45 protein-coding genes are annotated in these 50651 nt (G+C 61.3%); 17 read left to right on the top strand and 28 right to left on the bottom strand.

Features of this window, described 5'->3' with window-relative positions; all coding sequences use genetic code 11:
• Window positions 1–117: 117 nt before the first annotated feature.
• The 9 genes from ACW5XD_RS21415 to ACW5XD_RS21375 form a co-directional block, all read right to left on the bottom strand.
• Window positions 118–1323: a cation:proton antiporter gene (locus ACW5XD_RS21415; RefSeq protein ID WP_456496630.1), complete on the bottom strand. Its 1206-nt coding sequence runs from the start codon at window positions 1321–1323 to the stop codon at window positions 118–120.
• Between the two features lie 32 nt (window positions 1324–1355).
• On the bottom strand, window positions 1356–2459 hold the full coding sequence (locus ACW5XD_RS21410) for a beta-N-acetylglucosaminidase domain-containing protein (protein WP_456496629.1): 1104 nt from the start codon (window positions 2457–2459) through the stop codon (window positions 1356–1358).
• A gap of 42 nt (window positions 2460–2501) precedes the next feature.
• On the bottom strand, window positions 2502–4229 hold the full coding sequence (locus tag ACW5XD_RS21405; RefSeq protein ID WP_456496628.1) for a potassium/proton antiporter: 1728 nt from the start codon (window positions 4227–4229) through the stop codon (window positions 2502–2504).
• Window positions 4230–4508: 279 nt separating this feature from the next.
• Entirely contained in the window at window positions 4509–4655 is a 147-nt protein-coding gene (locus ACW5XD_RS21400; protein WP_456496627.1) for a hypothetical protein, read from the bottom strand.
• On the bottom strand, window positions 4652–5341 hold the full coding sequence (locus ACW5XD_RS21395; protein WP_456496626.1) for a M15 family metallopeptidase: 690 nt from the start codon (window positions 5339–5341) through the stop codon (window positions 4652–4654). The genes ACW5XD_RS21400 and ACW5XD_RS21395 overlap by 4 nt, the downstream gene beginning before the upstream one ends.
• A 61-nt stretch (window positions 5342–5402) precedes the next feature.
• Window positions 5403–6530 (bottom strand): succinyl-diaminopimelate desuccinylase, encoded by a 1128-nt coding sequence (gene dapE, locus ACW5XD_RS21390; protein ID WP_456496625.1) that lies wholly within the window; start codon window positions 6528–6530, stop codon window positions 5403–5405.
• 22 nt (window positions 6531–6552) lie between these two features.
• Entirely contained in the window at window positions 6553–6903 is a 351-nt protein-coding gene (locus ACW5XD_RS21385; RefSeq protein ID WP_456496624.1) for an ArsC family reductase, read from the bottom strand.
• Between the two features lie 214 nt (window positions 6904–7117).
• The gene (locus tag ACW5XD_RS21380) at window positions 7118–8029 is read right to left on the bottom strand and encodes a LysR family transcriptional regulator (protein ID WP_456496632.1); all 912 of its coding nucleotides are present in this window, start codon (window positions 8027–8029) and stop codon (window positions 7118–7120) included.
• Window positions 8030–8343: 314 nt separating this feature from the next.
• Window positions 8344–8658, bottom strand: coding sequence for a hypothetical protein (locus ACW5XD_RS21375; RefSeq protein WP_456496623.1), 315 nt, complete (start codon window positions 8656–8658; stop codon window positions 8344–8346).
• A gap of 283 nt (window positions 8659–8941) precedes the next feature.
• On the opposite strand from ACW5XD_RS21375, the gene dcuC reads away from it, so the two are divergent.
• Both dcuC and ACW5XD_RS21365 read left to right on the top strand, forming a co-directional pair.
• Entirely contained in the window at window positions 8942–10318 is a 1377-nt protein-coding gene (dcuC, locus tag ACW5XD_RS21370) for a C4-dicarboxylate transporter DcuC (protein ID WP_456496622.1), read from the top strand.
• 106 nt (window positions 10319–10424) lie between these two features.
• On the top strand, window positions 10425–11564 hold the full coding sequence (locus ACW5XD_RS21365) for a M20 family metallopeptidase (RefSeq protein WP_456496621.1): 1140 nt from the start codon (window positions 10425–10427) through the stop codon (window positions 11562–11564).
• A gap of 126 nt (window positions 11565–11690) precedes the next feature.
• Here ACW5XD_RS21365 and ACW5XD_RS21360 read toward each other — a convergent pair whose 3' ends face one another.
• The 3 genes from ACW5XD_RS21360 to asnS all read right to left on the bottom strand — a co-directional run bounded on the left by ACW5XD_RS21360 (window position 11691) and on the right by asnS (window position 15658).
• On the bottom strand, window positions 11691–12347 hold the full coding sequence (locus ACW5XD_RS21360; RefSeq protein WP_456496620.1) for a Dph6-related ATP pyrophosphatase: 657 nt from the start codon (window positions 12345–12347) through the stop codon (window positions 11691–11693).
• A gap of 187 nt (window positions 12348–12534) precedes the next feature.
• The gene (locus tag ACW5XD_RS21355; RefSeq protein ID WP_456496619.1) at window positions 12535–13878 is read right to left on the bottom strand and encodes an anaerobic C4-dicarboxylate transporter; all 1344 of its coding nucleotides are present in this window, start codon (window positions 13876–13878) and stop codon (window positions 12535–12537) included.
• Between the two features lie 379 nt (window positions 13879–14257).
• A complete protein-coding gene (gene asnS, locus ACW5XD_RS21350; RefSeq protein ID WP_456496618.1) occupies window positions 14258–15658 on the bottom strand; it encodes an asparagine--tRNA ligase in 1401 nt (466 codons plus the stop codon).
• A gap of 182 nt (window positions 15659–15840) precedes the next feature.
• Here asnS and ACW5XD_RS21345 point away from each other — a divergent pair, with 182 nt between their 5' ends.
• On the top strand, window positions 15841–16191 hold the full coding sequence (locus ACW5XD_RS21345) for a hypothetical protein (RefSeq protein WP_456496617.1): 351 nt from the start codon (window positions 15841–15843) through the stop codon (window positions 16189–16191).
• Here ACW5XD_RS21345 and ACW5XD_RS21340 read toward each other — a convergent pair.
• Together ACW5XD_RS21340 and bioA are read right to left on the bottom strand one after the other, a co-directional pair.
• Window positions 16188–17003: a HAMP domain-containing protein gene (locus ACW5XD_RS21340; RefSeq protein ID WP_456496616.1), complete on the bottom strand. Its 816-nt coding sequence runs from the start codon at window positions 17001–17003 to the stop codon at window positions 16188–16190. The genes ACW5XD_RS21345 and ACW5XD_RS21340 overlap by 4 nt on opposite strands.
• Window positions 17004–17138: 135 nt before the next feature.
• Window positions 17139–18413: an adenosylmethionine--8-amino-7-oxononanoate transaminase gene (gene bioA, locus ACW5XD_RS21335; RefSeq protein ID WP_456496615.1), complete on the bottom strand. Its 1275-nt coding sequence runs from the start codon at window positions 18411–18413 to the stop codon at window positions 17139–17141.
• A gap of 190 nt (window positions 18414–18603) precedes the next feature.
• Between bioA and bioB the strand changes: the two genes are divergently transcribed.
• From bioB to htpX, 5 genes are all read left to right on the top strand, one after another.
• Entirely contained in the window at window positions 18604–19692 is a 1089-nt protein-coding gene (bioB, locus tag ACW5XD_RS21330) for a biotin synthase BioB (RefSeq protein WP_456496614.1), read from the top strand.
• Complete coding sequence (gene bioF, locus ACW5XD_RS21325) at window positions 19689–20906, top strand: 8-amino-7-oxononanoate synthase (RefSeq protein ID WP_456496613.1); 1218 nt, start codon at window positions 19689–19691, stop codon at window positions 20904–20906. The genes bioB and bioF overlap by 4 nt, the downstream gene beginning before the upstream one ends.
• Entirely contained in the window at window positions 20899–21738 is an 840-nt protein-coding gene (gene bioC / locus ACW5XD_RS21320) for a malonyl-ACP O-methyltransferase BioC (RefSeq protein ID WP_456496631.1), read from the top strand. Before bioF ends, bioC begins: the two co-directional genes overlap by 8 nt.
• 115 nt (window positions 21739–21853) lie before the next feature.
• Window positions 21854–22534, top strand: a complete 681-nt coding sequence (bioD, locus tag ACW5XD_RS21315) for a dethiobiotin synthase (protein ID WP_456496612.1) — start codon at window positions 21854–21856, stop codon at window positions 22532–22534.
• A 113-nt stretch (window positions 22535–22647) separates the two neighbouring features.
• A complete protein-coding gene (gene htpX / locus ACW5XD_RS21310; RefSeq protein ID WP_042651327.1) occupies window positions 22648–23520 on the top strand; it encodes a protease HtpX in 873 nt (290 codons plus the stop codon).
• A 74-nt stretch (window positions 23521–23594) separates the two neighbouring features.
• On the opposite strand, the gene ACW5XD_RS21305 is transcribed toward htpX, so the two are convergent.
• On the bottom strand, window positions 23595–25307 hold the full coding sequence (locus ACW5XD_RS21305; RefSeq protein ID WP_456496611.1) for a methyl-accepting chemotaxis protein: 1713 nt from the start codon (window positions 25305–25307) through the stop codon (window positions 23595–23597).
• Window positions 25308–25495: 188 nt separating this feature from the next.
• The gene (locus ACW5XD_RS21300; RefSeq protein ID WP_456496610.1) at window positions 25496–27304 is read right to left on the bottom strand and encodes an MOSC N-terminal beta barrel domain-containing protein; all 1809 of its coding nucleotides are present in this window, start codon (window positions 27302–27304) and stop codon (window positions 25496–25498) included.
• Window positions 27305–27695: 391 nt separating this feature from the next.
• Between ACW5XD_RS21300 and ACW5XD_RS21295 the strand changes: the two genes are divergently transcribed.
• The 5 genes from ACW5XD_RS21295 to ACW5XD_RS21275 all read left to right on the top strand — a co-directional run bounded on the left by ACW5XD_RS21295 (window position 27696) and on the right by ACW5XD_RS21275 (window position 34514).
• Entirely contained in the window at window positions 27696–29342 is a 1647-nt protein-coding gene (locus ACW5XD_RS21295; protein ID WP_456496609.1) for an NAD(P)-binding protein, read from the top strand.
• Window positions 29339–32944, top strand: coding sequence for a pyruvate:ferredoxin (flavodoxin) oxidoreductase (gene nifJ / locus ACW5XD_RS21290; RefSeq protein WP_456496608.1), 3606 nt, complete (start codon window positions 29339–29341; stop codon window positions 32942–32944). Before ACW5XD_RS21295 ends, nifJ begins: the two co-directional genes overlap by 4 nt.
• Before the next feature lie 239 nt (window positions 32945–33183).
• Window positions 33184–33462 (top strand): hypothetical protein, encoded by a 279-nt coding sequence (locus ACW5XD_RS21285; protein WP_456496607.1) that lies wholly within the window; start codon window positions 33184–33186, stop codon window positions 33460–33462.
• Window positions 33456–33725 carry a hypothetical protein gene (locus tag ACW5XD_RS21280; RefSeq protein ID WP_456496606.1) on the top strand — a complete coding sequence of 90 codons (270 nt, stop codon included), beginning with the start codon at window positions 33456–33458 and terminating at the stop codon, window positions 33723–33725. Before ACW5XD_RS21285 ends, ACW5XD_RS21280 begins: the two co-directional genes overlap by 7 nt.
• 69 nt (window positions 33726–33794) lie before the next feature.
• Entirely contained in the window at window positions 33795–34514 is a 720-nt protein-coding gene (locus ACW5XD_RS21275; RefSeq protein ID WP_456496605.1) for an HNH endonuclease, read from the top strand.
• Between the two features lie 365 nt (window positions 34515–34879).
• Here ACW5XD_RS21275 and ACW5XD_RS21270 read toward each other — a convergent pair whose 3' ends face one another.
• The 6 genes from ACW5XD_RS21270 to ACW5XD_RS21245 form a co-directional block, all read right to left on the bottom strand.
• Window positions 34880–35095: a YdcH family protein gene (locus ACW5XD_RS21270; RefSeq protein WP_456496604.1), complete on the bottom strand. Its 216-nt coding sequence runs from the start codon at window positions 35093–35095 to the stop codon at window positions 34880–34882.
• A 275-nt stretch (window positions 35096–35370) separates the two neighbouring features.
• Window positions 35371–35961, bottom strand: coding sequence for a hypothetical protein (locus ACW5XD_RS21265; RefSeq protein ID WP_456496603.1), 591 nt, complete (start codon window positions 35959–35961; stop codon window positions 35371–35373).
• An 11-nt stretch (window positions 35962–35972) separates the two neighbouring features.
• A complete protein-coding gene (locus tag ACW5XD_RS21260) occupies window positions 35973–37319 on the bottom strand; it encodes an MATE family efflux transporter (RefSeq protein ID WP_456496602.1) in 1347 nt (448 codons plus the stop codon).
• Window positions 37320–37455: 136 nt separating this feature from the next.
• Complete coding sequence (locus ACW5XD_RS21255) at window positions 37456–39279, bottom strand: SulP family inorganic anion transporter (RefSeq protein ID WP_456496601.1); 1824 nt, start codon at window positions 39277–39279, stop codon at window positions 37456–37458.
• A gap of 70 nt (window positions 39280–39349) precedes the next feature.
• Window positions 39350–39943: a nucleotidyltransferase family protein gene (locus ACW5XD_RS21250; RefSeq protein WP_456496600.1), complete on the bottom strand. Its 594-nt coding sequence runs from the start codon at window positions 39941–39943 to the stop codon at window positions 39350–39352.
• On the bottom strand, window positions 39933–40190 hold the full coding sequence (locus ACW5XD_RS21245; protein WP_011705401.1) for a GNAT family N-acetyltransferase: 258 nt from the start codon (window positions 40188–40190) through the stop codon (window positions 39933–39935). The genes ACW5XD_RS21250 and ACW5XD_RS21245 overlap by 11 nt, the downstream gene beginning before the upstream one ends.
• Window positions 40191–40324: 134 nt before the next feature.
• Here ACW5XD_RS21245 and cysM point away from each other — a divergent pair, with 134 nt between their 5' ends.
• A complete protein-coding gene (gene cysM / locus ACW5XD_RS21240) occupies window positions 40325–41263 on the top strand; it encodes a cysteine synthase CysM (RefSeq protein WP_456496599.1) in 939 nt (312 codons plus the stop codon).
• Window positions 41264–41299: 36 nt separating this feature from the next.
• On the opposite strand, the gene ACW5XD_RS21235 is transcribed toward cysM, so the two are convergent.
• From ACW5XD_RS21235 to ACW5XD_RS21220, 4 genes are read right to left on the bottom strand one after another with little or no spacing between them, the layout of a single operon-like run.
• Window positions 41300–42481 carry an iron-containing alcohol dehydrogenase gene (locus ACW5XD_RS21235; RefSeq protein ID WP_456496598.1) on the bottom strand — a complete coding sequence of 394 codons (1182 nt, stop codon included), beginning with the start codon at window positions 42479–42481 and terminating at the stop codon, window positions 41300–41302.
• A gap of 17 nt (window positions 42482–42498) precedes the next feature.
• Entirely contained in the window at window positions 42499–43017 is a 519-nt protein-coding gene (locus ACW5XD_RS21230; RefSeq protein WP_456496597.1) for a hypothetical protein, read from the bottom strand.
• On the bottom strand, window positions 42998–43600 hold the full coding sequence (locus tag ACW5XD_RS21225) for a TetR/AcrR family transcriptional regulator (RefSeq protein ID WP_456496596.1): 603 nt from the start codon (window positions 43598–43600) through the stop codon (window positions 42998–43000). The genes ACW5XD_RS21230 and ACW5XD_RS21225 overlap by 20 nt, the downstream gene beginning before the upstream one ends.
• 18 nt (window positions 43601–43618) lie before the next feature.
• Window positions 43619–45052, bottom strand: a complete 1434-nt coding sequence (locus tag ACW5XD_RS21220) for a coniferyl aldehyde dehydrogenase (RefSeq protein WP_456496595.1) — start codon at window positions 45050–45052, stop codon at window positions 43619–43621.
• 213 nt (window positions 45053–45265) lie between these two features.
• Between ACW5XD_RS21220 and ACW5XD_RS21215 the strand changes: the two genes are divergently transcribed.
• Window positions 45266–45559 (top strand): hypothetical protein, encoded by a 294-nt coding sequence (locus ACW5XD_RS21215; protein ID WP_098984514.1) that lies wholly within the window; start codon window positions 45266–45268, stop codon window positions 45557–45559.
• Between the two features lie 64 nt (window positions 45560–45623).
• Here the strand turns inward: ACW5XD_RS21215 and ACW5XD_RS21210 are convergent, their stop codons facing one another.
• The gene (locus ACW5XD_RS21210) at window positions 45624–46070 is read right to left on the bottom strand and encodes a C40 family peptidase (protein ID WP_456496594.1); all 447 of its coding nucleotides are present in this window, start codon (window positions 46068–46070) and stop codon (window positions 45624–45626) included.
• Between the two features lie 846 nt (window positions 46071–46916).
• Here ACW5XD_RS21210 and ahh1 point away from each other — a divergent pair.
• Window positions 46917–48782, top strand: a complete 1866-nt coding sequence (ahh1, locus tag ACW5XD_RS21205) for a hemolysin Ahh1 (protein WP_456496593.1) — start codon at window positions 46917–46919, stop codon at window positions 48780–48782.
• A gap of 71 nt (window positions 48783–48853) precedes the next feature.
• On the opposite strand, the gene ACW5XD_RS21200 is transcribed toward ahh1, so the two are convergent.
• On the bottom strand, window positions 48854–49762 hold the full coding sequence (locus ACW5XD_RS21200; protein WP_042872514.1) for a hydrogen peroxide-inducible genes activator: 909 nt from the start codon (window positions 49760–49762) through the stop codon (window positions 48854–48856).
• Window positions 49763–49908: 146 nt separating this feature from the next.
• Between ACW5XD_RS21200 and ACW5XD_RS21195 the strand changes: the two genes are divergently transcribed.
• Window positions 49909–50511, top strand: a complete 603-nt coding sequence (locus ACW5XD_RS21195; RefSeq protein ID WP_456496592.1) for a peroxiredoxin C — start codon at window positions 49909–49911, stop codon at window positions 50509–50511.
• The last annotated feature ends 140 nt before the right edge of the window (window positions 50512–50651 follow it).

The following is a 50651-nucleotide window of genomic DNA, read 5'->3' as shown; positions in this document are numbered from 1 at the left end:
GTTGAAAGGCAGGGGTATCCATGATGGTAGACCTCAAGGAGATGGCCTACTTCAAGATTAGCCTTTCAACACGTAATTGGGACAGAGCCATTTTTATTGGTTGTAGATCTGGACTTGCTACAGCTTGAAGCGTTTGACCCAAGGGTTGGCGCTGATGCCATGCAGTATGACGCTGAGGATAATGGTGCAGAGTACAGTGGCTATGATGGGCGTTTGCCCCAGCAGAGCGGGCTTGTGCTGCAACACCATGACGGCGAAGACGATGCTGGCCAGCCCCCTTGGCCCGAACCAGCCGATAAAGAGCTTGAGTTCGGGCTTGAGACCGGTGCCGAGCAGGCTTAGCCATACCGGCAGCATGCGCAGCAGGGTGAGGCTGGCGGCGGCATAGAGCCAGTATTGCCAGTGCAGCAGCTCCGCCAGCATGGGCATCAGGGTGGCACCGAACACCATCCAGATCACCACGGAGAGCAGATCCCCATAGCCCTCACAGCTGTCCAGGTAGGCATGCTTGTGTTCCCCCAGCTTGCGGCCGATCAAGAGGCCCCCCACGAAGGCGGCGATGAAGCCGCTGCCACCCAGGGTCTGGGCCAGCGCAAAGCAGAGCAGGGCCAGCCCCGGCATGGTGAGCTGGCGCCAGAGTGGCAGCTGCCAGCCGTTGAGGTAGGACGTCTTGAGCAGGCGCAGGGTGAGGCTGGTAAGCACCAGGGCCACCAACAGGCCGATACCTATCTCCTCCAGCAGCAAGGTGACCGCCAGCATGCCGGTGCCGGCGTGTTGTTCTGTGGGGGCTATGAGGGCGAGCAGCAGCAAGAGCACGGGCACGCAGATGCCATCGTTGAGCCCGCTCTCCTGATTGAGCCCCTCCCGGATGGGGGCGGGGACGGCCGGGTTGCTGACCACCGCCTTGCCAAGCGCCGCATCTGTGGGGGCGAGTATGGTGGAGAGGATGGCCATCTCCAGCAGCGGTAGGTCAGGGTAGAGCCAGCGGCCGAACAGGGTGCCGCCGATCAGGGTCAGCGGCAGACCGATGAGCAGCAGCCGCATGGGCAGGGCGCGGTGGGCCGCCAGCACCTGCCAGTTGGTGTTGGCCGCATCGCTGAACAGCACTATGACCAGGGTCAGCTCCGCCAGCAGCTTGATGCCGTCGCTGTTGATGGAGAGGGAGAGCAGACCCAGTCCGCCGGATCCCAGCAGCCAGCCCATCAGCAAAAACAGCAGAGGGCCGTTGACCAGCTTTGATTCGAATCGGCCCGCAATCAGGCTGTAGATGAGCAGAAAGGCGGCGAGCACCGCCAGGTTCTGGTAAATCAGGGATGCGTCCATGCAATCTCCTCAAGGCCCCCGTGGGCGCCGCGTTAATCAGTCAGGCAATCCGGATCGAACACATATTCACCGGCCAGCCAGTGCAGAATTTCATTCACGCAGGCCTGATCCTGGAACGGCAGGTAACGGGTCTTGAGGTGGATGATCTGCTCCGGGGTGAGCTGGGCCAGGCCGATGTCCTGAAACAGCGGCAGGTCGGCCTGGATCATGGCGGAGATCTGCGGGCCGCAGGTGGCGTTGAGGGAGGCGTGCAGCGCCTTGTCCGGGTCGTACTGCTTGCCGAGCTTGTAGCTCATGGGCAGGGTGGCCAGCGGCAACACGGAGAGCGCCGCCTGCTTCATGGGGTTGACTGCGTGGCCTGCCACCAGTTCTGCCAGCTCGGCGGGGCGGTTCTCGAAGGCGCGCAGGTGCAGGAAGCTGCTGGCCTTGCTGCCATCGTTGACCGGGTAGTTGTCCCACAGGAAGGGCTTGCGGTGCAGCCAGTCGGCCACTTGCCTGAGGTGCGGGGCCGGGTACTCGCTGGAGCAGACTTTGGGGCCGGTCCAGAAGATGTCGATGCGGCGATCCAGCCCCTGGCCCAGATCGGTCAGATAGTGGGGTGGCATGGCGCCGAACACCTTCTCCAGCACGGGATCCGTCGAGTAGTAGCTGGGGCAGAACAGCAAGCGGCTGGCGCGGGTGTGGGCCGCGATGTCGTGGGCCATGGTGAGCTGCCAGTGGGCCAGATCCGGGGTATCCCCCTTCATGTCGTCAAACAGCACCGCCAGTATATCGGGCTGGAGCGCCTCGTCGATGAGCCGCACCTTCTCCAGCAGGGCCGGGCGCTTGCTGGCATAGTCGTGATGGGCACCCATGGGGCTCAGGCCTATGCCAAAGGCGAGGCCGTTTTCACGGCACTGACGGGCCAGCTGACGCAGGGCCTCGAGCTGGGCCGCAGGCCAAGGCTGGGTCCAGTGCTTGCGCAGATAGCCGTCTTCTTTCGGGGCATAGATATAGAAGCCATAGCCGTGGCGGGGCAGCCACTGGGCGTAGCGGGCGCGGGCTTCCCAGCTCCAGCCCTTGCCGAAGAATCCCTCTATCAATCCCAGCTGGGGCGAAGGAGGTTGCAGGCCGGACAACAGGGTTTGGTAAGGCATAGATAACTCCCTTCTCGCTGAGAACGGGTCGGACGAGCGGCGTCAGACCGGGTCTTCTTCCTGAAAGCGCACCCCTATCTTGCGGGGCTCACCCTCTTCCATTTCGGCCACGGTCCAGATCAGTCCCTGCCATTCGAAGTGGTCGCCGACTACCAGATTATCGCCCAACTGGTTGGCAATAAAATGGCCAAGTGTCTGATCCGCCACCTCGCTCACATCCAGCCCGTAGAGCGGGGCCAGATCCACCAGCTTGGCGGTGGCTTCCAGCAGGAAGTCACCGAAGAAGCGGGGGCCCAGATCCTGCTCCGGTGCCTGGCTGAACAGCTGGCCGAGGGCGGGCAGATCCCGTTCGTGGCCGATGACGCAGAGGATGTCATCGGATTGCAGACAGGTACTGCCCGAGGGGTGCAGCAGCTCCTGATCCCGGAACAGGGCGCAGATGCGAGTCCCCTTGGGCATGCGCAGATCCCGCAGAGGCGAGCCGATGCACCACTTCTCGGCGCTGAGGCGGTAGACGAAGGTCTCCCACTGGCTATCCAGATCTATCTCGAGCCCGGAGCGGTTGATGGGCGACGGCGGTGCCGGCACTTCCACCCGCGCCAGCCGTGAGGCCAGCGGCAGCGAGCTACCCTGCAATATGAGGGAGACCAGTACCACGAAGAAGGCCACATTGAAGTAGAGCTGGGCGTTGGGCAGCCCCGCCATCATGGGGAAGACCGCCAGTATGATGGGTACAGCGCCGCGCAGCCCGACCCAGGAGATGAACCAGCGCTCGCGGGGGGCAAAGTTCTTGAACGGCAACAAGCCGATCCAGACCGAGATGGGGCGTGCGAACAGTATCATCCACATGGCCAGCGCCAGCGCCGGCAGTGCGATGGGCAACAACTTGTGGGGGGAGGCGAGGAGCCCCAGCACCAGGAACATGCCGATCTGGCTGAGCCAGGTCAGACCATCCAGCACGGACAGTGTAGTGCTGCGGCTGCGCAGGGAGAGGTTGCCGAGCAAGAGGCCGGTGAGATAGATGGCGAGAATGCCGCTGCCACCCACAGCGGTGGTGAGGGCGAAGATCAGCAGGCCGCCGCTGACGGTGAGCAGCGGATAGAGGCCGGGGGCCAGTCTGGCGCTGTTGATGAGGCGCCACAGCAGCCAGCCGCCGCCAAGACCTATACCGGCGCCAAGGCCAAACTGCTTGACCAGTTGCAGCAGCAGGAAGCTCCAATCCAGCCCTTGCTGCTGGGTGGCGAGGATCTCGATCAGGGTCACGGTGAGAAACACCGCCATGGGATCGTTGCTGCCCGATTCTATCTCGAGGGTGGCACTGACCCGTTCGTTCAGGCTGCGCCCGCCGAGCAGGGAGAAGACGGCCGCCGCGTCGGTGGAGCCGACGATGGCACCGATCAACATGCCCTGCATCAGGTTGAGATCGAACAGCCAGGCGGCGATGAGGCCGGTCAGGCCTGTGGTGATGGCTACCCCCGCAGTCGCCAGCGAGAGTGCTGGCCAGAGTGCCACCCGAAACGAGGAGACCCGGGTGCGCATGCCGCCATCGAGCAAGATGATGGCGAGCGCCAGGTTGCCCACCAGGTAGGCGACCGAGTAGTCAGCGAAGTGGATACCGCCCGGGCCATCTTCCCCGGCCAGCATGCCGACTGCGAGAAATATCACCAAAATGGGGATGCCGAGACGAGAGGAGAGCGTGCTTAACAGGACACTGGCTCCCACCAACAAGGCCGCGATTAAAAAGAAACTGTTGATGGTGACGGCATCCAATGGCGAACTCCTTCTGTCAAAATGCAAATCAGGCACATTATATGCAGTTTGTTAGGCGCCGTGTGGCTTACTTGTGCATTAATTTGCAGTTTTTTACATTTTTGGTGCGTCTGTGAAGGGGATGTTTGCACCGAAAAAGGCTGGGCAAGAGGGAAGAAAAGGCATGATTAATGTGAATTGGTTCACAAAATCGACACGGCCTGAGGGTGGCCTGCCGGTCATGTTCCCCACACGCGCCAGAGGCACCACAGTGGCGCCCCTGGCGGGCTGGGAGGGCGGTCAGTCATCCTCGTCGTCTTTGACTTCCCGGATCTTGTCCTTGTAGTTGGGCAGCTGTTTCTCCAGCCGTTTCATGTCCTTGATGGCATTGAGAAACAGGCCGAGCAGGAACAACAGTGGCAGGCCTATCCATAACCACAGACTCATGAGCTTTTCCTTTCATCGGGACAGAGGGTGACGTAGCGGGCCAAAATCTCGTCAAGATGGGCCAGTATGGTCGATTTACCTTCAATATCCGCCTGTTGCAGACAAAGCGCCAGCGCATCCGGATCCAGTCGCTGTTCGGCGGACTCCAGCGCGAAGCTGATATGCCAGGGTTCGTAGGCGACGCCGCTGCCGGCCCCCGCCGGTTTGGCATAAGGCAGGAAGAAGCCGAAGTCGTTCATGCGATCCTCCAGCCAGTCGCCCAGATCGGCAAACCAGCCCCCCTCCTCATATTCCCAGGGCTCAAGCGCCAGCCGGGTATCGGCGGGCAGGCAGTCCGGATCGTAGATGTCCAGATCCGTACCCCAGTGGTGGCGGCTGGTGCCGGGCAGGGCACTCCAGCGCAGGATGGCGTGCAGCCGCTCGGTGTCGCTCAGTTGGAGGGCATCCAGCGGCTGGTTGTTGGCATCCAGCAGGGGCCGCTCGCCACGCCACTTGCCATTCCAGATGGCGAGTTGACGGTCGAACCCGCGCCAGCTGGAGGCCGCCTGCAGGTTGTGTCCCTCATGGGCGGCGGCCACCTGCATGTCGTTGAAGGCCGCCGCAGTGGCCGCGGTCAGACGATGGGGCCCGCGCCCCACCAGGATGAGGTGGTGCTCATCTCGCCCCAGCAGTTGATCCTGTGTCATGCCCATCCCGAATCCTGTGTGTTGTTGAGCGGGATACCCGCAAGCCCGCGCTGAAGAGGCGTCATGCCAGCAACCGATCCAGTATGCCCTGATACATGTCGGCCAGCAGATCCAGATCCCCGGCCTTCACGCACTCGTTCACCTTGTGAATGGTGGCGTTGACGGGGCCGAGCTCAATCACTTCGGCGCCGGTGGGGGCGATGAAGCGCCCGTCCGAGGTGCCGCCGGTGGTGAGCAGGGCCGGTTGCTGGCCATTGACCTGTTCGATGGCCGCCACGGCGGCATCGAGCAGATCGCCGGTGTCGGTCAGGAAGGGCTGACCGGAGAGGGTCCAGTCAAGCTGGTAATCCAGTCCGTGCCTGTCCAGCAGGGCCTCGACCCGCTCGCGAATATCCATGTCGGTCAGTTGGGTGCTGAAACGGAAGTTGAACTGGACCTGCAGCTCGCCGGGAATGACGTTGGAGGCACCAGTGCCCCCCTGAATGTTGGCAATCTGGAAGCTGGTGGGAGGGAAGTAGGCGTTGCCCTGATCCCAGACAGTCGCCGCCAGCTCGGTCAGTGCGGGCGCCGCCTTGTGGATCGGGTTGTCTGCCAGATGGGGATAGGCGACGTGACCCTGCACCCCGCGCACCAGCAGATCGCCGGTGATGGAGCCGCGTCGGCCGTTCTTCACCACATCCCCTACCACGGCGGTGGAGGAGGGCTCGCCGACGATGCACCAGCGGATCTTCTCGTGGCGCGCTTCCAGGGTGTCGATCACCCGTGTGGTGCCGTTGATGAAGGGCCCCTCTTCATCCGAGGTGATGAGAAAGGCGATCGACCCCCGATGATCCGGATTGGCCGCGACGAAACGCTCGACCGCCACTACCATGGCGGCCAGCGAACCCTTCATGTCGGCGGCGCCGCGACCGTACAGCACGCCATCCTGGATGGTCGGTTCGAACGGCGGTGTGTGCCACTTTTCCAGCGGCCCGGCTGGCACCACGTCGGTGTGGCCGGCGAAGCAGAACAGGGGGCCTTCGCTGCCACGGCGGGCCCAAAGGTTGGTGGTGTCTTCGAACACCATGGGTTCAATGACGAAGCCGAGCTTGGCGAGGCGCTCCGCCATCAGGGTCTGACACCCTTCATCCAGCGGGGTAACTGAGGGGCGGCGGATCAGATCCTTGGCCAGTGCGATGACATCCGACATCGGCGTTCCTTAACAGAAAAGTTTAACGAGAGAAGAGGGATTGGTAGTTATCGGCTTTAAAACCCAGAGTCAGTTCGCCGTCTCTGTCGAGCAAGGGGCGCTTGATCATGGCCGGGTGTTCCAGCAGCAGAGCGCGGGCCTTTGCGGTGTCGAGCCCCTGTTTGGCCTCATCCGGCAGGGCGCGGAAAGTGGTGCCACGGCTGTTGAGCAAGGCTTCCCAGCCAAGCTTTGCCAACCAGCTGTCCAGCGTGGCGGGATCCAGCCCATCGGCGCGATGGTCGTGAAAGCGATAGTCGATGCCAGCCTCGTCCAGCCACTTGCGGGCTTTCTTAATGGTGTCGCAGTTTTTGATGCCATAGAGGGTGGTGGCCATGAGGAGTCCTTGTCTGCGGGCGCGGGCCCTTGAAGCTGAAACGTGAAATCGGCAACTTGAGATCTGAACGTGACATCAAGCAAAGGCTCGATTCTGGCATTGTGACTATCCCATGGCAACGGCGGAGCCGCACCTTGGGTGATTTTCCAAAGGCGAAGAGGCAGTCGCAGGGGGCTGGGGAGAAAAAAGTCCGGCGCAGGGTGCGCCGGCGGGATCAAAGCTCGCGCTGGGATTGGCACCAGAGGTGCAGTTCGGACTCGAACCAGTTGAGCATGGCGTGGTTGTCGTCGCGGCGATGGCGAATGAGGCTGACTTCAAAGGTCGGCAGGGCGAAACGGGTCTCGTACTCCACCAGATCCAGCAGCGGCATCAGCGGTCGCAACACCCTGGCGGGGGAGGTCAGCAGCAGGGGGGCGTAGGGCAGGATGAAGGGCGCAGCCAGAAAGCTTTGCACTATCAAGGGGGTATGCCGGGTCATGCCGTGGGCGGCCAGCAAGTCATCGACTATGCCCCCTTCGCTGCCACGGGGGGCGACCAGCAGGTGCTGGGCCTTGGCGAAGGATTCGATGCAGAGTACCTGGCCCTGGAATGGATGGCTGCGGTGGGCCGCACAGATCAGCTTGTCTTCAAACAGCGGGATGCGACGAAAACGGCCGGGCACCTCGTCCTGCTTGCTGATCACCATGCTGATCATCCCCTCGTCGAGCTGACGTTCGTAGTCCGCATTGAGGGGCACCATGTGGATGCGCAGGTTGGGTGCCTGCTGCTGCAGGCGGGCCAGCAGGCTCGGCATCATCACGTACTCCACATAGGTGTGGGCACCGATGCGCAGGACGCCCTCGAACTTGCCCGGATCGAGCTGCTCCGGCTGGCTGAAGGTCTGCTCGATGTCGTGCAGTATCTCCCGCAGCGGCAGCAGCAGCGCCTGTGCCCTGGCGGTGGGTTCCATGCCCTGGGGGGTGCGGATCAGCAAGGGATCGTCATAGAGCAGCCGCAGGCGAGCCAGGGCACGACTGACGGCCGGCTGGCTCATGGCGAGCCGCTCGGCGGCCTTGGTGGTGTTGCGTTCCTCCAGCAGCGCCTTGAGCACCACCAGCAGGTTGAGGTCGACGCCTCGTAAATTCATTTTGTGCATAATGGAATACTAATAAATCATTTCCTTAAGCAGGGCCTTCACTTTAGTCTCATTCCCCGTCGATGGTCAGCATGAAGCTTGGATAAATCAGCGATTTATACAAATCCATGTTGTCCTGTTACCTCTTTCGCGTGGTGCCGGGGGTGGCAAGATTCGACAGCCTGAACTCTTTACTCTGGTCATCCAGAGCGTTGCTTGCTTAGTACCCGCCCTTGAGGCGGGTTTTTTTTGCCTGTAGTTCAGGAAAGGGGGCCCAAAGAAGTACAAAACGCGCCACCGGGCGCGTTGTTGTGAGGGCGGATGGCTCAGGGTGCAACAGGCCATTGGTAGTCAAACACCCTGGCACGCTCCCAGGGGGCGTCCGGCAGGCTGGAGGAGAGGCCGGTATATTTGCCCACATCGTCCACCACTATGGTGGAGAGGATCGGCAGCTGGTGTTCGGTGCAGTACATGCGGATGCGTTGCAACAGGGTGCGCAGCTCATCCTGGCTATTCTCCAGCCCGGCCTGCCTGGCCAGTTTGGAGTAACGAATGGTGGTGCGTTCCTTTGCAGACTCGACGAGGATGTCCCATAGCTTGTAGTCGCTGGTGGTCATACCCGCGGTGGCTTGGCTTGTCATAACTCTCTCCGGCGCGAAATGGTCGCTGTGTCGATGCGCATCTTGGCCAGTTCACTGGCCCCTGACGTTGATCCAAAGCAAAAAAGCCTGAGGTTATCCGCCAGAACGGGTGGCAAAAGGATTCTAAAGGTTTGCCTTTAGTTTAAACGGCCATTTTTTGTTAGGTGTATAGCATTTTATGCCATTGAAATGAGGCGAAGCCACCTTTATTGACAGGGATCAAGGGGAAAGCGAGACCCGACCACTAGATTTCGCTCCTCGATAATTTTATCAGGAGCGAATATTGGAACTCTTATTTGTCTTGCTCGTGCTGATCGCCGTGGTCTACGGCATCATCAAGGATTACAACCCGCAGGCGGTGCTGGCATTGGCCGGTATGGCCATTTTCACCCTGGCTTACTGGCTGGGGTTGCACCCCATACTGCCCGCTGACAAGAGCACCGGCTTCGCCCTGTTCGACCTGTTCGAGGTGTTCAAGGGGATCTTTTCCTACCGCGCAGCGGGGCTCGGCCTCACCATCATGGCGGTCGCGGGCTTTGCCACCTACATGTCCCATATCGGTGCCTCCCAGGCGCTGGTGCGGGTGGCGGTCAAACCGGTGGCGGGCATCCAGTCCAGTTACCTGATGCTCTCCATCTGCTATCTGGTGGCGGTATTCGTCTCCTTGTTCGTCACCTCCGCCACCGGCCTTGGCCTGCTCTTGATGGTCACCATGTACCCTGTGATGCGCAACCTTGGCATCAGCCCGGCCTCAGCCTGTGGCGTTATCGCTACCTCCCAGGCGTTCGAGATTGGCCCGACCCAGACCAACGCCATTTTCTCCGCCGGTCAATCCGGCATGGATCCGACCAGCTACTTCGTCGACTACCAGATCTGGCTGGTGGCGCCCATGCTGCTGGTGACCATGGTGCTGCACTTCTTCTGGCAGCGTCACTGCGATCGCAAGGATGGCTGGGATCCGGCCCTGCATCGCGGCGAACACGCCGAGCTGGATGAGAAGGGCACCGACGCAGTGCAGGCGCCGATCTGGTACGCCCTGCTGCCGATCATCCCCTTCGTGTTGATGATGACCTTCTCCAAGCTGATGGTGACTACCATCAGCGTCAGCGTGGAGGTGGCCATGCTGCTGTCGGTCTTTATCGGCATGTTGTGCGAACTGCTGCGTACCTGCTCGCTGCGCACCGCCTTCGCGGGGCTGTCAAGCTTCCTCGATGGGATGGGCAAGGTGTTTGGCCCGGTGGTGGCGCTTATCGTCTGTGCCGAGCTGTTTGCCGAATCCCTGAAAGCCATTGGCGCCATCGACACCCTGCTCCATTCCGCCAGCAATGCCGGCATCGGCAGCGGTTTGATGACCTTGGTGATGGTGGGGCTCATCATGGTGGCGGCTGTCATCATGGGCTCGGGCAACGCGGCTTTCTTGAGCTTCTCGACCCTGGCGCCCGCCGTGGCGGCCAAGTTCGGCGTGCCGGCGGTGACCATGCTGCTGCCTATGCAGCTCGCCTCCAGCATCGGCCGCACCGTCTCCCCCATCGCGGCCGTGCTGATCGCCTGCGCGGGGATCGCCAAGGTCTCCCCCTTCGTGGTGGTCAAGCGCACCTGTGTGCCCATGGCGGGGGCGCTGGTGACGGCGTTGACGCTCAACTATCTGCTGTTTATGTGATGGTCTGCTGTGTATGTAATGACGGGGCGGGCAGCGCGGCTGCCCGCCCTCATCCTGTTGCTGACAGGCCTTGGCCGCGAGTGGCAAGGCTTGCATGGAGAAGATGATGACAGATGTAAAGCGCCCGTTTTCCCTCGATAGCTATCTGGCCGATCTGGCCCCCCTCATCAATCTCGATTGCGGCACCCGCACCCCGGCCGGGGTGGCAAAAGTGGCCGACATCATGACCGAGAAATATGAGGCCATCGGCTGGCTGGTAACCCGCCACCAGTTTGCCGCCGAGTGCGGCCCCTGCCTGGAGATCACCAATGCCCCCGGCGCCAGCCACTACGACGTGATGCTGGTGGGCCACATGGACACCGTCTTCCCCGAGGAGACGGCGGCGAAGCGCCCGCTGAAGGTCGAAGGCAATCAGGCCTTTGGCCCTGGCGTCTCGGACATGAAGAGCGGCCTGCTCTCCACCTGGTATGCCCTCAAAGAGATGGATCCGGCGCAACTGGCCAAGCTCAAGGTGCTGGTCTGCTGCAACTGCGATGAGGAGATTGGCTCCCCCTGGTCCAAAGAGTGGCTGGTGGAGAAGGCCAAACAGAGCGGCTGCGTGCTGGTGGCCGAGGCGGCGCGCCCCAATGGGGATCTCATCAGCGCCCGCAAGGGCAACGCCAAGTACCGCATTACTTTCCACGGCAAGGCTTCCCACGCTGGCTCGGCGCTGAGCGAGGGGATCTCCGCCATTACCGAGCTGGCCAACTGGGTGCTGGCCATCAACGATCAGGTCAATCTTGAGACAGGCACCACCATGAACGTCGGCGTGGTACAGGGCGGCACCGGCGTCAACGTGGTGCCGGACTTTGCCGAAGCGATCGTGGACTTGCGCTTCTGGCGCAACGAAGAGGCGGCGGCGGTGCACGACCGGCTCACCTTTATGGCCAACAACCCCTTCCTCGCCGGTTGCCGGGTCGAGGTGGATCGCCAGACCTTCAAGCCGGCGATGCGCCCGAGTGGTGACACCGAGGCGCTGATGACGCTGGTGGAGGCGGCGGGCAAGGAGGAGGGGATCCCCTTCAACTGGCTGGAGGCCGGTGGCGGCTCGGATGCCAACTTCACCGCCGCCGCGGGTGTGCCGTCGCTCGATGGCTTCGGCCCCATGGGCGGCGGTTTCCACTCGGAGGCGGAATTCCTGCTGCTCGACAGCATCGAGCCCCGCATCCGCCTGCTGCAGCGGGTGCTGGGCAAGCTGGCGAAATAAGCCGGTTTATCCCTTGTTCGGGTCGTTATTGGCCCGATTCAAACAAAACGGGAGGCTGTTGCCTCCCGTTTTTTTATCTCGATTTTGGTGCGCCCTTGAACGCGCTGGCCAGATGGCTTGGCGCCGTTACCCCTGTTGTTCTGCCAGATAGGCCAGATGATCCTGCCGTGCCACCTGCCAGCCATCGAGGAGCAACGGAGCGGCAAAGCCGGGGCCGTCGGTCACCATGGTGTGGTACTCCCCCTGTTCGCCGCAGGCATCGAAGCCCTGGCGCTCGGCCAGTTGCTGCAATTCGGCGAGGGTGTCGGCATCGAGCGTGCGCCCGGCCCACTCGGGAGCCAGCATCCGGGTATCGACGCAAGAGAGGTGGGCGACGATACCGCATGCCAGCATATCCGCCAGCAAAGCTTGGCGGGATTGCTGCCAGAGCGGGGTGTGGACCGCGAGCCCAAGCGGCTGGCAGCGTTCACGGATCCAGTTTGGTGCGCCCCCCACGCTATCGATATCGCCGGTCACCACCCCGTCGAGGTTCCACTCCTGCTGCAAACGGCTCAATGCCGTCTCGTAGCTCTGCTCGAACGGCGCCTCTATGGTGACCAGCAGATGGGGCAGCCCGAGGGCCGCCGCCTGACGGCGTACCAGCGGCAAGGGATGAGCCAGAAATCGGGGCTCTGGCGGCGCAAAGGTGGCCAGTGCCACCACCTGATGGCCCGCTTGGCGGGCATGACAGAGGGCCAGCATGGCATCTTTGCCGCCACTCCAGAGCAGGATGACGCGAGACATGGGGGAGATTCCGGTGGTGAATGAAAGGGCATGCTACCCAGCGGCGGGGACACAGGTAAAGGCATAGTGTCTGGAAATGGCGGCTGGAAATAGCTGCGGGGAAATTGTTGGGGTAACAGAGCGGGGGAGAAAAAAGCAGGCCCCCGAAGCGGGGGCCTGTCTGTCAATGTGTTAAACGCGACTGCGATTAGAGCAGGATGCTGGTCAGGATAAAGCCCAACGAGCAGGAGGTCACCACCCCGATCAGCCCCGGAATGATGAAGCTGTGGTTGATGATGAACTTGCCGATACGGGTGGTGCCGGAGCGGTCGAAACCGATACAGGCCAGATCGCTCGGGTAGGTCGGCAGCACGAAGTAGCCATAGCTCGCCGGCAGGAAGGCGATCAGCAGCTTGGGTTCGACACCCAGCGCCAGACCCATGGGGGCGATGGCGGTCAGGGCGGCGGCCTGGCTGTTCACCAGCTTGGAGATAAGGAACAGCACCAGCGCGTAGGTCCAAGGCTGGGCTTGTACCACGTGGGCCAGGGTCTCTTTGAGCAGCGGCATGTGAGCCTGGAAGAAGGTCTCACTCATCCATGCAACCCCGAATACGGAGAAGATGGCGACCATGCCGGCCTTGAAGACGGCGCCGTTGGAGATATCACCCGGCTTGACCTTGCAGCGCATCAGGATGATGGCACCGGCGATCAGCATCATCATCTGGATCACCAGGTTCATGGAGAGCGGGCCGGTTTTGTCCTTGATGGTGAACACCGGACGCAGACCTTCGTTGGCACCGAGCAATACCACGGCCGCGATGGCGGCGAAGAAGATCCAGGTAGACCAGTAGGCCTCTTTCGGGAACTTGGTGTTGAGCAGGGTTTCACCACCACCGTAGATGAAGGCGCGCTGCTCCGGATCTTGGATCTTGGCCTGGAACTCTTCGTCCTTGTCCAGATCCTTGCCGCGACGCAGGCTCCACAGGGCCGCCATGACCACACCGGTCAGGGAGGAGGGGATGGCGATCATCAGGATATCGAGCAGGCCGTAGGCCTGACCTATGCCGTGACCAGCCGCCAGAATGGAGACCATGGAAACCACGGCCACCGAGACCGGGGAGGCGCAGATCGCCATCTGGGAGGCAACGGACGCCACGGCCATCGGACGCTCGGGACGGATGTTCTTCTGCAGCGCTATGTCAGCGATGATGGGGAACATGGTGTAGACCACGTGGCCAGTACCGCACAGGAAGGTGAGGGTCCAGGTCGTCAGCGGCGCCAGGATAGTGATGTATTGCGGGTGACGGCGCAGCAGGCGCTCGGCCACTTGCATCATCAGGTTGAGGCCTCCGGCTGTTTGCAGGGTGGCGGCACAACCGATCACCGCCAGAATGGTCAGCATCACCTGAACCGGCGGTTCGCCCGGCACCAGGCCGAAGACGAAGGTCAGCAGGAAGAGACCGATACCACTGATGAGACCCAGTCCCATGCCCCCAAAGCGGGTACCCAGCAGCAAGCAGCCGAGTACCACCAAAAATTCCATCAAGATCATTCCATTACCTCGCGTGATTTAATCCATGTCAGTGCTGTATTGGGCTCATGGACCGGGATTGTCTGTTTTTTATTTAGCCCTAAAGGGTTAGTGGTTATTGTGCCTTGCTAAAAGAGGTAAAAATTTGAGGTACTTCAATAACTCATCGCTTTTTGATTTAACGTCATAAAAACCACGTATTAACATCATTGTTATTTGTTGGGCCAATAAACGGCATCGTACGGGGCTCTATGTGGCACAGGAGGGCATGGGAAATGGTGGGCAGAGTGTGTGGAGTGCGGGCTGCGTGATTAATTGTGATGGCCATCAGGCCGTAATACTGCTGCATAGCTAACAAAAAGCCGACCCAGGGGTCGGCTTTGTCGGCAAGTGGCCGTAATCAGAACTCGGCGGTACGCGGGGTACGCGGGAAGGGGATGACGTCGCGCACGTTGCCCATGCCGGTCACGTAGACCACCAGGCGCTCGAAGCCGAGACCGAAACCTGAGTGCGGCACTGTACCGTAGCGACGCAGATCGCGATACCACCAGTAGTCTTCCTTGTTCAGACCCATTTCGGCCAGGCGGGCATCCAGCACTTCGAGGCGCTCCTCACGCTGGGAGCCACCGATGATCTCGCCGATCCCCGGGGCCAGCACGTCCATGGCGGCGACTGTCTTGCCGTCGTCGTTGAGGCGCATGTAGAAGGCCTTGATGTCTTTCGGGTAGTTCTTCACCACCACCGGAGACTTGAAGTGTTCCTCGGCCAGATAGCGCTCGTGCTCGGAGGAGAGATCGATACCCCAGGAGACCGGGAACTCGAAGTTCTTGCCGCAGTTCTTCAGCACGTCGATGGCGTCGGTGTAGTCGATCTGGGCGAAGTCGGAGGCGACGAAACGCTCCAGACGGTCGATGGCGTCCTTGTCGACGTGCTGGGCGAAGAACTCCAGATCGTCACGGCGCTCGCTCAGCACGGCGTTGAAGACGTATTTGAGCATGGCTTCGGCCAGGGCGGCGTTGTCTTCCAGATCGGCGAAGGCGATCTCAGGCTCCACCATCCAGAACTCTGCCAGGTGGCGGCTGGTGTTGGAGTTCTCGGCGCGGAAAGTCGGGCCGAAGGTGTAGACCTTGGAGAGGGCGCAGGCATAGGTCTCGACGTTGAGCTGACCGGAGACGGTCAGGAAAGTCTCCTTGCCGAAGAAGTCCTTGTCGTAGTCGACCTTGCCGGCTGGGGTGCGCGGCAGGTTTTCCAGATCCAGGGTGGAGACGCGGAACATCTCGCCGGCGCCTTCGGTGTCGGAGGCGGTGATGAGCGGGGCGGCGATCCACAGGTAGCCTTCTTCGTGGAAGAAGCGGTGAATGGCCTGGGCCAGGCAGTTGCGTACCCGGGTCACGGCGCCGACCACGTTGGTGCGGGCACGCAGGTGACCCTGCTCGCGCAGGTATTCGATGCTGTGACGCTTGGCGGACATGGGGTAGGTGTCCGGATCTTCGACCCAGCCCACGACCTTGACCTCGGAGGCTTGCAGCTCGAAGGCCTGGCCGCTGCCCTGGGAAGCCACGACCACACCGGTCACTTCCACGGAGCAGGCGGTAGTCAGACGCAGCACTTCATTCTCATAATTGGCCAGGGTATTGGGGACGACGGCCTGTACCGGATGGAAACAGGAGCCATCGGATACGGCCAAAAATGAGATCCCCGCCTTGGAATCACGGCGAGTCCGGATCCACCCTTTGACTGTCTGGGTGGTGCCAACCGCATATTTACCGGTCAGCACATCTACTACGGATGCGTGCGTCATCGAAATATTGTCTCCAGCTTGTTCTTGCAGCGCTATGGGTCTGGCCCGGGCATTGATGGGCCCATCATGGCAGACTAAGCCGTCAATCTTACCCGCGCGGGTTTGATAAACAAGCAAAAATGTCGGACTCTGGAGGGGTTTTGTGCCCGGATCACCTCATGACCGGGCCGCTTGGGTGAGGGATGAGCGTGAAAGAGCGGCGACATGGACCTGACGGGTTGACCCGGGTGCTGCAGGGATTGGTGATGCTCTGCTGGGGCGGCTTCATCGCCTTGCTCTCCCTCTATCACTTTGCGCGGCCACAGACTGCCTACGGCTTTCTGATCTATGGCGGGGTCAAGGTGCGCCAGAGCTGGGATCCCGTGCTGACCCCCTGGCTGGTGCACGGGCTCTGGGGTTGTTCTGTACTGACTCTTGCGGTCTTGCTGTTCGAACGGCAACGTTGCCGCCGCCGGGAGGATGTCGGCATGGTACATCTGGCCATCCTGTTGCTGATCCTCATTGCCAGCCTGCTGTTCTACTACCTGGGTTAATCTTTCTTCTTCTCGTCCCGATCCGGGTGCGGGGTGGGGCGTTTGCCCAGTTGGCGCTCCACGCTGTCGAGCATCTGATTGTAAGCCAGTGCCACCCGGCCTATTTCGTCTCCTTCATCCCCTTCCAGTCGATGGCCGAATTCGTGCAGATCGGTGGCCTCTTCCATGGAGCGGGTCAGCTGGTTAAGGGGGCGGACTATCCAGGTGCGGATAACCCAGAGGGTGAGCAGCAGACCCAGCCCGAAGATGAGGGTGAGGCTGAGTGCCGAGGTGAGTATGTTCTGCTCGACCCGGGTGAACAGGGTGTCGAGGGAGTAGTCAAAGCGCACAGCGCCCAGCACGGTATTTTCCGGCACCAGATGGCAGCTGGTGCAGTCGGTGCCGCGAAAATCCTTCTTGGCCAGCAGGGGGCGGGTCACCACCAGCTTGCTGTGCATGCCGTCGTGCACCACCTCCAGGCTACCTTTGCCTGCCAGCGCCAGCTCATCAAATCTGTCCTTGGGCTGTTCATTTTCATGACCGGCCCCATACTGGGTGTTCACCGCCTCGCTGCGCACTATGCGGGCATCTTCCACGTGGGCGTGTTCGAGAAACTTGTCGCGCAAGGTGTCGCGGGCGTCCATCTTGCCGGTCAGCATCAGCATGTTGAGGCCGTCGAAATAGGCTTCGGTCTGCTCGCGGCTCTGCTCCTTTATCAGGGTCAGGATGAGGTCGCGCTCACGCACCGCCTGATAGGCTGCGGAAAACACCAGCACCATGGAGAAGATGAACAGCAGGAAGAAGTTGATTTTGGCAGCAATAGAGAGGCGCATGGGAACGGTACATCTGTTGGGTAAAACCCGCGCAGTCTACTCGCGCCGGCCTTCCGGGTCTGGTGCCTCGCTCACATTCTGATGAAAAAGAGTCAATAGGCCCTGCATTCTCATGCAGGGCCTATTCATTCATGTTCAGAATTCGCCGCTGGCGATGGCCTCATGGATGGCGCCGGTCAATACCCTCAGCTCCTCGGGGGTGATGACGAAGGGGGGCATCAGGTAGACCAGCTTGCCAAACGGTCGGATCCAGGCCCCAAGCTCGACGAACTTGCGCTGGATGCGGGCCACGTCCACTCGTTCTTTCATCTCCACCACCCCGATGGCGCCGAGCACCCGTACATCGGCCACTGCCGGGTTGAGAGTCAGCGCGACCAGTTCGGTTTTGAGCTGATGCTCGATGGCCTGCACCCGCTCGGCCCAGGGCGAGGCGAGCAGCAGATCGATGGAGGCGTTGGCCACGGCGCAAGCCAGCGGATTGCCCATAAAGGTGGGGCCATGCATGAAGACGCCGGCCTTGCCGTCACAAATGGTGCGGGCAACATGCTCGGTAGTCAGGGTCGCCGAGAGGGTGAGATAGCCGCCGGTGAGCGCCTTGCCCAGACACAGGATGTCGGGGCTGATCCCCGCCCAGTCGCAGGCAAACAGCTGGCCGGTGCGACCAAAGCCGGTGGCGATCTCGTCGGCAATCAACAGCACGCCGAACTCGTCGCACAGGGCGCGCACCCACTGCAGGTAGCGGGGGTGATAGAAGCGCATGCCGCCCGCTCCCTGCACGATGGGCTCGAGTATGATGGCCGCGATCTCCTGATGGTGGTCAGCCATGAGGGTGGCCAGTTCCACCACGCTCTGCTCGTCCCACTCGGCGTGGAAGCGGCAGCTCGGTGCCGGGGCGAAATGGTGCTCCGGCAGGAAGCCCTTATAGAGCTCGTGCATGCCGCCATCCGGGTCGCAGACGCTCATGGCGCCGAAGGTGTCGCCGTGATAGCCGCCGCGCAGGGTGAGGAACTTGGCTCTGGGTGTGCCCCTGGCGTGCCAGTACTGCTGGGCCATCTTGAGCGCCACCTCCACCGCCACCGAGCCGGAGTCCGCCAGAAACACCCGATCCAGTCCGGCCGGGGTGATCTCCACCAGCTTGCGACACAGCTCCACCGCCGGTGCATGAGTCAGGCCGCCAAACATCACGTGGGACATCTTGCCGAGCTGGGCGGTGGCGGCCGCGTCCAGTTCCGGCACCTGATAGCCGTGGACGCAGGCCCACCAGGAGCTCATGCCATCCACCAGTTCGCGACCGTCACTGAGGGTGATTTTTACCCCTTTGGCGCTGGCCACTTCATAGCAGGGCAGGGGATGGGTGAGGGAGGTATAGGGGTGCCAGACATGGTGCAGGTCGAATTCTTGATTGGTCATTATGTGTTCTGTTGTCAATTTGTTTGATCTGGTCGGTGTTGACAGTCTACGCGCGCTCTCTACACTAGCCAACAATTTCAGCCACTTGGCTCTGCCCATTCAGAGGGTGCAGGCGCAATGGCGGGTTCTGTGTTCGCACATCCCGGGATGGCGGGCGCAGGATCCCACTTATAACAACCGGAAGCCATGTATGAATGCTCTCACCCTGGGCGGCCACGCCCTTCGCCACGACTGGACCCTGTCCGAGGTTCAGGCCCTGTTTGCCCTGCCATTCAACGATCTGCTGTTCCAGGCCCAGACGGTACACCGCGCCCATTTCGACCCGAACGAGGTGCAGGTGAGCACCCTGCTCTCCATCAAGACAGGCGCCTGCCCGGAGGATTGCAAGTATTGCCCCCAGAGCGCCCGCTATCACACCGGGCTCGAGACCGAGCGGCTGATGGAGGTGGAGAAGGTACTGGAACGGGCCCGCGAGGCCAGAGCCAACGGCTCGTCCCGCTTCTGCATGGGGGCCGCCTGGCGCAACCCCAAGGAGCGGGACATGCCCTATATCCTCCGGATGATCGAGGAGGTGCGCGGGCTGGGCATGGAGACCTGCATGACGCTGGGGATGCTCACCGCCGATCAGGCGGCGCGTCTGGGGGCAGCGGGCCTTGACTACTACAACCATAACCTCGACACCTCGCCGGAGTTTTACGGCGACATCATCACTACCCGCACCTATCAAGACAGGCTGGATACCCTGGAGCATGTGCGCGGCGCTGGCATGAAGGTCTGCTCCGGCGGTATCGTCGGCATGGGCGAGCAGGCCAAAGATCGGGCGGGCCTCTTGATGGCGCTGGCCAACCTGCCCCGTCACCCGGAGAGCGTCCCCATCAATATGCTGGTGAAGGTGAAGGGGACGCCGCTGGAGAACGAAGAAAACCTAGATCCGTTCGAATTTATCCGCACCATCGCCGTGGCGCGCATCATGATGCCGGCCTCCCACGTGCGCCTCTCCGCCGGGCGGGAGAAGATGAACGAGCAGATGCAGGCCATGTGCTTTATGGCGGGGGCCAACTCCATCTTCTACGGCTGCAAGCTGCTGACCACTCCCAACCCGGACGAGAACAGCGACATGCAACTGTTCAAGCGACTCGGTATTCGCCCCGCCCAGCGGGCCCAGAAGCCGGATCAGGTTCAAGAAGAGGAGCTGATGGCCGAGGTAAGTCGCCAAAGCGAGCCCGCCGAGATGTTTTATGACGCCACCCGCCCCCGTGCTGGGGCTGCGCGGTCATGAACGGCCCCGCGGTAACGGGACCCTTTGGGTTGGGCGCGGCGCTCTCCGAACGCGAGCAGGCAGGTCTGCTGCGCAACCGCATCGCGACCGACGGGGCGAGTGGCGGGCGGCTCAGGGTGGCGGGGCGCGATTACCTCAACTTTTCCGCCAACGACTATCTGGGGCTGGCGGATCACCCCGCCATCAAAACCGCCTTCCAGGAGGGGGTTGACCGCTATGGCGCAGGCTCCGGTGCGTCGCCGCTGGTGACCGGTTACAGCCGCGCTCACCAACAGCTGGAAGAGACGCTTGCTGACTGGTTGGGGGTGGAGGCGGTGCTGCTGTTCAACTGTGGTTTCTCCGCCAATCAGGCGGTGCTCAAGGCCTTGCTCGGCAAGGAACACCTGCTGTGGCAGGACAGGCTCAACCACGCCTCCTTGCAGGAGATGGGCTGCCAGCTGCCCTGCAAGATGAAGCGCTTCGGCCACAACGATATGGCCGCGCTCGCGCGTCAACTCGAACCAAATCGGGGTTTGATTGTCTCGGAAGGGGTGTTCAGCATGGACGGGGATCAGGCCCCCTGGCGCGAGCTTGCGGCATTGGCCGCCCAGAGTGGCAACTGGCTGATGATCGACGATGCCCACGGCCTCGGCGTGCTGGGGCCAGAAGGGCGCGGCACCCTGGCGGCCCAGGGCGTTAATCCGGCCAGCGTGCACATCCAGATGGGCACCTTTGGCAAGGCGCTCGGGGTGGCTGGCGCCTTCGTCGGCGGCAGTCGTGAGCTGGTGGACTACCTGGTCAACTTCGCCCGTCACTACGTCTACAGCACCCATATGCCCGCCGCCCAGGCTTGCGCCGTCAGCAAGAGCATCGAACTGGTACGCGCCGCCGATGAGCCCCGTGCCCACCTTGCCCGGCTTATTGCCCGCTTTCGGCAAGGGGCAGAGGCTCTGGGTTGGCAACTTGGTGCAAGCACCACCCCCATCCAGCCGCTGCTGGTGGGGGAGAGCAGTGCTGCCCTGCAACTGGCCGAGCGGCTGCGGGGGCGCGGTATCTGGGCCAGCGCCATTCGCCCGCCCACTGTGCCGGTGGGCACGGCGCGGCTGCGCATCACCCTGAGCGCGACCCACAGTGAACAGGATGTGGATCGCCTGCTCGATGCCCTCGGCCCTTGCACTCTGTCGGCCAGGGGGAATAGGGATGCCGCAGACCCGAGAGGTGCTCGCCATGCATGAGCGTTTCCAGCAGGTCGACAAGGCCCAGCTCGCCCGCCGTTTCGGGGCGGCCGCCCGTCACTATGACGCCCACGCCCGCTTCCAGCAGGAGGTGGGGCTGGCGCTGCTCGAGTGGATGCCAGACGCCGTGCCTGCGTCGGGGCTGGGTCATGGGGAGCAAGGGTATGCTGTGGCAGATGCCTTGCCGGGAGCTGGACTGGATCTGGGCTGTGGCACCGGCTTCTTCTTGCCGCACCTCGCCCGTCGTTGCCACCGGCTGCACGGGCTGGATCTCGCCCCCGGCATGCTGGCGCAGGCGGCCCTGCGCGGCAGCGGCGCTCAACTGGTGTGCGGCGATGCGGAGCTGTTGCCCTTTGCCGATCAGAGTCTTGACTGGGTCTTCTCCAGCCTGGCCCTGCAGTGGTGCGAGCGTCCGGCGCAGGCCTTTGCCGAGCTGCATCGGGTGCTCAAGCCTGGCGGTCAGCTACTGTTCTCGACCCTGCTCTCGGATTCGCTCTGGCAATTGCGTGAGGCCTGGCGCACGGTTGACGACTGTCCCCATGTCAATCGCTTCCTCAGCCTGCCACAATTGCAGGATGCCATGGCCGCAGGGGGCTTCAGCGCCCCTCGCCTCGAGAGTCTGACCTGGTCGCTTGCCTATCCCGAATTGAGCGATCTGCTGCGTGACCTCAAGGGGATTGGGGCCAGCCAGATCAATGACGAGCGTCAGCCCGGTCTCAGCAGCCGGCAGCGCTTGCAGCGCCTGAGTCTGGCTTATGAAGCTTATCGTCAGCCGGACGGCCTGCTGGCCGCCAGCTACCAAGTCTGTTTGGGGCAAGTGAGCCGCCGATAAACCGGTCCGAGTTTAAGCTGGCGGTGGATCAGCCGCTTTGTCTGAAAGAGAGTTGATACGCAGGTGATCTGTCCCCACATGCGGGTAGGCACCTGATTTGCGTTGAGGAGTCATCATGGTTAAATCCTTCTTTATCACGGGCACGGACACAGATGTGGGCAAGACGCTGGTCGCCCGCACTCTGTTGCTGGAATTTGCCGCCCACGGCATCCAGTGCGCCGGTTACAAACCGGTCTCGGCCGGTTGTGCCCGCACCCCGGATGGGCTGCGCAATCTGGACGCCGTGCTGTTGCAGGAGGCCGCGAGCCTGCCTTTGCCCTACGATCTGGTCAATCCGTTCGCTTTTGAACCGCCCATCGCGCCCCATATCGCCGCCAGCGAGGCCCGTGAGGCCATCACGCTGACGGGCTTGTCCGATGGTTTGCGCCAGATAGAGCAGGCGGGCGCCGAGCTCATCGTCGTGGAGGGGGCCGGGGGCTGGTTTTTGCCGCTGGATCGCAAGCACCTGCTGTCGGACTGGGTCAAGCAGGAAAACATGCCGGTTGTCATGGTGGTGGGGGCCAAACTGGGTTGCCTCAACCATGCGCTGCTCACCTTCGCCGCCATTCGCAACGACAACCTGCCGGTGGCGGGCTGGGTCATCAATCGGCTGCACGGCTCCATGAGCCACTACCAGGAGAATCTGGACACGCTGAGGGGCTTGCTGCCCGCTCCGTTTTTGGGTGAAATACCCTTTGTAAACAATCCGCTCGAGGCCGATCTGCGCGGGCGTCTCGACATTTCGCCCCTGCTCTGAGGCCGACATTCAGCGAACATTCATCGAATCTATCTATTATGTGGGGCAGGTGTGGCCCCGGCCGGCAGTGATGCTGTGCGGGGCCACGCATCCATATCTCACAAGGAGTCAATATGAAGCGAATTATGCTATTCCTGGTGACCAACCTGGCCGTCATGCTGGTGCTGGGGGTGGTACTCAATATCCTGTTCTCGGTTCTGGGGATCAACAAGTCCAGCATTTCCGGTCTGTTGGTGTTCTGTGCCGTGTTCGGTTTTGGGGGTTCCTTTATCTCCTTGCTGATGTCCAAGTGGATGGCCAAGCGCAGCTATGGCGTCCAGGTCATCGAGCAACCCCGCAACGAGACCGAGCACTGGCTGGTCAGTACCGTGGCCCGTCAGGCCCGTGAAGCGGGCATCAAGATGCCGGAAGTGGGGATCTACGACTCCCCCGAGATGAATGCGTTCGCCACCGGTGCCCGCCGCGACGACTCACTGGTCGCCGTCTCCTCCGGCCTGCTCTACAGCATGAGCCGGGACGAGGCGGAAGCGGTACTGGCCCACGAGGTGAGTCACGTGGCCAACGGCGACATGGTGACCCTGACCCTGATCCAGGGGGTGGTGAACACCTTCGTGATGTTCTTCGCTCGTATCGTGGCCGGTGTCATCAGCAACTTCTTCAGCTCCAACAACAGCGAAGAGAGCAGCAGCTCGGGTGGCTTTGCCTACATGATCACCGTCTTCGTGCTGGAGATGCTGTTCGGCGTGCTGGCCTCCATGATCGTCATGTGGTTCAGCCGTCAGCGTGAGTTCCGCGCCGATGCCGGTGCCGCCAAGCTGGCTGGCCGCGACAAGATGATTGCCGCGTTGCAGCGCCTCTCCCGCGGGGCCGAACCGCAGATGGAAGGTGCCATGATGGCCTTTGGCATCAACGGCAAGCGCTCCGTGAGCGAGCTGTTCATGAGCCACCCGCCCATCGAGCAGCGCATCGCCGCCCTGCGCGGTTGATTGCAATGAACGGGTGACACACCCGCATAAAAAACGGCTGCCTTTGGGCAGCCGTTTTGCGTTGTGCCATCGGATCACAGCTTGAAGTGACCCATCTCCTGGCGCAGTAGCCGTGACAGCTGTTTGAGCTTGGCCGCCTCCCGAGAGACGTTGCGGGCCGCGTCCCCCGACTGCTCGGAGAGGGAGGTGATGTTGCCAACGGTAGAGACCACCTCGTTGGCGGCGGTGGATTGCTCGCGCAGGGTGTGACTTATCTCCCCCATCAGGCCGGTCAGGTTGGAGGCGTGGCTCTGGATGCTGGCAATTGCTTCACCGGTCTGGTTGGCCAGCGTTACCCCGCGGGAGACGTTGTTGACCGTGTTCTCCATGCTGCGGATGGAGGCATCGGCACCGCTCTGGATCTTGCTGATCATGCCGGTGATCTGCTGGGTAGAGGCGGCAGAGCGGCTGGCGAGGTTGCGAACCTCGTCGGCCACCACGGCGAAGCCGCGCCCCTGCTCACCGGCCCGCGCCGCCTCGATGGCCGCGTTGAGCGCCAGCAGGTTGGTTTGATCGGCGATCCCGCGGATAACGGCGATGATCTCCGAAATCTGCTGGGTATGGCCGTTGAGCTCGGCAATGGTGCTGGCCGCTTCTCCCACAGTGGTCGAAATATTTTCGATGCTGCCGAGGGTCTCCTTGATGACCCCCGAACCTTCTTCCAGCGTGTTGGCGGAAACCTTGCTCAACTCGTCGGCATGGGTGGCGTTGTCGGAGAGGTGGCTGATGCTCACTACCAGCTCCTCAATGGCTGCTGCCATGGTCTGGGTACTGGTCTGCTGGGAGGTGGCGAACTGGGCTGTCTGCTCAGCTATCTGGGCTATGCTGTCGGCCGAGTCAGAGAGCTCTTCGGTGGAGTGGGAGACCTGGGCGATGATCCCCTTGAGAGTGTTCTGCATGGAGGCGAGCAGGCCGATCAGGCTCTCCTTCGCGCCTGCCGGCACCTTGATGGGGCGTGAGAAGTCTCCGTCCGCCAGCAGATGGAGATCGGTCTTGAGCTGTTCGACTGAGGTACCCACCAGATCGAGCAGGGAGCGATAGGTGCGCCAGAGGAAGAACATCAGCACCAGACCCAGCGCGATGAACAGGTAGCGCAACATGGCGGAGTGGCTGGTGGCGTCGTCCACCGCCTGCTGGGTGCGGGTCTCCATCATGACGTAGAAGTCATCGATGGGGGACATGATGCGTCCCTTGTTCTGGTGATAGGCCTTGTCATGCATCATGGTGATGGCTTTTTGCTGGTTGGCGACCGGATCGCCATCCGTCTGCTGCACCAGTTTGAAGGCGGCGACCTCGGTATTGACCAGTGCATCCGAGTTGTTTTTGGCCTCGTTGAGTTTGGCCAGCTCATCCTCGGTAAAGCCGGTGTCTTTCATCAGGTCGATGAGGCCGCGGCGCACCTGGCTGTCCGGCCGAGGGTTCTGACCGTTGGCGGCGACGAAGTCCCAGTAGATGCGGTTGTAGCCTTCTGGTCTCGGTTGTTCGCCGTTGCGAATGGCCAGGATCCGCATGTACTGCTGTTCGTAGGCAGGATCCTTGGTGATCACATAGGTGCGACCGAGCCGGGTCAGATCGTCGGAGGATTGTCTGAGCTCATCGGCCAGCACATAAGATTGGTAGCGTTGCTGATAACTCTGTTCGAGTTGCGTCCCTGACCAGCTGTAGGCGAAAAATACCAGTGATAGCAGGATCAGAGTGATGACGGAGAGCAGCAGATTGAGCTGAAAGGCGGGTCTGTTCTGTTGCATGGTGGAGCGTCCTTATTCTCATCAGGGATCGTCTTGTGATGCGTTGCCAAGTCAATGGCTGACAAGGTTTTTTACTCTGTGAGTATAGGAAGGGAAAACTTGTTGCGGAGGCGATGGACGGAAATAAGGGGAAATGAGGCGTCCAAGTTTGCAAAAAGATGACCGGGGTCAATTCCCCGGTCATCGGATTAGCGTGGCCCGATCACCAGATCGGTCAGCGGCACGGCGCAGCAGGTGAGGATCTTGCCCTCGGCACGCTCGGCAGCTGTGATGGCCGGGGCATCCGGGTGATCCACTTCTCCCGAGATGAGGGTCTGCTTGCAACTGCCGCAGATGCCGGCACGGCAGCTCCAGGGCAGCTCCACCCCTTGCTTGTGAGCCTGATCCAGCACGGTTCCCTGATTGTTGCCGGTGAAGGACTGGGCTCCGATGCGCAGCAGCAGCGCTTGATGGGGGCGCGCCACCGAGAGGATGGCGCCGCCAAAGCTCTCCTGCCGGATCTGGCTGGCGGGCACGCCAAGGGCGGTCAGCCTGGCCGCCGCGTCAGCCATAAAGCCGTGGGGGCCGCACAAGAATACCTCCCGCTGGTGCAACCCCTTGATCTGAGTCAGATGAGCATCGCAGAGGCGTCCTTCAAGCCCCTGCCAGTGGCCATCGGGCTGGCTCAGGATCAGGGTGAGCGCCATCCCTTGCTGCGCCAGGGCGTGCAGCTCGGCGGCGGCGGGAATGTCCGCCTCGCTGCGGCACAGGTGCATGAAGTGCACGTCGCCGAGCTCCCCGCGCAGGCCTAAGGTGCGGGCGATGGAGAGCATGGGGGTGATGCCCGAGCCAGCCGAGAGCAACAACAGTGAGCGTTCGGCGCCGAGGTGAAACTCGCCAGCCGGAGCGGAGGCCAGCAGAGTATCTCCGACCTGCATCTGCTGGTGCAGCCAGGAGGAGATGTGCCCCTCACCGAGTCGCTTGACGCTGATGCTGTAGCGCTCCGGCAGATCCGGACTGGAGCTCAGGGTATAGCGCCGTTGAATGCGCTCGTTTTTGATATCCAGGCTGATGGGCAGGTGCTGGCCCGGCAGATAGTCGGGCAGCGGCTCCCCATCTGCTGCTTCGAACCAGAAGGTTTCCAGATCCCGTGCCAGCGGCTCGCGGGCCACGCACACCAGCGTCCGCTTCCTGGGCGCCGCGTTGGGGTAGACCCTGGGACGGGTCGTCTCCAGCACTTCTATCTCGCTGCCCGCCTCAATCCAGCCTTCGTTCAGGGCAACCAGATTCTGGCCGAAATAGACATCCCCATCCTCGCCGCGGCGATAGCGGGTGAGGGTGGCCAGCGGCTCTTTCAATGCGTTGAAGCGATCCGTTCCCGCCTCCACCGTGGTCATGATGCAGCGGCTGCAGGGCTTGGCGACCAGAAACTCCACCTCGCCGATGCGGATCCGCTTCCAACCGTCCTCTTCGAACGGACGAGTACCGCTCGCCACCAGGTTGGTGCGAAACTGGCTCATCTGGTGCAGGGCATCGGAGCGCAGGTTGAGATCATCCAGCGAACCCTGGCCGATGAGCAGCAGGGGATAGCCGTCGGCAAAGCTGACCCGGGTGCCCGTCTTCTCCCGAAAGCGGTCTGATGTTTCGCCAAGCCAGAGCAGCTGCACCGGTTCCCCCGCCACCTGGCTCAGCCAGTGATCGGCCTGGGGTTGGGTCTGCTGGGCGGCGAAGCGGTCGCCCCAGACCCCGGTGGCCCGGGGTATGCGGGAAAAATCCTGTTCTCGCAGTGTGAGTGGTTCAAGACCCGGATAGCGCAACTGCAGGCCGCCCTCCATGGGGGTGGCCACTACCAGTTGCAGCTGGGGATGGGTGCGGGCCGTGATGAAGCTGCCGTCCGGTTTGACCACCATATAGCGGCGATCCCCCAGCAGGCCCTCTTCGGTCACCCGGGCACGGGCCAGTGGCATGCCTGCCGTTGATTTGATGGGGTAGAGATGAATGCTGTCGAGTGTTGGCATGTCCGGGTCCTTGTGCAGTGGCCTGTGCCGATGAAGAGGAGGCAAGATAACGGTTCCCGCCCCATGCAGCAATCCTTGCATGGTCGCCGCCCTGTGCCGTCCTTACCTGGCAATCCGGCGCCGACGCCCTCGGTCGGATAAGCCGGTCAATGCCATCCTGTGTTCAATTGGGCAAGATGTTACAGGGGTCACGTTGTGCACTCCATACCCCATAAAGTGCAACATTTTTTGATCCTGATCCGTCATTCAGTACAAAAATCAGTCCATTATCGAGACAGCTTCCAGTTTCTAACGCTTTCGCTTCTTCCCTATCCGGCCACCGTCCGCTCAGGCTAAACGGTATCAAGTGCCATCGGATGGGGCCTGTCACACAAAAAGAAGAAAGCAATGTATGAGCAAACAACTGGATATGACCCCACAGCCGGATCTCTCCCAGAAAACGGGAACAGGCCCGGTCCGTACTCGGCTACCCGTCTGGCGGCCGGCTCTGCCACCTTGCAACCACGCCTGCCCGGCCGGCGAGAACATCCAGGCCTGGCTTGCCCTGGCCGAAGCGGGCCGCTTTGAAGCGGCCTGGCAGACGCTTATCGAAGAAAATCCCCTGCCTGCGGTCCATGGCCGGGTCTGCTATCACCCTTGCGAGAGCGCCTGCAACCGCGCCCAGGTGGATGATGCCGTCTCCATTCACGCCATCGAACGCTTCCTCGGCGACGAGGCACTGGCCCGTGGCTGGCAGCCTGTGCCAGCGGCGCCCGCCAGTGGCAAGAAGGTACTGATCGTCGGCGCCGGCCCGTCCGGTTTGTCCTGTGCCTGGCACCTCAACCGACTCGGCCATCAGGTGGAGATCCGCGAAGCGGGGCCGCTGGCTGGTGGCATGCTGCGCTTTGGTATTCCCGCCTACCGCTTGCCCCGCGAGGTGCTGGACAGGGAAGTGGCACGCATCCTGGCCGCCGGCGTCACCCTCACCCTCAATCACAAGGTGGAAGACGTGCTCAAGGCGCGCGATCAAGGGGGGTTTGACGCCGTCTTCATGGCCATCGGCGCCCATCTGGCCAAGCGGGTCGATATTCCGGCCCGGGAGGCGGGCAAGATCCTCGATGCGGTGAGCTTCCTCGAGCAGGCCAGCCTGGCCGAAGAGCAGGGCTTGCCGCCCCCCAAACTGGGGCGCCGGGTGGCGATTTACGGCGGTGGCAACACCGCCATGGACGCGGCCCGTACCGCCCGCCGCCTCGGGGTGGAGGAGGCGATGATCATCTATCGGCGCGACCGGGATCACATGCCGGCCCATGCCTTCGAGGCCCTTGAAGCCGAGGAGGAGGGGATCAAGATCAACTGGCTGCGCAGCATCCGCCAGCTCGACAGCACCAGCATAGAAGTGGAGGTGATGACGCTGGATGAGCAGGGCAAGCCGGTGCCCACCGGCCAGTTCGAAACCCTGGAGGCGGACTCCCTGATCCTGGCGCTGGGTCAGGAGGTGGACCTCTCTGTGCTGGAGAGCATTCCCGGCGTGCGGGTCAGCAAGGAGGGGGTGGTGCAGGTTGCCGAGAACCTGATGACCAACGTGCCGGGGCTGTTTGCCGGCGGCGACATGGTGCCCTCGGAGCGCACCGTCACCATCGCCACCGGTCACGGCAAGAAGGCAGCGCGCCACATGGATGCCTGGCTGCGGGGTCGCCACTACCACAAACCGCTTTCCTATCCATTGGTGGGGCCTGAGCAGCTGCAGCTCTGGTTCCAGACCCATGCGCCCGCCAGCAGTCAGCCGGTCAAACCGGCGTGGGCGCGGGACGACTTTGGCGAGATCATAGGCGGACTGGACGAGACGGCGGCACGCTACGAGGCGGCGCGCTGCTACTCCTGCGGCAACTGCTTCGAGTGCGATGGCTGCTACGGCAGTTGCCCCGAGCAGGCCATCGAAAAGCTGGGGCCGGGCAAGGGGTATCAGGTGGATGCGGCGCGCTGCACCGGCTGCGGCGCCTGTCACGACCAGTGCCCTTGTCACGCCATCGAGCTGCGCCAACCGGAGGAGTCCCAATGAAACATGAACTGATCATGGTCGATGGCAACGAAGCCGCGGCCCGGGTGGCGTACCAGCTGAGCGAAGTGTGCGCCATCTATCCCATCACCCCCTCCTCGACCATGGCCGAGCTGGCCGACGCCTGGGCGGACGAGGGACAGACCAACCTCTGGGGCAACATCCCTACCGTGGTGGAGATGCAGAGTGAAGGGGGGGCGGCCGGGACTGTGCACGGCGCCCTGCAGGCGGGGGCGCTCGCCACCACCTTCACCGCCAGTCAGGGGCTGATGCTGATGTTGCCCAACATGTACAAGATCGCCGGTGAATTGACTGCGGCTGTGTTCCATGTGGCGGCCCGATCACTCGCGGCGCAGGGGCTCTCGATTTTTGGTGACCATCAGGATGTGATGGCGGCGCGCAGCACCGGCTTTGCCATGCTCGCCTCCTGCTCGGTGCAGGAGGCGCAGGACTTGGCCTTGGTCGCCCACAGCGTCACCCTGCAGTGCCGGGTGCCCTTTATCCACTTCTTCGACGGCTTTCGCACCTCCCACGAGGTCAACAAAATCACCGCCCTGCATCGAGATGAAATTCGCGCCCTTATCGACAACGACTGGGTGCGCGCCCACCGCGCCCGGGCGCTCAACCCGGATCACCCCGTGATGCGCGGCACGGCCCAGAACCCCGATACCTACTTCCAGTCCCGCGAGAGCGTCAACCCCTTCTACGAGGCGGTGCCGGTGCGGGTGCAGCAGTGCATGGACAAGCTGGGATCCCTCACCGGTCGCCACTACCGGCTGGTGGAGTACCACGGTGCCCCGGATGCCACCGACGTCATCTTGCTGATGGGGTCGGGGGCGGCCACCGCCCGCACCACGGTCGACTGGCTCAACTGGCAGGATCGCAAGACAGGGGTCCTGGTGGTGCGCCTCTATCGCCCCTTCCCGGTGCAGGCGCTGCTCGATGCGCTGCCTGCCAGCGTGCGCCGGCTGGCGGTGCTGGATCGGACCAAGGAGCCGGGGGCCGGGGGTGAGCCACTGCTGCTGGATGTGCAGAGCGCGTTGATCGACGGCTTGCAGCGGGGCCTTATCAAGCGCCTGCCGTGGCTCAGTGGCGGTCGCTACGGCCTCTCCTCCAAGGAGTTCACTCCGGCCATGTGCGCCGCCGTGTTCGAGGAGCTGGCATCCGATGCGCCGCGCCCGCGCTTTACCGTGGGGATTGTCGATGACGTGTCGGGCCTCAGTCTGGCCTGGCATCCCATCGGCGATCTGGAGCCTGCCAGCCGGGTGCGGGCGCTGTTCTTCGGCCTCGGCGCCGATGGCACGGTTGGCGCCAACAAGAACAGCATCAAGATCATCGGCGAGCTGGAGGGGTTCCACGCCCAGGGCTACTTCGTCTACGACTCCAAGAAGTCGGGCTCGCGTACCGTCTCCCACCTGCGCTTTGGCCCCGAGCCCATAGACGCCCCCTGGCTTATCGAGCAGGCGAGCTTTATCGGCTGTCACCAGTGGGGCTTTGTCGAATCGGTGAATCTGCTGGAGCACGCCGCCGAAGGAGCGACCCTGCTGCTCAATGCCCCCTATGAGGCTGACAAGGTGTGGGACCAGCTGCCCGAGCGGCTGCGGGCCCGCATCCGCGCCCTCAATATCCAGCTCTACTGCATCGATGGCGATCGGGTGGCCGAGCAAAACGGCATGGGCAATCGCATCAACACCATCATGCAGACCTGCTTCTTTGCGCTGGCCGGGGTCTTGCCGCGGGACGAGGCCATTGCGCTGATCAAGGAGAGCATCGAGAAGAGTTATGCCCGCAAGGGGCCCGAGGTGGTCGAGCGCAACTTCGCGGCGGTGGATGACACCCTAGCCCACCTCCATCAGGTGGCCATCCCGGCCGGTGATGAGCAGATCAGCGACTATCCGTTGCCACTGGCACCGGGTGGCAGCGAGTTTGTCCAGCGGGTCACTGGCGAGATGCTGGCGGGGCGCGGCGATCGCATCCCGGTCTCCATGCTGCCGGTGGATGGCACTTACCCCACTGCCACCAGCCGCTTCGAGAAGCGGGATATCGCCCGCGAGATCCCGATTTGGCACTCCGATATCTGCATCCAGTGCGGCAACTGCGTCTTTGTCTGCCCCCACGCGGCGCTGCGAGCCAAGTTCTACCATCAGGACTGGCTGGCGACCGCCCCCGAGGCCGCCCAATCGGTGCCCGTCACTGCCAAGGGCTTCCCCGACAGCCGCTACACCCTGCAACTTTATCCGGAGGATTGCACTGGCTGCGGTCAGTGCGTGCAAGCCTGTCCGGTGCGAGCCGGGGCGGATGCAAGCCATCAAGGCGAGCGTGTTGAAGGAGAGAGTAACGAAGGCGACCGCGCCATCGCCATGATGGACAAGGCGCCGCACCTCGCGGGCCAGAAACAGGCGCTGCGCTGGTTCGAGAGCCTGCCCTGGCCTGCCCGCGAGCGGGTGGATTTCTCCACCGTGCGCGGCGCCCAGTTCCTCGAACCCCTGTTCGAGTTCTCCGGCGCCTGCGCCGGCTGTGGCGAGACCCCTTATCTCAAGCTGCTGACCCAGCTGTTTGGCGATCGCATGCTGGTGGCCAACGCCACCGGTTGCTCCTCCATCTATGGCGGCAACCTGCCGACCACTCCGTGGGCCAAGAACGGCGAAGGGAAGGGGCCGGCCTGGTCGAACTCATTGTTCGAGGACAACGCCGAGTTTGGCTTTGGCTTCCGCCTCACCGCCGATCAGCACCACGGTCAGGCAGTGGCAGCCTTGCAGGCGATGAAGGGGGAGATCGGGGTCGAGCTGGTGGAGACGCTTGTCAGCGCCCCGCAGCGGCTGGAGTCTGAGATCCGCGCCCAGCGCACCCGGGTGGCGCAAGTGCGCGAGCGGCTGGAAGAGGTGAAATCCGGCAAGGCCCGTGAGCTACTGTCACTCATCGATCAGCTGGTGCGCCGTTCGGTCTGGATCATCGGCGGCGATGGCTGGGCCTATGACATCGGCTCGGCGGGGCTCGATCATGTGCTCGCCTCCGGGCGCGATGTAAACGTGCTGGTGATGGATACCGAGGTCTACTCCAACACTGGCGGCCAGATGTCGAAATCGACGCCACTGGGTGCCGTCGCCAAGTTCGCGGCGGGGGGCAAGACGCTGGCCAAGAAGGATGTGGCGTTGCAGGCCATCTCCTATGGCAACGTCTATGTCGCCCGCATCGCCTTTGGTGCCAACCCGCAGCAGGCACTGCAGGCCTTGCGCGAGGCGGAGGCCTATCCGGGCCCCTCGCTCATCATCGCCTACAGCCACTGCATCGCTCACGGCATCGATATGGAGTTTGGCCTGACCCAGCAGAAACGGGCGGTGGACTCGGGCCACTGGCCGCTGCTGCGCTACAACCCGGTATTGCGCAGCGCGGGGCAGAACCCTTTCAGCCTCGACAGCCTGCGTCCCTCCATTTCGCTCGCTGAATACCGGCAGGAGGAGACCCGTTATCGGGTACTGGCCCAAAGCCATCCGGAAGAGGCCGAGCGGCTGATGCAGGTGGCGCAAAAAGTGGCGTGGCAGAAGTGGGCCACCTACGAGGAGATGGCCACCCGCGAGGCCAGCCATTTCCATCCGCCGGTGTGATGGTTGGGTGAGTACGATATAACCAAGCGGGCCATTGGCCCGCTTCTTTTTCATAATAAGGAGAGAATTGAACGGTGTGTTAAAAATATCTATCTGATTGTAGATATGACTAATCTGGTGGTAGATTGAAAGATAAAGTAATTTATTGATGTTTTTTAAAAGACAGTGCAGGGTATAAAAGTATATGAGATTTTTAGGTGCTTTTATTTCACGCCTTCGTAGGTGTTAAGGAGGGATGTTTGAATGAGGCTGGTATAGCTCTCAGTGAGCTAAATGAAATTCCTGATGTTGAGTCGGGAGATGAAAAAGAGGTGTTTGCATTTTATGGCTTGGCTTCATTTAGTGCACAATGTGCAGAAAAGGCTCTAGTGAATTTTACTATGGGTTACAAATTACTGGATGAGTCAGCTCTTACACAAGAACAATGGTTAGATCTTTACGATGGATTAAACTCTAATACATTTGGTCGTCTATTGGGGCAGATAAAAAGCGAGTGGAATTGTCAGATTAATTGTTAAGCCATCTGGATGACACCCTGCAAAAAAGGAACTGGTTGGCACATGACTTTTTCTACGATTACGCTATTAATATGAGTGATTATGATGGGCGTGTTGAGATGATAATGCTGTTACAATCACTCATAATTAAATTTCAAATAGCAGGTCGTGAAATCGAAAAACTAAGCTCTTTAGTATGGCGGCAATTTGGTATTGATGAGTCTTGGATACTGAACGAAATTTCAGCGCAGAAGTTGGAAAAACAATCAGCCAAAAAAACCTAATAAAATTCCATAATGGATTGTCAAGTTATTTCTATAAAACTTGTGTTAGTTTTACTACAGGAGTGTTAATTGAATATTAGTGACGAACAGGCAAAAGCAGCATATCAGATTGCTAAGAAGGTATTTAACGGCAGTTTAAAAAAAACGGAAGGTGCAGAAATTTTAGCTAATACGTATGGTCTAAATAAAAATAGCGCCAACGACTTTATAAATAACTATCAATGCCTCGCAAACGGTTTTGTCTTTAAAAGAAATCTCAAAACATCCTTTATCGATTTTTTCTTGAGCTCTATTTATAATGATGATGGGTTTGAATCGCTACAGAAGGCAATAAAGTCTCTAAAATTACATGTTGAATATTGGGAAGTTCTAACAGATACAAATGCTTTATCCAAAAGGAGGCTGATAGAAAAATTTGAATCAATAGTTGAGCATCCAGCTACAATGGAGGAGTATCAACAAAATTTTCAGTTGGAAGTTAATAACGCATTGCGTTTATCACATGAAGAACGCCAAAGAGGGTTAGCCCAAGTTGGAAGAAATTCGTCATTTTATGAGGTGAAATCGAAAGTTTTTATTCGAAACCCCTATGTTGTTGCTGCAACTTTAGTACGAGCTCAAGGAGTATGTGAGGGGTGTAAATATAAGGCACCCTTTAACAGAGTTTCTGATGGAACGCCATATCTTGAAGTTCACCATATACAGCCCTTGGCCAATGGTGGTGAAGATACCATTCAAAACACCATGGCTTTATGTCCGAATTGTCATAGAAAACGCCATTTTGGTTAGATGGAACCTAACAAATTTCAAGCTGAATTTATCAACGCGTAAAACTCTTATTCACTCACTGAGTGATGATGCTTTCTTTTCAATCCAAGGCAGGTAAGCTGCGGGCCAAATAGCGTCAAGCAGGAGAAGGGACGATGACAGAGCAACATATCGCCGGGACGATCGGCATTCTGGGGGCGGGTGGCTCGGGTTGCCGCTGGTGCGGGCCCTGCTGGCGGCAGGCAAGCAGGTAGCGGTGACGGTCAGCAGCGCCGAGAAGGTGGCTTGATATGGTCTGCTCTGCGCCGTTGTGAGCGACCAACAAAAAGCCCGGCGTCGGGCCGGGCTGGGGGATAAGTTGCTTATCCAGATATTCATCGAGGCGTCTAGTGTGGATGTTGTTTGAGGATGTCGTATATCTCCTCTTTCAGTTTAAGTTTCTGTTTTTTCAGATCCTTCACCTCGGAGCTGTAGTCGCTGGCGTGATGCTTTTCCAACTTTTTAATCTCCGCATCCAGGTCGTTGTGCAAGTCAAACTTCTTCTGGAAATGGACATCACTGCTCTTCAGTTTCGAGATGAGCTCTCTGTACTCTGGGAACATGTAATGAAGCCTCCTTGGTTTCGTTTGATTGTGCCTTCAGAGCCAAAGTACCCCTTCCCCCCACAGATAAATGTGATCCCGATCGAATTCGGGACCAATGATTTGCTGCATCTGGCAGATGATTTTTAACTAATTGAATCACAAGCAGATAAGTGATTTATGAGGAGGGTGGAGAGGAGGGATCTGGGATCATGTTCACAATTGTGACGCTTTGATGACGGCAGGCGGGCAGCAAAAAGGGGCCATGGGCCCCTTTTTGAGAACAGGTATGGCGGTTACTCTTTTTTCTTTTTCTTCTCGGGCAGCGGCTTGCCATCGCGCGCGATCACCTTGCCCACCTCGAAGCCGATTTGCGCCGCCAGCTCTTCCAGATCCGGCGCCTTGGCTTCGTTGCCGATGGCGTACTGGTAGTTGGCAATGGTGATCTTCTCGGCCACCGGGGTGCCCTGCACTATGGGCTCACGCCAGCCCTGACCCACATGGGCCACCAGCGTGCCGTTCATGATGAGCTCGCCGACGATCTCCTGGGTGGGAATGCCCTTGCCGTAGGTGAGGCCCTGCGGATGTTTCTTGCCGACCAGCGGTTCGGTGCTGGCAGGCATGAGTTTGGTGCGGATCAGCCACTTGGGATCCTTGGTCTTGCCGACTGCCTTGCCGGTCTGGTATTCGTTGATCTTGATGGTCTTGATCATCTGGGCCATGAAGTCCTTGGTCAGCGCCTTCTGGGCTTCGCTCGTCTCGTCGATGGTGATGGGCGCCACGTACCAGGTTTGAGAGGCTTGCGCCTTGGGGGCTGCGGGCGCGGTTTGCGCCATGGCCAGTGGGCTGAGCAGGATGGCAGCCAACAAGAGTCCGATTTTCTTCATTGTGATTCCGCTTATGTTTCAACAAGAATTTTGTTTTGCCAGCGACGACTGCGCCAGCGCCAGAACATGGCCAGACCACGCACCCACTCATCGCAGGCAAGCGCCAACCAGATGCCGACCAGTCCATAACCCTGCATGATACCAAGGAAATAGGCCAGTGGAACGGCAATCCCCCACATGGAGACGAGCGCCATGTAGAGCGGGAAACGGGCATCCCCGGTGGCACGCAGGGCGTTGATCACCACCAGATTGAAGGTGCGGCCGGGTTCGAGGATGAGGCTGATGAGAAACAGCTGGGCCACCTGGGTGATGATGTCCGCATCGTCGGTGAACAGGCTGATGATGGCGCGGCCATTCAGGGCGGCGGCGATGGCGATCAGGGTAGTGACGATGAGGCCGAGTTTTAGGCTCTTCATCAGCTGGTTGTAGGCCTGCTCGAAGCGGCGGGCTCCCGCCAGATGGCCAATGATGATCTCGTTGCCAAGGCCGATGGAGAGGCCGAACAGCAGGATAAACAGGCAGATCTGGAAGAAGTAGGACTGGGTCGCCAGCGCCTTGTCGCCGAGCAGGCCGACAAAAGCGGTGACCACCATGAACTGCAGCATCCAGGAGAGGTTCTCCCCCGCTGCCGGCAGGCCTATGTGCAGCACCTTGTCCAGCATGACCTTGCTGGGGCGGACTATCTCGGGTAGACGCAAGCGGATGCCGGTCTTGCGCGCCACCAGCCACACCAGCAGCACCACGCCGACGATGCGGCCCGCCACCGTGCTGATGGCGACCCCGGCGACCCCCAGCTGGGGCAGGCCGAACCAGCCGTAGAGCAGCAGCAGGTTGCCGACGAAGGTGATGAGGTTGACGGTCAGGGTCACGTACATGGCCTGACGGGTATGGCCGTGGGCACGCAGGGTGGCGGCCAGGCAGAGTGCCGCCGCCTCCGGCAGCAGGCACAGGCCGATGATCTGCAGATAAAGAGTGGCATCGCCCATCAGATGGGCGGGCAGGTTCATCAGGGAGAGCATGGTGCTGGCCCCGGCGATGACGCCGACCGCGGCTACCAGCCCCACCAGCAGGTTGAAGCCGATGGCGGTGTGGATCACCACCCGTGCCTTCTCCCGATCGCCGGCTCCCAGATATTGGGTGATCACCACGCTGGTACCGATGCTGACGAAGCTGAACAAGGTGATGGCGAGATCAAACACCTGGTTGCCGACTGCCAGTGCTGCCACCCCCTGATAGGAGACGTGGCCCACCATGAAGGTGTTGAGGGCGCCGGTCAGAAAGTGCAGAGCGAGATCGATAAACAGCGGCCAGGTCAGGGAAAACAGGGTGCCCGGGCCCGCGTGGGATTGAGTTTGCATGGGGTGTCCAAATGCTGGGGATGGCCCTCGTCAGTGCCATCTGGACGGGCATTTAACACCAAGAGTCCGCAGGGTGCAATCTTGCTGAAAGGAGAAGGGGCCGGGCTATCCTGGCATGGGATGGCCCGGCGGCCGATCAGGTCGGAGTGGTACCAGCTTCCTGCTCGGAAGGCAGCGTGAGCCGCGCCGAGTCCGGCAGTGCTTCATCCTGCGGCCAGTGAGAAAGTATGGCATCCGTGGTGCTCTCCACCACTGCGTCATCCTTGAACACGGGCTCCCGGTAGCAGCGGGTCATGCGCAGGGCCTGATACATGTCGGGACAGAGGATGATCCCCTCGTCGCCGACCCGGATCCCGGCCTGTTTCAGCCACAGGCTCATCTGGCCGTGGCGGCCCGCCATCACCATATGGATGCCGCGCCGTTTCAGATCCTTGTGCAGCTCCCCCACCATGCTCATCACGCTGATGTCCTGATGGGTGAAGCAGGCCACCGCATCCACCACCAGACATTTGGGGCTGTGGGGATCCTGCACCAGCAGTGCCAGCACCCGCCGCTTGAAGTAGGGGGCGTTGAAGTAGGTGAGCGGCGAGTTGAAGCGGTAGACCAGAATGCCGGGAATGGCCTTGGCCTGCTCGTTGTCCCCCAGAGTGCGCACTACACCCTCGTCATCCATGCCGAGCAGCTGGTCGGTGGGGCGCATCACGTTGCGCAGGAACTGGAACAGACCCAGCAAGACGGCGAGGGTGATCCCCGGGATCACCCCCATGGTCAGTACGCTGACGAAAGTGATCAGCGCCAGCCAGAAGGCGGCTCTGTCGGAGTGGCGCAGGGCCCACAGGCCGCGAAAATCGGTGAGTGACAGGGATGCCATTACCAGCACCACGCCGAGGGCGGCGGTGGGGATGTATTGCAGCGGCGCCGTCAGGTAGAAGGTGACCAGGGCGATGACGGCGGCGGCTATGATGGAGACCAGCTGGCTCTTGCCGCCGTTGGCGTCGTTGACCGCCGTGCGCGAATCTGCCCCGCTGATGGCAAAGCCCTGGGAGGCAGCCGCCGCCAGGTTGGCCATGCCGAGGGCCCGGAACTCCTTGTCCGCATCTATCTCGTAGCCGTTCTTGGCGGCGAAGCTGCGGGCGGTGAGCATCATGGAGACGAAGCTTACCATGGCGAGGTTGAGCGCCGGCAGCACCAGTTCGCGCATCAGACCGGGCGGAAACTCCGGCAGTTGGAAGGCGGGCATACCCGAGCCGATGGCACCCAGGGTGGCAATGCCGAACTGGCCGAGATCGAGCGCCCACACCAGGACCGCCGTCACCACCATGGCAACCATGGAGGAGGGCCAGGTTGGCTTGTAATGCTTGGCCAGCAGCAGGGTAAATAGGGCGGTCAAGCTCATGGCAAGGGTCGGCAGATGGGTCTGGGTAATGTAGTTGGCACCGCTGGCGATCCGCTCTATGAGGTAGCGTTCGCTGAAGGTGAAGCCGAAAATCTTGGAGAGCTGACCCACCATGATGGTGATGGCCACGCCGTTGAGCAGTCCCATCAGGATCGGGCGGGAGAGAAAGTCTGCCAGCACCCCCAGCTTGAAGCGGCTGGCGATGAGACACCAGAAGCCGGTCATGGCGGTCATTGTCATCACCAGTTGCCAGTGGCGGGTGGCATCACCCGCCGCGAGCGGGGTGACCACAGCAGCGATCACGGCGCAGGTGGCCGCGTCCGGGCCGACGATGAGCTGGCGGGAGGTACCGAACAGGGCGTAGACCAGCATGGGCAGGATGCAGGAGTAGAGGCCGACCAGCGGCCCCACCCCGGCCAGCTCCGCATAGGCGATAGCCACGGGCAGCGCCACGGCCGCCACCGACAGTCCTGCGCGCATATCCGGCATCAGCCATGCCCGCTGGTATTGCAGCAGGGCGGCGAGGCCCGGTAGCCAGCGTTCGAGTGAGAAGAAGTCGCGCATTTTTTAACCCATTGAGTTACAAACAGCTTTCCCTTAGTGTGCCCAAGGTTGCCGAAACATTGCAATCAGGTTATGGCCAGTTCACCGCAAGGTCAGGCCAGATGCGTTGCCACTCCTTCGCCTTTATCCGGTCGGTAAAAATCTGCGGGTCCTGGCGGCAACGGGGGTTGGGGCTCACCTGCAGTGACCAGTTGTGGGCAAAGCCATAGGGGGCCAGCCACTCGAACCCGCCGTCTGGCAGCAACCTGACCCCGATGCAGGTGGGCACCTCCACCCAGTGGCTGAGGGCCTCCAGACTGCTGGCAAAGGGGGGAACCCGCTGGCGTTGGTGCATGCGGGTCTGATTGCGCACTTCCCAGCGCTGGCCCGGTACTCTGGTGGCCAGCCAGGCCTCGTGATCCGCTTCGTTCACCCCTTGTGGATCATCGCAATCCAGATAGATGAGATCGACATCGTTGAGCGGGGTAGGGACTGATTTACAGTGCAGATGATCCCAGATGAGGTTGCGGATAAAGCCGGCCCCCAGCGCCCAGTCGGGCAGCGCCCGCTCGCGCGCCGCCTGCAGGCAGGCCATGCGCTGGCCATCGGCCCGCAGCAGGATTTCGGTCTGCGCTTGCAGGCGCGCCTCTTGCGTACTCTGACGCGTCTGTACGTCAGCCGGCATTGCGGCGCAACCAGACGTCGATGTAGCTGCAGCTTGGCACTATGGTGAGCCCCTCCGCCTGGGTCCAGCTGTAGAAGGTGCGTGCCAGCTGATCGGCAATGCCCTGCACCCTGAGCTCCGGTGGGACGAAAGTGCTGTAGGCGTCGATGGTCTTGGCATCGAGCCGTCGGTAACGCAGCCTGGATTCCTTGCCGTCCACCACACAGATGAATTGTTGCTGGTTGGCCTGATGAATGATCTCGCTCATGTTTGCTCCTCGGTACGGGGAATGGGGTTATCTGACCACGTTGGCAGCCCTTTGCCAACTGCACGGGCTCGCTTACACTGCGAGCCCGACCGGGTGCATACCCGCTAGCCAAGGTATAGAACAGTTAACAGAGGATGGATCCCATTATGGCCTTCGCCACGCTGGAAGATCTGATTGGTAATACCCCCCTGCTGGCGCTGCGCCGCATCAATCCCCACCCCGCCGTCACCCTGCTGGTCAAACTGGAGGGCAACAATCCCGCCGGTTCGGTCAAGGACAGGCCGGCGCTGAACCTCATCAAGTGTGCGGAGGCGAGTGGTCACTTAGCGCCTGGGGCGCGCCTCATCGAGGCCACCTCCGGCAACACTGGCATCGCCTTGGCCATGGTGGCGGCGGCGCGTGGCTACCGGATGCGGCTCATCATGCCGCGTACCATGAGCCAGGAGCGGCGTGATGCCATGCAGGCTTATGGTGCCGAGCTGGTGCTGGTGGAGGGCGGCATGGAAGTCGCACGGGATCTGGCGCTGGCCATGCAGGCACGCGGGGAGGGACTGGTGCTCGATCAGTTCAACAACCCGGCCAACCCGGATGCCCACTATCAATCGACCGGCCCCGAGATCTGGCGCCAGAGTGAGGGAGCAGTCACTCACTTCGTTTCGGCCATGGGCACCACCGGCACCATCATGGGGGTTTCCCGCTATCTGAAGGAGCAGAACCCGGCGGTGCAGGTGATCGGCCTGCAACCGGCCGAGGGGAGCCAGATCCCGGGCATTCGCCGCTGGCCCGCCGCCTATCTGCCCGCCATCTTTGAGCCACAAAGGGTCGATCGGGTGCTGGACGTGACCCAACAGGAGGCGCTCGCCATGATGCGCCGGCTGGCACGGGAGGAGGGGATCTGCTGCGGGGTCAGCTCCGGTGGCGCCGTGGCCGGTGCCCTGCGGGTAGCGGCAGAGATCAGGCAAGGAGTGGTGGTGGCCATTATCTGTGATCGGGGGGATCGCTATCTCTCCACCGGGGTGTTTACGCCGGAGGGAAGGGACAACTGTGGCGCCGGTGCCACCATCAGCGGGTAGCAAGCGGCCCCGTCAGGCGGGGCCTTTGTCTGATTATTACCAGGCCAGCTCCAGCAGGCCGAGCAGCTGGGCCCGGTCGGCATCCTTGCGGTTGTAGAGCAGGGCGCCGTCGTTGATGGCGAGATCCCGGATCTCGGGCAGCAGCGCCTTGTCGGTGACACCGGCCTCGCGCAGGGTGCGCGGCAGCTTCACCGCCTGCCACAGACTGTCGCGCAGGGCGCACAGGGCCTGGATGCTGGCCTTTGCCCGTTCCGTCACCGGGGTTGCGGCAAAACGCTCGGCGCCGACCAACGGCAGCAGCAGGCGAGCCAGCTCCTCATCTATGCACGGCCGGTTGTAGTCGAGCACTGTGGGCAGAAAGAGGTTCATGCACAGGCCGTGGGGCAGGTGGCAGCGGGCCCCCAGGCTGTGGCCGAGGGCGTGCACCAGCCCCACCATGGAGTTGGAAAACGCCATGCCCGCCAGGGTGGAGCCTTCTGCCAGTTGCAGCCGCAGCTGCTTGTCCTGCGGGTTGTTCAGCACCTGGGGCAGGGCGCCGGCGATCTTCTCCACCGCCATCAGGGCCAGGGCATCGCTGACCGGGTTCTTGGCGTTGCCGATGAAGGCCTCGATGGCGTGGGTCATGGCATCCATGGCGGTGGCTGCCGTGATGTTGAGTGGCAAGCCCTGAGTTAGGCGCGGATCCAGCACCGCCAACTGGGGCAGCAGGAAGGGGGAGGTGAAGGGCACCTTGCGCCCGCTCGCCTCATCCTTGATCACCGCCACCAGCGTCACCTCGGATCCCGTGCCCGCCGTGGTGGGCACTACTGCTAGCGGCTGCAGAGGTCTGGTCAGGCAGCCTGCGCCGGCGTAATCCAGCAGCCGATCCCCGCCCATGGAGGCGAGGATGTTGACCGCCTTGGCGGTGTCGATGACGGAGCCGCCACCCAGCGCCACCAGGCTATCGCATTTGAGTTCCCGATAGCGGGCCGCGATCCGCTCCACCACGGCGGTGGAGGAGTCGGCCGGGATCTCGTCCCAGATGTCGGCGACCGGCAGCTCCCCCTCGGCCAGCACATTGGCCAGCAGGGTGGTGAGTCCGGTGCCGCTGACCCCCTTGTCGGTGAGCAGCAGCGGGCGGCGGGCGCCCAGTCCGGCCAGCTCGCTCGCGAGCTGCTCCAATGCCTGTTCGCCCGCCATCAGCTTGACCGGGCAGAAAAAATCGTAATAGCGACTCATGGTGCTCATCCTCTCGTTCAGCCGGTTAACAGACCCAGGTAGATGTGGCAGGCACGCGCCAGCTTGTGGCGCGGGCTCGGATAGTGGCGCAGCAGTGGCCGCGCGATGAAGGCGGGCAGGATCAGGGCCTGCAGTTGTTCCAGCGCCCGTACCAGGTGCATGGCGACGGTGAGATCCCCCTCCACCAGCAAGCGGTTTTCGCTGAATGCCTGATTGACCCCGAGCCGAAAGCTGAGGGCGCGAAAGGCGATGCCAGGATGCTTGAAACGCACTCGCAGCGGGTGCAGATCGCCGCTGGCATGGGCCGGTGCGCCGCACTGCCAGCGACCTGCCGCCTTGTGGATGATCAGCGCCTGGCTGAGGCCCGCCACCTCCAGCCGTATGGTGAGGCCGTCGGGCAGGGGGGCGAGTTCTTGTCGCACCGCCTCATCGACCCGGGCGGCGCGGCACAGGGTGCGCCCTATGACCCAGAGCAGGGTGGCTATCCAGAGACGGCGGCCAAGGGCCGCCAGGGATTCAAGCGTCCGGTTTTGCATGAGGGTTCACTCCTGAGATGGCGGACCAGAACAGGGCGAAGGCACTGGCTTGCCAGTGAGCGTCCCCTCCCAGTTCAGGTTGGTCGACAAACAGGGAGGCGCAGGCCAGAAACTGGCTCTGGCACACCTCCAGCATCAGGGCCGGCGGGGCTTGCATCAGGGCACCGCTGGCCTGGCCCAGGCTCAGCAGGCGCGGCAGAAAGCGCAGAGTATCGCTCAGGATCTGGCTGCGCAGGGGGCGCGCCAGCAGGGGGGAGTGGAAGAACCCCAGCACGAATTTGAGCTCGTTGGGATGATCCAGCATCCACTGCATCGCCTGCTGCCAGTAATGGCGGGCCTGCTCGCGCAGGGGCAGGGCGGCATCCGCCTCCGTGATGGCGGCGCCGAGCCGCAGTTTGACATCCTGATAGAGGCACTGGATCAGCACCTCCTTGCTGGGGAAGTGGTGAAACAGGGTGCCGTTGGCCACCCCCGCCGCCTTGGCGATGCGGGCGGTGGCGGCGCCTTGCAACCCATCCTCGGCGCACAGGGCGAGGGCGGCATCCAGGATCTGGCGGCGCTTGTCTGTCATGGGTTTGTGCATGCAGGTCTCCGGCGCCCGTCAGCGCAAAAACAGCGCCATCATCAGCCGCTGGTGCCAACGCCGATAAGGGGGGTGAACCAGAGAGCCTGTGCTGAACCTGCCACGGCTCAACACGGTTTTCGCCTTGGAGAAGGTGAGAAAGCCTTCGTGGCCGTGGTAGTGGCCCATGCCGGAGGCACCGATGCCGCCAAACGGCACATCATCGGCCGCCACCTGGAACAGGCTCTCGTTGATGGCCATGCCGCCTGAGTGGGTCTCCCGGGTCACCCTGGCCTGCAGCGCCGGATCCAGGCTCATCAGATAGAAGGCGAGGGGGCGCGGACGGGCGGCTATGTAGGCGAGCGCCTCGTCCAGGCTGTCGTAGGGCACCAGCGGCAACAGGGGGCCGAAGATCTCCTGCTGCATCAGCTGGCAGTGGTTGGGCACCCCGGTCAGCAGGTGGGGTACCAGCCGGTGGGCGACGTCGTCGCGGGCCGGGCTGCCGCAGGGGTGCACCTGGGCACCGGCCTGCTCGGCCTCGGCCAGCCAGCCGGTGAGCCGCTCATACTGGCGTTCATTGATGATGGAGCCGTAATCCGGGCTCCCCAGTCCCTGGGGATAGAGGCGGGCGAAGTGGTTGCGGTAGGCCTCGATGAAGGCCTGCTCCTGACCTCGTGGCAGCAGCACATAGTCGGGAGCCACGCAGATCTGGCCGGCGTTGAGGCTCTTGCCGAAGATCATCCGCTCCACCGCGAGCGCGATGGGCATATCGGGGGCGATGAGGCAAGGGCTCTTGCCACCGAGCTCCAGGGTGAGCGGGGTGAGCTGGGGGGCTGCGGCGGCCATCACCAGCTTGCCCACCGCGGTCGAGCCGGTGAACAGCAGATGATCGAACGGCAGGGCGCTGAACGCGGCGGCCACCTGGGCATCCCCCTCGACTACTGTGACCTCCTCCTCATCGAACACCTGATCCAGCAAGGTGCGAAGCACGGCGTTGGTGTGAGGGGTGAATTCGGAGAGTTTGAGCATGGCCCGGTTGCCGGCGGCGATGGCGCTGATGAGGGGCCCCAGGCTTAGCATCACGGGGAAGTTCCACGGCACTATGATGCCGACCACCCCGAGTGGTTGATAGAACACCTCGACCCTGGCCGGGGCCAGCAGCAACCCGGTGTGGCGGCGGTGCGGGCGTATCCAGCGCTTGATCCGCCGCTGGGTGTAGTTGATCTGCATGACGCTGGGGAGTATGTCGGCGATCAGGCTGTCGTAGTCGCTGCGCTGGCCATAATCCCGGGCCAAGGCGTCACACAACGGCTGCTTGTGGGCCAGCAGGGCGCGCTTGAGCTGGCTCAGATGGGCTCTGCGCTCGCTCAGACCCGGCATGGGATTGGCCTGACAAGCCTGCCTGAGCCGGGCCAGCTTGTCTGGTAGCGACAGCTTGTCTGTGGTGGTCTCCTGCAACTGAACCGCTTCCATGGCATACCTCGTGCGTTAATTGACCGACTGATTGGTCGGTCTAAATCTAGCGGCTTGTTAATCGGCTGTAAAGTTTTGCCATCTGGCTTAGCATAGGGTCGCGGATGACTCACCTGTGAACTGTGCGACCCAGCACAGTTTCGAGATTTGGTGGTTGGTGACTTATCTAATTAGGGGTAGTTTTTGGCCATCAACCTACAAGGAGTGAGCGACATGACCAGGGAACTGAACAGCTTGTTGGCCCGGCTCGATGATGTGGTCGAGCGGATGCCGGATTGTTTCAATACCTATGAATTTGCCCAGAAGCTGGCGCTGCAACACCAGCGCGAGTTTTTTGCCGCGGGTCACTCCCTGGCCGAGCAGGAGGGGCGTTTGCTGCGGGTGCTGCATCAGAAGATTGCCGAGGCGCTGGCCAGCAGCGATGCGGTGATCGAGGGGGCCTTGTTGCCTTGCGTCACCCCCTGGGGCGAGAAAGCCACCTCGCCGCGCTGGCATCGCAAGCACTGAGCGGATCAACACGCATTGAAAAGGGCCCGCGACGGGCCCTTTTCAATGCGTGTTGCCGCGGGGTTCATTGGGTCAGACGGCGAGCCTGCCAGTAGCGGCTGTTCCAGTAGACATTGTCGAGGCGCGAGCGGATCACCCCCTTGCTGGTGGAGGCGTGGATGAACTCCCCGTCCCCTGTGTAGACGCCGACATGGTATTGCTGCCAGCCAGTCTTGAAGAAGACCAGATCCCCGTGCTGGAGCTGGTAGCGATCGACCGGCTTGCCGAGACTGGCTTGGGATTCAGTGGTTCTGGGAAGATTGAAGCCGAGCACCTGTTGGTAGGCAAGCTGGGTGAAGGCGGAACAGTCGAGCCCGGTCCGGCTGGAACCGCCCATGCGATAGGGCACGCCGCGCCATTGCTGGTAGAAGCCATCGAAGGCACTGCTCTGACGGGGTGGTGGCGATTCGGGCGTGCTGGAACAGGCGGCCAGCAACAGGGCCAGCAGGGGCAGCAGTAACTTGCAATGCATGGGGGCTCCCTCGACTAGACGACTTGCTCATCATAAACGGGGTATGGGGCACGAATATAGCCTTGTCTGCAATAAAAGCATTTTTATTGTCCCGTATCGAGCATGAATATGTTCCTGATGTTCTGGCTTAATATTATTCAGACATTGTTACATTACCTTTCTACTGCCTTATCTTGAATGAGTACTTCAATATTAACGTAATTGCTCTAACTCAATTTAAATGATTCTATCATTAACCTTGTTGATGTCGTCGCGTGATCTGTGTCACGTTCTGTTTTTAGACTAATTCGTTATGATGAAACCGTATTAAAAATGGCAGATGGATCGGTCATTTCTACAACCAATATGATGACATCAAATTAGATATATATGGGTATATTCCCGTAACTGGTTCACATAATAATATTCAGTTAATGACTGGTATTGGCTGACAAAATCACCAGAAAGAGGAGGGTCATCCCATGATATCAAGCCCATAGCCGTGAGTGTTTCCTCGTTCTTCGCAGCAGGATGCACAGGTTCCAACTTCATCGTTCAGGCCGATGGACAGGAGTGCGAGGTTCAAGACAGTGTCACCCGCACTTGAATGGGGAGCGCAATCACAGCGCGACAACCGTGTAATAGCATCGGCGCATGCCGAATTTTCCACCTTAGACTGCACCACAGTCCTTGTCTTGTCATATGAAATACCCACCATGAATACGCTGTTGGTTCACCGCGAGAGTAATGATTGGCATCGTTCGGCAAGCAAGAAGAATTACGCCGTAATATAACCATCAACAATAGGGTTATGCTGTTCTTCCTCACGGTGGAAATAGCTTGGCGTGATTCGACAAGGAGATAAAAATGAAAAAAAATACACCACGCAAATTCATCACTCAGGCACCCACCCTCAGTTTGCTCGCGCTGGCGTTGCTGGCGAACAGCGCGCATGCCGAAGATATCGGCGAGCGTAGCGATCAGGGCACCATCATGCTGGCCAGCCTGCAATCGGAGCAGGGGCTTGTCTACCTCAACGCCAGCGTCTGGCTGGATGAGCAGCAAGCCACCAAGGGGCTGACCCGTGACCAACTGCGTGAGCGCGTGCTGGGGCAGGGGGAGCGCGTCTTCATCGATTTCAGTGCCATCACGGACAAAGGCGAGCGGCAGCAGGCCAGAGAGACCATGGAGCAGCTGGCCGGCATCTCGTTCGATGCTGACTGGGTACTGGTCTCTGCCTACAAGGGTGAACTGCTGTTCACCCCGCTGGGTGGCGCCGATGATCCCGCCTTCTACCAGGTGATGGCGCGGGTCGAGAGCCTCGAAGGGCAGGGCAAGCGCCACAAGCGTTCCCTGACCCAGCCGGCCACCGCCGAAGCCGGCTTGCCGCACGTAGCCTTCTACCTCAACGTCAATCGCAAGATCAGCGATGCCGAATGTACCTTCCCGCGCTCGCACATTTGGGATCGGGGGGATCGGCTGTTCTGTGACTCGCCGAACATCTCGCTGGTTTATCGGGTGAACCTGGAACGCTCCCTGCAATTTGGCAACACGGGCTCCGCCACGCCGGATGCCAAGATAGTGCGGATCTCGCTGGACGAAGAGTCGGCCGGTGCCGGCATCCAGCTCAACGAAGATCTCACCTGGAGCGAGAACTTTGCCAGTTACACTTTGCTCGACGGCTGGGCGCGGGACTATGCCACCGACGCCATCGCCCAGGACTACCGCTTCAGCATCGAAGCCTCCAATGCCAAGGCGGCCGTGCTCAAGAGCCTGCCCACCAACCTCAACAGCAAGTATGAGCATCGCGAGATCTCCGGTTTCGAGGTAGGGGTAACCGGCGGGGTCGAGGTGAACAAGGATGGGCCCAAGGCCAAGCTGGAGGCCTCGGCCAAGTTCAGCCAGCAGCGCCAGCTCGCCTACAACACCCAGGACTATCGGGTCGAGCGTTCGGCGCCGAGTGCCCAGAAGGTGAGTTTCAGCTGGGTGCGGGATCAATACGCGACGGCGGAGTCTCTGCTCTCTTCCAAGACGGCCACCGTCTGGGGCATGGGGTACGATGTGGATCACAACCGCATCCAGCCGCTGAGCTACAAGGGCTTCGTGCCGAATCTGGACGTTATCTACAAGGCGGCGCCCAACGAGCAGGGCAGCACCGAGTTCAAGATTGACTCCTCGGTCAACATCCGCCCCATTTACACCGGCATCTACAAGCACTATTACGTGGTGGGAGCCCATGTCTCCTTCCAGGGCTTCGAGGATGTCGACAAGCGCAGACGGGTGACGGCCACCACCAGCTTCAAGGTGGACTGGAACCACCCCGTGTTTACCGGCGGCCGGCCGGTCAACCTGCAACTGGGGGGCTTTGACAACCGTTGCCTGAGCGCCGATGGCCAGCAAGGCGTGAGCGCCGTGACTTGTGACGAGACCTCGGCCGCCCAGTCCTTCATCTATGACCAGTACGGCCGCTATGTCAGTGCGCTGGATACACGCCACTGCCTGGATGGCAACAATCTCGGCCAGTTGCAGAGCTGCAGCCTGAGCCTGGGGCAGCGCTGGGAGTGGAAAGCGGACAGCGATCAGCTGAGCAACCTGAGTGCCCATCAGCTGCTGGGTCACAACAAGCAGACGGGCGCACTGGCGCTCTATGACGAGAATGGTCAGCCTGGCGACGTCAGCTTGCGCACCCTGACCTCCTACACCCAGATCTTCGGGCCACCGACCGGTAACTGATTTCGTGTCCGTGTCTTGATCAATGAAAACGCCGGCAAGTTGCCGGCGTTTTCGTGGAGGTCAGTCTAAGTTCAGGCCTTGGGTTCGATCAGCGGGGTGAGCAGCTCGGCCAACTTGTAGAAAGTCTGCACCCGAGTGGTGCTGGGGCGCCACACCAGCCCTATCTCGCGGTAGGGGTGCTCGCCCGGCAGCGGAATGGCCACCAGATCCGTGTTGTCGAGAATGCCGGCATCGATGGCCATCTGCGGCAGGAAGGTGGTGCCAAGTCCGGCACCGACCATCTGCACCAGAGTGTGCAGGCTGGTGGCGGCGAACGGGTTGATCTTGCTCTTGTCCCGCAACCGGCAGGCGCTGACCGCGTGTTCGGTGAGGCAGTGTTCCCGCTCCAGCAGGAAGATGCTCTGGTTGGGCAGCTCCTTGTAGTCGAACGGGGTGTGCAGACCGGCCGCCATGCTGGCGGGCATCACCATGTGGAAGGGGTCCTGGCCGACCATCTTGCAGTGGAAGCCACCGATCTCCACCGGCAGCGCCAGGATCAGCAAGTCGAGCTGCCCCTGTTCCAGCTGCTTGAGCAGGTTGGTGGTGGTGTCTTCGCGCAGCAACAATTCCAGCTCAGGATAGGCCTTGCCACATACCTGCAGCAGCTTGCTGAGCAGGAAAGGGGCTATGGTGGGGATGCAGCCCAGCCGAACAGTGCCGTGCATGACACCGCCCTGATGCTGGCCGAGTTCCATCAGATCCCGTGCATCCGAGAGCAAATTGCGAGCCCGCTCGACGATTTCCATGCCGACCGGGGTCATAATGAAGCTCTTGTGGTCCCGCTCCACCAGTTGCAGGTTCATCATGTCTTCCAGTGTCTGGATCCCGGTGCTCAGGGTGGACTGGCTGACGTGACAGGCCTTGGCGGCGCGGTTGAAGTTCTTGTGCTCGTCGAGAGCGACCAGATATTGCAGCTGTTTCAGGCTGGGCCAACGTTGCATAGGAAAACCCGATTAATGCTATCTATTTAATTTGATTTAACTAATCTACCACCGGGTCTATAGTTTGTCGCTTGAATTAGACGGACTTGGCTCTAGGTAGCCCAATCCTGACAGGATTGTTCACTTCACATAAAGAGGAATTGAATATGGTATTGGTAGGCCGTCCCGCACCCGATTTCACTGCTGCTGCCGTTCTGGGCAATGGCCAGATCGTTGACACCTTCAACCTGGCATCCCACATCAAAGGCAAGGCAGCCGTCCTGTTCTTCTATCCGCTCGATTTCACCTTCGTCTGCCCGTCCGAGCTGATTGCCTTCGATCACCGCCTGGAAGAGTTCAACAAGCGTGGCGTGGAAGTGATCGGTGTCTCCATCGACTCCGAGTTCTCCCACAACGCCTGGCGCAACACCAAGATCGAAGACGGTGGCATTGGCCCGGTCAAGTACCCGCTGGTTGCCGACATCAAGCACGAGATCTGCAAGGCCTATGACGTCGAGCACCCGGAAGCCGGTGTGGCCTTCCGTGGCTCCTTCCTGATCGACAAGAACGGTGTCGTTCGTCATCAGGTAGTCAACGATCTGCCGCTGGGCCGCAACATCGACGAGATGCTGCGCATGGTCGACGCCCTGCAATTCCACGAAGAGCACGGCGAAGTGTGCCCGGCTCAGTGGGAGAAAGGCAAAAAAGGCATGACCGCCTCTCCGGATGGCGTTGCCAAGTACCTGTCCGAGAACGCCGCTTCCCTGTAATAAGGTCTGCGTACCGGATACTGAAAAACCGATGCTTTGGCATCGGTTTTTTTAGGCTCTGTCCCAATTACGTGTTGAAAGGCTAATCTTGAAGTAGGCCATCTCCTTGAGGTCTACCATCATGGATACCCCTGCCTTTC

This window comes from Aeromonas enterica (genome assembly GCF_054052465.1).
Note: the sequence above shows the minus strand (reverse complement) of the source record. Positions and strands in the feature narration are given on the sequence as shown.

Bases quoted from the DNA above. Each gene is read 5' to 3' on its own strand.
- ACW5XD_RS21235 (WP_456496598.1), bottom strand. From the start codon at position 42,481: ATGAGTCGCTATTACGATTTTTTCTGCCCGGTCAAGCTGATGGCGGGC.
- ACW5XD_RS21300 (WP_456496610.1), bottom strand. From the start codon at position 27,304: ATGCCAACACTCGACAGCATTCATCTCTACCCCATCAAATCAACGGCA.
- ahh1 (WP_456496593.1), top strand. From the start codon at position 46,917: ATGAAAAAAAATACACCACGCAAATTCATCACTCAGGCACCCACCCTC.
- dapE (WP_456496625.1), bottom strand. From the start codon at position 6,530: ATGTCGGATGTCATCGCACTGGCCAAGGATCTGATCCGCCGCCCCTCA.
- ACW5XD_RS21255 (WP_456496601.1), bottom strand. From the start codon at position 39,279: ATGCGCGACTTCTTCTCACTCGAACGCTGGCTACCGGGCCTCGCCGCC.
- ACW5XD_RS21210 (WP_456496594.1), bottom strand. From the start codon at position 46,070: ATGCATTGCAAGTTACTGCTGCCCCTGCTGGCCCTGTTGCTGGCCGCC.
- ACW5XD_RS21195 (WP_456496592.1), top strand. From the start codon at position 49,909: ATGGTATTGGTAGGCCGTCCCGCACCCGATTTCACTGCTGCTGCCGTT.
- ACW5XD_RS21415 (WP_456496630.1), bottom strand. From the start codon at position 1,323: ATGGACGCATCCCTGATTTACCAGAACCTGGCGGTGCTCGCCGCCTTT.
- cysM (WP_456496599.1), top strand. From the start codon at position 40,325: ATGGATCCCATTATGGCCTTCGCCACGCTGGAAGATCTGATTGGTAAT.
- ACW5XD_RS21340 (WP_456496616.1), bottom strand. From the start codon at position 17,003: ATGCGCCTCTCTATTGCTGCCAAAATCAACTTCTTCCTGCTGTTCATC.
- ACW5XD_RS21260 (WP_456496602.1), bottom strand. From the start codon at position 37,319: ATGCAAACTCAATCCCACGCGGGCCCGGGCACCCTGTTTTCCCTGACC.
- ACW5XD_RS21215 (WP_098984514.1), top strand. From the start codon at position 45,266: ATGACCAGGGAACTGAACAGCTTGTTGGCCCGGCTCGATGATGTGGTC.
- ACW5XD_RS21410 (WP_456496629.1), bottom strand. From the start codon at position 2,459: ATGCCTTACCAAACCCTGTTGTCCGGCCTGCAACCTCCTTCGCCCCAG.
- htpX (WP_042651327.1), top strand. From the start codon at position 22,648: ATGAAGCGAATTATGCTATTCCTGGTGACCAACCTGGCCGTCATGCTG.
- ACW5XD_RS21225 (WP_456496596.1), bottom strand. From the start codon at position 43,600: ATGCACAAACCCATGACAGACAAGCGCCGCCAGATCCTGGATGCCGCC.
- ACW5XD_RS21305 (WP_456496611.1), bottom strand. From the start codon at position 25,307: ATGCAACAGAACAGACCCGCCTTTCAGCTCAATCTGCTGCTCTCCGTC.
- ACW5XD_RS21220 (WP_456496595.1), bottom strand. From the start codon at position 45,052: ATGGAAGCGGTTCAGTTGCAGGAGACCACCACAGACAAGCTGTCGCTA.
- bioF (WP_456496613.1), top strand. From the start codon at position 19,689: ATGAACGGCCCCGCGGTAACGGGACCCTTTGGGTTGGGCGCGGCGCTC.
- ACW5XD_RS21200 (WP_042872514.1), bottom strand. From the start codon at position 49,762: ATGCAACGTTGGCCCAGCCTGAAACAGCTGCAATATCTGGTCGCTCTC.
- ACW5XD_RS21395 (WP_456496626.1), bottom strand. From the start codon at position 5,341: ATGACACAGGATCAACTGCTGGGGCGAGATGAGCACCACCTCATCCTG.
- ACW5XD_RS21265 (WP_456496603.1), bottom strand. From the start codon at position 35,961: ATGAAGAAAATCGGACTCTTGTTGGCTGCCATCCTGCTCAGCCCACTG.
- ACW5XD_RS21345 (WP_456496617.1), top strand. From the start codon at position 15,841: ATGAGCGTGAAAGAGCGGCGACATGGACCTGACGGGTTGACCCGGGTG.
- bioA (WP_456496615.1), bottom strand. From the start codon at position 18,413: ATGACCAATCAAGAATTCGACCTGCACCATGTCTGGCACCCCTATACC.
- ACW5XD_RS21245 (WP_011705401.1), bottom strand. From the start codon at position 40,190: ATGAGCGAGATCATTCATCAGGCCAACCAGCAACAATTCATCTGTGTG.
- asnS (WP_456496618.1), bottom strand. From the start codon at position 15,658: ATGACGCACGCATCCGTAGTAGATGTGCTGACCGGTAAATATGCGGTT.
- ACW5XD_RS21365 (WP_456496621.1), top strand. From the start codon at position 10,425: ATGACAGATGTAAAGCGCCCGTTTTCCCTCGATAGCTATCTGGCCGAT.
- ACW5XD_RS21250 (WP_456496600.1), bottom strand. From the start codon at position 39,943: ATGCCGGCTGACGTACAGACGCGTCAGAGTACGCAAGAGGCGCGCCTG.
- bioD (WP_456496612.1), top strand. From the start codon at position 21,854: ATGGTTAAATCCTTCTTTATCACGGGCACGGACACAGATGTGGGCAAG.
- nifJ (WP_456496608.1), top strand. From the start codon at position 29,339: ATGAAACATGAACTGATCATGGTCGATGGCAACGAAGCCGCGGCCCGG.
- ACW5XD_RS21380 (WP_456496632.1), bottom strand. From the start codon at position 8,029: ATGAATTTACGAGGCGTCGACCTCAACCTGCTGGTGGTGCTCAAGGCG.
- ACW5XD_RS21355 (WP_456496619.1), bottom strand. From the start codon at position 13,878: ATGATCTTGATGGAATTTTTGGTGGTACTCGGCTGCTTGCTGCTGGGT.
- ACW5XD_RS21375 (WP_456496623.1), bottom strand. From the start codon at position 8,658: ATGACAAGCCAAGCCACCGCGGGTATGACCACCAGCGACTACAAGCTA.
- ACW5XD_RS21270 (WP_456496604.1), bottom strand. From the start codon at position 35,095: ATGTTCCCAGAGTACAGAGAGCTCATCTCGAAACTGAAGAGCAGTGAT.
- ACW5XD_RS21295 (WP_456496609.1), top strand. From the start codon at position 27,696: ATGAGCAAACAACTGGATATGACCCCACAGCCGGATCTCTCCCAGAAA.
- ACW5XD_RS21400 (WP_456496627.1), bottom strand. From the start codon at position 4,655: ATGAGTCTGTGGTTATGGATAGGCCTGCCACTGTTGTTCCTGCTCGGC.
- ACW5XD_RS21360 (WP_456496620.1), bottom strand. From the start codon at position 12,347: ATGTCTCGCGTCATCCTGCTCTGGAGTGGCGGCAAAGATGCCATGCTG.
- ACW5XD_RS21385 (WP_456496624.1), bottom strand. From the start codon at position 6,903: ATGGCCACCACCCTCTATGGCATCAAAAACTGCGACACCATTAAGAAA.
- ACW5XD_RS21230 (WP_456496597.1), bottom strand. From the start codon at position 43,017: ATGCAAAACCGGACGCTTGAATCCCTGGCGGCCCTTGGCCGCCGTCTC.
- bioB (WP_456496614.1), top strand. From the start codon at position 18,604: ATGAATGCTCTCACCCTGGGCGGCCACGCCCTTCGCCACGACTGGACC.
- bioC (WP_456496631.1), top strand. From the start codon at position 20,899: ATGCATGAGCGTTTCCAGCAGGTCGACAAGGCCCAGCTCGCCCGCCGT.